The sequence below is a fragment of the Noviherbaspirillum album genome (genome assembly GCF_035916955.1).
Lineage (GTDB): Bacteria > Pseudomonadota > Gammaproteobacteria > Burkholderiales > Burkholderiaceae_D > Noviherbaspirillum > Noviherbaspirillum album.
Genome location: NZ_JAWIIV010000012.1, coordinates 1 through 57,671, shown reverse-complemented (window position 1 = coordinate 57,671; position 57,671 = coordinate 1). Strand labels below are relative to the sequence as shown.

48 protein-coding genes (1 of these 48 running past the window's edge) are annotated in these 57,671 nt (G+C 62.3%); 24 read left to right on the top strand and 24 right to left on the bottom strand.

The features are described from left to right. From gyrB to RY831_RS15585, 3 genes are all read left to right on the top strand, one after another. Positions 1–2,276: the 3' portion of a DNA topoisomerase (ATP-hydrolyzing) subunit B gene (gene gyrB / locus RY831_RS15595; protein ID WP_326507293.1), read on the top strand. 223 nt of this gene lie to the left of the window's left edge; 2,276 of the gene's 2,499 nt are visible here — the last part of the coding sequence; its start codon lies off the left edge, out of view; it ends in the stop codon at positions 2,274–2,276. Positions 2,277–2,522: 246 nt separating this feature from the next. After that, a complete protein-coding gene (locus tag RY831_RS15590; protein WP_326507292.1) occupies positions 2,523–2,891 on the top strand; it encodes a DUF6402 family protein in 369 nt (122 codons plus the stop codon). A gap of 6 nt (positions 2,892–2,897) precedes the next feature. Continuing rightward, positions 2,898–3,341: a hypothetical protein gene (locus tag RY831_RS15585; protein WP_326507291.1), complete on the top strand. Its 444-nt coding sequence runs from the start codon at positions 2,898–2,900 to the stop codon at positions 3,339–3,341. A gap of 243 nt (positions 3,342–3,584) precedes the next feature. Here RY831_RS15585 and RY831_RS15580 read toward each other — a convergent pair whose 3' ends face one another. From RY831_RS15580 to RY831_RS15570, 3 genes are all read right to left on the bottom strand, one after another. After that, a complete protein-coding gene (locus tag RY831_RS15580) occupies positions 3,585–4,751 on the bottom strand; it encodes an ABC transporter substrate-binding protein (RefSeq protein WP_326507290.1) in 1,167 nt (388 codons plus the stop codon). A gap of 185 nt (positions 4,752–4,936) precedes the next feature. Continuing rightward, positions 4,937–5,755 carry a hypothetical protein gene (locus tag RY831_RS15575; protein ID WP_326507289.1) on the bottom strand — a complete coding sequence of 273 codons (819 nt, stop codon included), beginning with the start codon at positions 5,753–5,755 and terminating at the stop codon, positions 4,937–4,939. 263 nt (positions 5,756–6,018) lie between these two features. Continuing rightward, positions 6,019–6,414, bottom strand: coding sequence for a nucleotide pyrophosphohydrolase (locus RY831_RS15570; protein ID WP_326507288.1), 396 nt, complete (start codon positions 6,412–6,414; stop codon positions 6,019–6,021). 285 nt (positions 6,415–6,699) lie between these two features. On the opposite strand from RY831_RS15570, the gene RY831_RS15565 reads away from it, so the two are divergent. Continuing rightward, positions 6,700–7,263: a fasciclin domain-containing protein gene (locus tag RY831_RS15565; RefSeq protein ID WP_326507287.1), complete on the top strand. Its 564-nt coding sequence runs from the start codon at positions 6,700–6,702 to the stop codon at positions 7,261–7,263. A gap of 98 nt (positions 7,264–7,361) precedes the next feature. On the opposite strand, the gene RY831_RS15560 is transcribed toward RY831_RS15565, so the two are convergent. The 3 genes from RY831_RS15560 to RY831_RS15550 all read right to left on the bottom strand — a co-directional run bounded on the left by RY831_RS15560 (position 7,362) and on the right by RY831_RS15550 (position 9,557). Beyond that, positions 7,362–7,763: a hypothetical protein gene (locus RY831_RS15560; RefSeq protein WP_326507286.1), complete on the bottom strand. Its 402-nt coding sequence runs from the start codon at positions 7,761–7,763 to the stop codon at positions 7,362–7,364. Positions 7,764–7,909: 146 nt separating this feature from the next. After that, a complete protein-coding gene (locus RY831_RS15555) occupies positions 7,910–8,860 on the bottom strand; it encodes an alpha/beta hydrolase (RefSeq protein ID WP_326507285.1) in 951 nt (316 codons plus the stop codon). Between the two features lie 181 nt (positions 8,861–9,041). Continuing rightward, positions 9,042–9,557 (bottom strand): cupin domain-containing protein, encoded by a 516-nt coding sequence (locus tag RY831_RS15550; protein WP_326507284.1) that lies wholly within the window; start codon positions 9,555–9,557, stop codon positions 9,042–9,044. A 197-nt stretch (positions 9,558–9,754) separates the two neighbouring features. Between RY831_RS15550 and RY831_RS15545 the strand changes: the two genes are divergently transcribed. Together RY831_RS15545 and RY831_RS15540 are read left to right on the top strand one after the other, a co-directional pair. After that, positions 9,755–10,483: a glutathione S-transferase gene (locus RY831_RS15545; RefSeq protein WP_326507283.1), complete on the top strand. Its 729-nt coding sequence runs from the start codon at positions 9,755–9,757 to the stop codon at positions 10,481–10,483. Between the two features lie 125 nt (positions 10,484–10,608). Next, on the top strand, positions 10,609–14,784 hold the full coding sequence (locus RY831_RS15540; RefSeq protein ID WP_326507282.1) for an SNF2-related protein: 4,176 nt from the start codon (positions 10,609–10,611) through the stop codon (positions 14,782–14,784). A 210-nt stretch (positions 14,785–14,994) separates the two neighbouring features. Here RY831_RS15540 and RY831_RS15535 read toward each other — a convergent pair whose 3' ends face one another. The 3 genes from RY831_RS15535 to RY831_RS15525 are packed head-to-tail and all read right to left on the bottom strand — an operon-like array spanning position 14,995 to position 17,011. Then, complete coding sequence (locus tag RY831_RS15535; protein WP_326507281.1) at positions 14,995–15,780, bottom strand: metallophosphoesterase; 786 nt, start codon at positions 15,778–15,780, stop codon at positions 14,995–14,997. Between the two features lie 32 nt (positions 15,781–15,812). Next, positions 15,813–16,352 carry a hydrolase gene (locus tag RY831_RS15530; RefSeq protein ID WP_326507280.1) on the bottom strand — a complete coding sequence of 180 codons (540 nt, stop codon included), beginning with the start codon at positions 16,350–16,352 and terminating at the stop codon, positions 15,813–15,815. Next, positions 16,349–17,011, bottom strand: a complete 663-nt coding sequence (locus RY831_RS15525; RefSeq protein ID WP_326507279.1) for a TetR/AcrR family transcriptional regulator — start codon at positions 17,009–17,011, stop codon at positions 16,349–16,351. Before RY831_RS15525 ends, RY831_RS15530 begins: the two co-directional genes overlap by 4 nt. A 149-nt stretch (positions 17,012–17,160) precedes the next feature. Between RY831_RS15525 and RY831_RS15520 the strand changes: the two genes are divergently transcribed. Further along, positions 17,161–18,729, top strand: a complete 1,569-nt coding sequence (locus RY831_RS15520; protein WP_326507278.1) for a 4-hydroxyphenylacetate 3-hydroxylase family protein — start codon at positions 17,161–17,163, stop codon at positions 18,727–18,729. 77 nt (positions 18,730–18,806) lie between these two features. On the opposite strand, the gene RY831_RS15515 is transcribed toward RY831_RS15520, so the two are convergent. The 7 genes from RY831_RS15515 to RY831_RS15485 all read right to left on the bottom strand — a co-directional run bounded on the left by RY831_RS15515 (position 18,807) and on the right by RY831_RS15485 (position 28,332). Continuing rightward, positions 18,807–18,962 carry a hypothetical protein gene (locus tag RY831_RS15515; RefSeq protein ID WP_326507277.1) on the bottom strand — a complete coding sequence of 52 codons (156 nt, stop codon included), beginning with the start codon at positions 18,960–18,962 and terminating at the stop codon, positions 18,807–18,809. A 3-nt stretch (positions 18,963–18,965) separates the two neighbouring features. Continuing rightward, positions 18,966–20,174, bottom strand: a complete 1,209-nt coding sequence (locus RY831_RS15510) for an RtcB family protein (protein ID WP_326507276.1) — start codon at positions 20,172–20,174, stop codon at positions 18,966–18,968. A 533-nt stretch (positions 20,175–20,707) separates the two neighbouring features. After that, entirely contained in the window at positions 20,708–21,094 is a 387-nt protein-coding gene (locus RY831_RS15505) for a DUF4148 domain-containing protein (protein WP_326507275.1), read from the bottom strand. Positions 21,095–21,304: 210 nt separating this feature from the next. Then, positions 21,305–22,768, bottom strand: coding sequence for an efflux transporter outer membrane subunit (locus RY831_RS15500; protein ID WP_326507404.1), 1,464 nt, complete (start codon positions 22,766–22,768; stop codon positions 21,305–21,307). A gap of 6 nt (positions 22,769–22,774) precedes the next feature. Next, entirely contained in the window at positions 22,775–25,951 is a 3,177-nt protein-coding gene (locus RY831_RS15495; protein ID WP_326507274.1) for an efflux RND transporter permease subunit, read from the bottom strand. A gap of 179 nt (positions 25,952–26,130) precedes the next feature. Next, positions 26,131–27,363 carry an efflux RND transporter periplasmic adaptor subunit gene (locus RY831_RS15490; RefSeq protein ID WP_326507273.1) on the bottom strand — a complete coding sequence of 411 codons (1,233 nt, stop codon included), beginning with the start codon at positions 27,361–27,363 and terminating at the stop codon, positions 26,131–26,133. 117 nt (positions 27,364–27,480) lie between these two features. Continuing rightward, positions 27,481–28,332 (bottom strand): alpha/beta hydrolase, encoded by an 852-nt coding sequence (locus RY831_RS15485; RefSeq protein ID WP_326507272.1) that lies wholly within the window; start codon positions 28,330–28,332, stop codon positions 27,481–27,483. A 214-nt stretch (positions 28,333–28,546) separates the two neighbouring features. Here RY831_RS15485 and RY831_RS15480 point away from each other — a divergent pair, with 214 nt between their 5' ends. Further along, positions 28,547–29,584 (top strand): LysR family transcriptional regulator, encoded by a 1,038-nt coding sequence (locus tag RY831_RS15480; RefSeq protein WP_326507271.1) that lies wholly within the window; start codon positions 28,547–28,549, stop codon positions 29,582–29,584. Positions 29,585–29,589: 5 nt separating this feature from the next. Here the strand turns inward: RY831_RS15480 and RY831_RS15475 are convergent, their stop codons facing one another. After that, the gene (locus tag RY831_RS15475) at positions 29,590–30,417 is read right to left on the bottom strand and encodes a Crp/Fnr family transcriptional regulator (RefSeq protein WP_437126279.1); all 828 of its coding nucleotides are present in this window, start codon (positions 30,415–30,417) and stop codon (positions 29,590–29,592) included. A 365-nt stretch (positions 30,418–30,782) separates the two neighbouring features. Further along, entirely contained in the window at positions 30,783–31,193 is a 411-nt protein-coding gene (locus RY831_RS15470) for an ANTAR domain-containing response regulator (protein WP_326507269.1), read from the bottom strand. A gap of 168 nt (positions 31,194–31,361) precedes the next feature. Here RY831_RS15470 and RY831_RS15465 point away from each other — a divergent pair, with 168 nt between their 5' ends. Continuing rightward, positions 31,362–31,922 carry a glutathione peroxidase gene (locus RY831_RS15465; RefSeq protein ID WP_326507268.1) on the top strand — a complete coding sequence of 187 codons (561 nt, stop codon included), beginning with the start codon at positions 31,362–31,364 and terminating at the stop codon, positions 31,920–31,922. Positions 31,923–32,118: 196 nt separating this feature from the next. Then, positions 32,119–32,571 (top strand): universal stress protein, encoded by a 453-nt coding sequence (locus RY831_RS15460; protein WP_326507267.1) that lies wholly within the window; start codon positions 32,119–32,121, stop codon positions 32,569–32,571. Positions 32,572–32,616: 45 nt separating this feature from the next. Here RY831_RS15460 and RY831_RS15455 read toward each other — a convergent pair whose 3' ends face one another. Then, complete coding sequence (locus RY831_RS15455) at positions 32,617–33,078, bottom strand: cyanophycin metabolism-associated DUF1854 family protein (protein WP_326507266.1); 462 nt, start codon at positions 33,076–33,078, stop codon at positions 32,617–32,619. Continuing rightward, positions 33,075–35,354 (bottom strand): cyanophycin metabolism-associated ABC transporter, encoded by a 2,280-nt coding sequence (locus tag RY831_RS15450; RefSeq protein ID WP_326507265.1) that lies wholly within the window; start codon positions 35,352–35,354, stop codon positions 33,075–33,077. Before RY831_RS15450 ends, RY831_RS15455 begins: the two co-directional genes overlap by 4 nt. Before the next feature lie 268 nt (positions 35,355–35,622). On the opposite strand from RY831_RS15450, the gene RY831_RS15445 reads away from it, so the two are divergent. Beyond that, the gene (locus tag RY831_RS15445; protein ID WP_326507264.1) at positions 35,623–37,788 is read left to right on the top strand and encodes a cyanophycin synthetase; all 2,166 of its coding nucleotides are present in this window, start codon (positions 35,623–35,625) and stop codon (positions 37,786–37,788) included. 107 nt (positions 37,789–37,895) lie between these two features. Further along, the gene (gene cphA / locus RY831_RS15440) at positions 37,896–40,463 is read left to right on the top strand and encodes a cyanophycin synthetase (protein WP_326507263.1); all 2,568 of its coding nucleotides are present in this window, start codon (positions 37,896–37,898) and stop codon (positions 40,461–40,463) included. 53 nt (positions 40,464–40,516) lie between these two features. Here cphA and RY831_RS15435 read toward each other — a convergent pair whose 3' ends face one another. The 3 genes from RY831_RS15435 to RY831_RS15425 all read right to left on the bottom strand — a co-directional run bounded on the left by RY831_RS15435 (position 40,517) and on the right by RY831_RS15425 (position 42,614). Further along, positions 40,517–41,602 (bottom strand): PQQ-dependent sugar dehydrogenase, encoded by a 1,086-nt coding sequence (locus tag RY831_RS15435; protein ID WP_326507403.1) that lies wholly within the window; start codon positions 41,600–41,602, stop codon positions 40,517–40,519. 114 nt (positions 41,603–41,716) lie between these two features. Beyond that, positions 41,717–42,031: a hypothetical protein gene (locus RY831_RS15430; protein WP_326507262.1), complete on the bottom strand. Its 315-nt coding sequence runs from the start codon at positions 42,029–42,031 to the stop codon at positions 41,717–41,719. An 82-nt stretch (positions 42,032–42,113) separates the two neighbouring features. Beyond that, positions 42,114–42,614: a hemerythrin domain-containing protein gene (locus tag RY831_RS15425; RefSeq protein WP_326507261.1), complete on the bottom strand. Its 501-nt coding sequence runs from the start codon at positions 42,612–42,614 to the stop codon at positions 42,114–42,116. Positions 42,615–42,772: 158 nt separating this feature from the next. Here RY831_RS15425 and RY831_RS15420 point away from each other — a divergent pair, with 158 nt between their 5' ends. Further along, positions 42,773–43,684, top strand: a complete 912-nt coding sequence (locus RY831_RS15420) for a DMT family transporter (protein ID WP_326507260.1) — start codon at positions 42,773–42,775, stop codon at positions 43,682–43,684. A gap of 111 nt (positions 43,685–43,795) precedes the next feature. After that, a complete protein-coding gene (locus RY831_RS15415) occupies positions 43,796–44,104 on the top strand; it encodes a YkvA family protein (RefSeq protein WP_326507259.1) in 309 nt (102 codons plus the stop codon). 89 nt (positions 44,105–44,193) lie between these two features. Here RY831_RS15415 and RY831_RS15410 read toward each other — a convergent pair whose 3' ends face one another. Then, positions 44,194–45,012, bottom strand: coding sequence for a metal-dependent hydrolase (locus RY831_RS15410; protein ID WP_326507402.1), 819 nt, complete (start codon positions 45,010–45,012; stop codon positions 44,194–44,196). A 131-nt stretch (positions 45,013–45,143) separates the two neighbouring features. On the opposite strand from RY831_RS15410, the gene RY831_RS15405 reads away from it, so the two are divergent. The 10 genes from RY831_RS15405 to RY831_RS15360 all read left to right on the top strand — a co-directional run bounded on the left by RY831_RS15405 (position 45,144) and on the right by RY831_RS15360 (position 57,630). After that, the gene (locus RY831_RS15405; protein ID WP_326507258.1) at positions 45,144–45,770 is read left to right on the top strand and encodes a TetR/AcrR family transcriptional regulator; all 627 of its coding nucleotides are present in this window, start codon (positions 45,144–45,146) and stop codon (positions 45,768–45,770) included. Between the two features lie 36 nt (positions 45,771–45,806). Beyond that, the gene (locus tag RY831_RS15400; protein ID WP_326507257.1) at positions 45,807–46,223 is read left to right on the top strand and encodes a DUF1294 domain-containing protein; all 417 of its coding nucleotides are present in this window, start codon (positions 45,807–45,809) and stop codon (positions 46,221–46,223) included. 364 nt (positions 46,224–46,587) lie between these two features. Then, complete coding sequence (locus tag RY831_RS15395) at positions 46,588–47,553, top strand: Tim44 domain-containing protein (RefSeq protein WP_326507256.1); 966 nt, start codon at positions 46,588–46,590, stop codon at positions 47,551–47,553. A gap of 383 nt (positions 47,554–47,936) precedes the next feature. Beyond that, positions 47,937–49,016, top strand: coding sequence for a porin (locus tag RY831_RS15390; protein WP_326507255.1), 1,080 nt, complete (start codon positions 47,937–47,939; stop codon positions 49,014–49,016). 96 nt (positions 49,017–49,112) lie between these two features. Then, positions 49,113–50,153: an ABC transporter substrate-binding protein gene (locus tag RY831_RS15385; protein ID WP_326507254.1), complete on the top strand. Its 1,041-nt coding sequence runs from the start codon at positions 49,113–49,115 to the stop codon at positions 50,151–50,153. A gap of 74 nt (positions 50,154–50,227) precedes the next feature. Next, positions 50,228–51,013, top strand: coding sequence for an ABC transporter ATP-binding protein (locus tag RY831_RS15380; protein WP_326507253.1), 786 nt, complete (start codon positions 50,228–50,230; stop codon positions 51,011–51,013). A 54-nt stretch (positions 51,014–51,067) separates the two neighbouring features. Continuing rightward, on the top strand, positions 51,068–51,823 hold the full coding sequence (locus RY831_RS15375; protein WP_326507252.1) for an ABC transporter permease: 756 nt from the start codon (positions 51,068–51,070) through the stop codon (positions 51,821–51,823). Positions 51,824–52,221: 398 nt separating this feature from the next. Beyond that, the gene (locus RY831_RS15370) at positions 52,222–53,928 is read left to right on the top strand and encodes a TolC family protein (RefSeq protein ID WP_326507251.1); all 1,707 of its coding nucleotides are present in this window, start codon (positions 52,222–52,224) and stop codon (positions 53,926–53,928) included. After that, positions 53,928–54,692, top strand: a complete 765-nt coding sequence (locus tag RY831_RS15365) for an efflux RND transporter periplasmic adaptor subunit (protein WP_326507250.1) — start codon at positions 53,928–53,930, stop codon at positions 54,690–54,692. The genes RY831_RS15370 and RY831_RS15365 overlap by 1 nt, the downstream gene beginning before the upstream one ends. Before the next feature lie 55 nt (positions 54,693–54,747). Then, positions 54,748–57,630: a cadherin-like domain-containing protein gene (locus RY831_RS15360; protein WP_326507249.1), complete on the top strand. Its 2,883-nt coding sequence runs from the start codon at positions 54,748–54,750 to the stop codon at positions 57,628–57,630. Positions 57,631–57,671 lie beyond the last annotated feature (41 nt).

Genomic DNA, 57,671 nt, shown 5'->3' with positions numbered 1-57,671 from the left:
TCCATTCCGACAACTCGATCTCCATCACCGACAACGGCCGCGGCATCCCTACCGGCATCAAGTGGGACGACAAGCACGATCCCAAGCGCAGCGCCGCCGAAATCGTGATGACCGAGCTGCATGCCGGCGGCAAGTTCGACCAGAATTCGTACAAGGTCTCCGGCGGCCTGCACGGCGTGGGCGTGTCCTGCGTGAATGCGCTGTCCAAGCTGCTCAAGCTGACCATCCGCCGCGACGGCAAGGTGCATGCGATGGAATTCGCCCGCGGCATCGTGCAGAACCGCGAGATGGAAACCGTGGACGGCGTGATCACCTCGCCGATCAAGGTCGTCGGCGAAACCGACAAGCGCGGCACCGAGGTGCACTTCTGGGCCGATGAGGAAATCTTCACCCATGTCGAGTTCCACTACGACATCCTGGCCAAGCGCATCCGCGAACTGTCCTTCCTCAACAACGGCGTGCACATCAAGCTGACCGACCAGCGCAACGGCAAGGAAGAGGATTTCGCATTTGAAGGCGGCACCCGCGGCTTCGTCGAATACATCAACAAGGCCAAGACCGTGCTGCACCCGACGGTCTTCCAGGCCACCGGCGAAAAGATGTCCGAGCAGAACACGCTGATCAGCGTCGACGTCTCCATGCAGTGGAACGATGCCTTCAACGAGCAGGTGCTCTGCTTCACCAACAACATTCCGCAGCGCGACGGCGGTACCCACCTGACCGGCCTGCGCGCGGCGATGACGCGCGTCATCAACAAGTACATCGAGGAAAACGACTTCGCCAAGAAGGCCAAGGTCGAAATCGCCGGCGACGACATGCGCGAAGGCCTGACCTGCGTGCTGTCGGTCAAGGTGCCCGAGCCGAAGTTCAGCTCGCAGACCAAGGACAAGCTGGTGTCGTCCGAGGTGCGCGGCCCGGTCGAGGAAATCGTCGCCAAGACGCTCACCGACTACCTGATGGAAAAGCCGAACGATGCCAAGATCATCTGCGGCAAGATCGTCGAAGCCGCGCGGGCGCGCGAAGCTGCCCGCAAGGCGCGCGAACTGACGCGCCGCAAGGGCATCATGGACGGCCTCGGCCTGTCGGCCAAGCTGGCCGACTGCCAGGAAAAGGACCCGGCGCTGTGCGAGCTCTACATCGTCGAGGGCGACTCCGCGGGCGGCTCCGCCAAGCAGGGCCGCGACCGCAAGTTCCAGGCCATCCTGCCGCTGCGCGGCAAGGTGCTCAACGTCGAGAAGGCCCGCTTCGAAAAGATGCTGTCCTCCGAGCAGATCACCACACTGATCGCCACCCTCGGCACCAGCATCGGCCCGGATGAATTCAACGTGGAAAAGCTGCGCTACCACCGCATCATCATCATGACCGACGCGGACGTCGACGGCGCCCACATCCGTACCCTGCTGCTGACGCTGCTGTATCGCCAGATGCCGCAGCTGGTCGAGCGCGGCCACGTCTACATCGCCCAGCCGCCGCTGTACAAGGTCAAGCACGGCCGCGACGAGCGCTACCTGAAGGACGATATCGAGGAAGCGCAGTACATGATGCAGATCGCGCTCAACGATGCCGCGCTGATCCCGACCGAGAACGGCCAGGCCATCGTCGGCGATGCGCTGGCGGAACTGGTGCGCCAGTACAACACGGCAAATGCCATCATCATGCGCCTGTCGCGCGCGGTCGACGATGCGGCACTGTCGGCAATCATGACCGGCGTGACGCTCAACCTCGACAATGTGGCCAATGCCGAAGCCTCGGCGGCATCGCTCACCAAAGCCATTAACGACCCCGACGTCGAAGTGCTGGTGAAGTCCGACGAATTGTCCGACAAGCACATGCTGCGCATCCAGCGCCGCCACTTCGGCAACCTGAAGATCAGCACCATCGATGCCGATTTCGTCCATGGTCCCGACTACCAGGTTTTGTCCAGCGCCGCCGCCACCTTCAAGGGACTGATCGGCCCGGGCGCGATCGTGCGCCGCGGCCAGGGCGACAAGGCCAAGGAATTCGCCATCCGCGATTTCCATGAAGCGATGGCATGGCTGCGAGACGAAGCCGAGCGCGGCGTTTCCAAGCAGCGCTACAAGGGTCTGGGCGAAATGAATCCCGAGCAGCTGTGGGAAACCACGATGGACCCGGCCGTGCGCCGCCTGCTGAGGGTGCAGATCGAGGATGCGATCGCCGCCGACCAGATCTTCACCACGCTGATGGGCGACGACGTCGAGCCGCGAAGGGCGTTCATTGAGTTGAATGCGCTGCAGGCGGGGAATATTGACGTTTGACGTTATGTTGCAAGGTGCCGTGCAGGCGCCGGCTTAGGCCAATGCGTGCCTGAGCCGGAGATGCAGTGGGACATGGAGAGCCAATCGTCTGTCGATTGGCTCTTTTTCATTGCAAAGCCGGTGAAATGAATCGAGTTGATCGCACCTTGGCAATTTCAGTAGATGTGCAACGTGACGAAGGAAGTATGTTGAATTAATGTCAATCATTTTGCTATGCTTAAACTTCCATCTGTTAAAGGAATGGCAATGGCAATTAGCGAGGCAGTGCGAGATACCTATGCGAGCGTCATGCGCGTCGTCTCTACCGAGGCCGCCACAACGGCACAGTCCAGCGAAGCATGCCTCAGGAATTTTCAGTTGATCGAAATGCCGGGCGTCATGGTCGGCATGAACGCCGGCGTTGGTGCCAGGTTGATGACACGATGGTTCAACAGCCCTTCCTTCGTTCTGCCGTCCTCATGGAGATCAGGCAGGACCGACTTTCGGGCGGTTTCGCGCAAGCGTTTCGATACCGGCATTCTGAAAATGTCATGGCTGACCGGCTTTGCCAGGGCAAGGCAGGCCCTCTCCCATCTGAAGCTTCAGCACGCAAACACCTGCAGCATCAGGATTTAAACAGCCATGGCATTTCGCATCTTGAGCATATGCTGCTTGCTGCTCGTCTCGCTGCTGACTCTGTTTGTCTTCGGCGGTTATGTCGAAGTCGAGGACACAATCAGCCTGCATTGGTCGGCCGGCACATTTGATCGGCTCTTGTTCTGGATCTCATGCGGCGGGATGGCAGTGCTGTTTCTCGGCTTGGCATTCCGGGCGTTCGCGGCGCGACCCATACTCGGTATCACGCTGGCAGCATGTATCGGACTGACGCTCCATTCCTTGGCAACTTATCCGCCGAACCACGGTGATGCCCATGCCGCGCCCGTACTGTCGCGCACACAGATCGAACTCTATTGGCTACTGCTGGCGAATGGCATGCTTTTGCTTGCGGTTTGCTGTGAACCCCGGATCAGGAATGGAGTGCGAAGAAGGCGAATGCCGACGGAAGCTCATCCTCCATCGGGCTAAAGCGTTTTCGCCCTGACCGGCCTAGTCGAGGCCGAGGCAGAATGCCGCTGGAACAAGGCATGAGGACGCGACATGGCCAAGCCATGGCAAGGAGTCACAACGCAGTGCCGGCGGCAATCTGTCCGGGATCGGCAGGCAGGTCAGGGTGAAAACGCTCTAGTGCTCATAGAGTTTCAACATGATTCGGGATGCGGTCGAACCAAGGCAAGCGCATCGTTACATGTCCGCCGCATCCCGCCTAACTCATTCCCCGCCGTAGGCGTAGGTGAATTTATTATTGACGATCCGACCCATCACCCGCGAACGCTGATCCAGACCGACGTGGTCTTTCGGGCTCATGTTGATCACGCCCTGCGGCACCATCAGGTTCTTGGTGTTCTCGATCGACGTACGTAGCGCGGCACGGAATTCCTTGGTGCCGGGCTTGCCAGCCTTGAGCGCCTGCGGCATCACATTCTCGAGCAGCAGGAAAGCACCCCAGGCGTCGGCCGAGAATTGCGTCATGGTGTCGGGGCCATAGGCCGCCTCATAACGACGCAGGAAATCCATGCCGGTCTTCTTGATGGAGTTGGAATTGGGCAAAGTCTTTGCCACGACGCCCGGACCGGAAGGGAAGAAGGTGCCTTCCACATCCTTGCCGCCGACCCTCAGGAAATCCAGCGTGCCGATGCCGTGGGTCTGGTAGATGCGGCCCTTGTAGCCGCGTTCGACCAGCGTCTTCTGCGGCAGCACCGCCGGCGTCGCCGAACCCGCCACCAGGATGGCATCCGGCTGCGCCGACATCAGCTTGAGGATCTGCCCGGTGACGCTGGTGTCGGTGCGCGCATAGCGCTCGCTGCCGACGATCTTGAGCTTGCGGATTTCGGCCACCTTGGAAAACTCGCGCCACCAGCCTTCGCCGTAAGCATCGGCGAAGCCAATGAAGCCGACCGTCTTCACGCCGTTGTCGGACATGTGCTGGGTGATGATGGTCGCCATATGGGAGTCGTTCTGCGGCATCTTGAATGCCCAGGCGCGCTTGGCATCCATCGGCTCGACGATGGCGGCCGATGCGGCCAGAGCGATCATCGGCGTTTCCGTTTCGGCCGCGATGTCCAGCATCGCCAGCGCATTCGGCGTGGTGACCGGGCCGACGACCGCATCCACTTTTTCCTCGGCCGTCAGGCGCCGCATGTTGCGCGTGGCGTTGGTGACGTCGGAAGCATCGTCGAGGATGATGTACTCGGCCTTCTGGCCGGCGATTTCCTTGGGCCAGAGCAGCATCGCATTCTTGGTCGGAATGCCGATGGCGGCGGCGGGGCCGGTGGAAGAGATGGTGACACCGATCTTGATCTGTGCGAAGGAGGGCGCTGCCGCCATCGCAAGGCTTAAGGAAATGAGGGCGGACAGGCGGCGCAGAGGGGAGGGCATGGAATTTCCTTCGCTGAGAAAGTGGAAATTATAAAGCCCATGCCGCGGTTCGTACGACTGTGTTGCCAAACACGGGCCGTGCTGCGCGCATGGCCCGGTTTTTCATGCTGGAGCGGCCTCCGATGCCGTTTCCATGGATGGAGCGATGAACAGGATTAACGTAGTTCAATGCTATTCAACGCTGCTCAATGCGGCTTGTTGTTCATGACCGAAATCATCGAGCTCATGGCGATGCGGCAAGCCGATGCGCCGAGCGACTGCAGGCATGAATCCCACGGACCGGAGAAGCCTCTCGGTGCCGGCATCAGGACGACATGCGCTGGCAGGTAGCTACGCAGCGTCTGGCGGACGCGTTCGCCGTCGCTGGTCAGCATCTGCTGGTAGGCAGCGTCGCCGAGGGCCATCATGTCGCTCAAGGGCTGCGGATTGACATACGGCAGGTCGGCCATCGTCAGGAAGACTTGCGGCATGTAGAAAGCAGCAGGGATCGCGCCCTGCAAGGCAGGCTGGGGATCATTGAACAGTTCCCAGCGGCGGGTCGGCATGACTTCGACCGCCATGCCGCCCTGGCCGGCCGGTGCGCTGAAGGCCACGATGCGGGCGAGAAGCACGCCGTTCGGCAGCGAGGTCGTATCGAAATCCAGCCATGCGGAAGTCTTGTCCGCTGAAACGGTGAATATGCCCAGCTTGGGCGTGTAGCTGCCGGTCGGCAGAAGCTCGACGTTCTCCAGGCCGCTGCCGCGGACCTGCAGGCGAACCGTACCTTTGGGGGCGCCGCCGTCGGCCGGCGCATCGACCAGCATGGCGGAGAAGGATTCCGACGCGGTACGGCTTTGCGCGGAAGATGGCGAAGTTGCCGAAGTTGCCGTTTCGTTGCCGCTCACGGCGACGGTGGAGGGCAGGCTTGCGGAAGAACCTGAAGAAGCGGTGGGCTCGCTGCCACCGCAGCCAGCCAGCAGAACACAGATGCATGCACCGATAAAGCCTTGAATCCCTGATTTCATGTGACACCTCGAAGCGAATAATGATGAATCCCCGTTTGGGGTTCAGTGAGATTAATCGCACTCTTCGCGGCGCCGATGTCGAACTGAGCCGGCTTTGATTTCCATTAAAAGAGCTGTTCCTCCAATGCCACATTGACACTTATGCTGCATTCGAGGCTTGCGCGCCGGCCCGGAATCGATGAAGATAAATGCGTTTGATCGGCCGGCGAGTCGATGCATTCGCATGGGTCATTTCACATGCATCATGTTACATGCCGGATCAATCAGCTCTTGTCCGCACGGCTTCGCTGCTTGAGCTCAGTGTATTTCGCCGCCGAGCCATACGATTGATCGACAGGATATTTCTCCGCATTCTTTCGTATCTTGTCTTCCGCGGCCTTCAGCAGATCGATGCCGCCTTCCCCCGCCACCAGCAGCAGATAAAGCAGCACATCCGCGCATTCGTCGGCGAGCTGTTCACGAAAACCCGCATCCGTTGAAGACAGGCGCAGCAGTTCCTCGTCGGATTTCCACTGCGTCAGTTCCAGCAGCTCGGCCGCTTCGAGATTGAGCGAAATGATCAGGTTCTTCAGGTTGTGAAACTGCTTCCAGTTGCGTTCATCGCGGAAGCGGATGAGCATCGTTCTGATTGCTTCGAGATCGGCCTTGTCGTGTTCCATTCATCGTGTTCCATTGATTGACGTCACGCCAGTGTGCACCGCTTTCGACGGGCTTGCCAGTATCGTCCGCCGCGACGTGTTTGAATTTGCGGCTGGCGAAGCCCCCGGAGCGCGCAAGCCACGCGCGAACAATTCGGCATCGCGTGTTTTCGCCTTTCAGCATTGCGCGATTCTAAAAACCGCACCGGCAACACTTCCTGAAAAATTCTTGAATCCGCTTGCGAGGCGGGCGCGTATATCCCTTCGCAGTCTCAAAAAACACTTAATCACGAAGGAGTACACATCATGCGCAAACTCGCCCAGTCACTCGTCATCGCCGCCGGTCTCGCCACTCTCGCCGCCGCGCCGTTCGCCATTGCGGAAAACACCGTGATGGTCGGCGGACAAAGCATGCTGCCGTCGAAGGACATCATCGACAACGCCGTCAATTCCGCCGACCACACCACGCTCGTCACTGCGGTCAAGGCTGCCGGCCTGGTCGACACGCTCAAGGGCAAAGGTCCGTTCACGGTGTTCGCGCCGACCAATGCGGCTTTCGGCAAGCTGCCCGCCGGTACGGTGGAAACGCTGGTCAAGCCGGAGAGCAAGGAAACCTTGACCAAGGTGCTGACCTACCACGTCGTGCCGGGCAAATACGATTTCAAGGCGCTGCAGGCCGAGATCAAGAAGCAGAACGGCAAGGCTTCGCTGGCGACCGCCAGCGGCGGCAAGCTGATGTTCGTGATGAACGGCATGCACAACATCCAGGTCATGGATGAGAAGGGCGGCGCCGCCAACATCAGCACCTATGACGTGGTCCAGTCGAACGGCGTGATCAACGTGGTCGATACGGTGCTGATGCCGAAGTAAGCGGGGCATTCATCAGTTGCTGTACCTGTCCCCGTGAGGGACAGGTGTTGTAGCGATACTCTTGACTGAGACATGTACCAGCAAGGCTGGCACATGTCTCAGCGATTCCACTCCTCGCATTTCACGCAGAGGAGAAATATCGTCTTGTCCTTGAATCGGCCGCTGGACAGCGTCAACGCACCGACGCCATAACGCGTGATCATCCAGGCCCCGCTCTGTCCATCGACGAACGTCACTCGCCCTTCCGCATGGCATGCCGACCAGTCGAGTTCATGCATTCGGCGATGTTCGGACACTGCCTTCGCATGTTGAAAAAATTGCCGCACCAGCATCGGCGTCATCACGAAACTCGAGCAGTTTTCATCACCGCCCACATCACTTTTCTGCGAGGACTTGTCGACTTCGATCTTGGCAACAGCCGGCGGCTTGAAAGCGGGGGCCTGATAGTAGGTGGCATCTTGCGCTTGCGCGAGACCGTGAAGAATCAGGCCTGCCAGCAATTGCCAGCGCATAGTCATGTATGGACCCTTTAAAAGATTTCTTGCATCGGATTCGACGCATCTTGGAGCTTATCAGGGCGATTGCAGCAACAACAACATTCCAATGTCAAAATACCAAGTTTGTTGTGTGCCCAAAACAATAGCGTTCAAGCCGGATCCGGCGCCAACCCGAACAATTCCTCGAACGCCTGCCGATACTCGGTCGCGCCCAGCCGCATGCTGTTGTTGTGCGTGCCCCCCTCCACCAGGATCAGCTTCTTTTTGCCGCCAGCCGCTTCATATAACTTTTCGCTGAAGCGCGACGGCACGTAGCGGTCGCTGGAACCGTGCACGATCAGCACCGGCATGCCGACACGCGAGATCTTGCCGACCGAATCGAATTTCTGCGACAGCAGCAGCTGCAGCGGCAGCCAGGGATAAGTGAGCGAACGTGCGATGTCGGCCAGCGAGGTGAACGAAGATTCCACGATCAGGCCTTTTGCGGCAGGGGGCATGGATTGCTCAGTCCGTGCCGCCTTGCCGGTGCTTCCGTCGGCACTTCCCGCCAGATGCGCCGCCAGGTCGATGGCGACCGCGCCGCCCAGCGAATGACCGTAGATGAAGCGCTTGCCCGCATCGGGCTGCAGGGTCGCCAGGTGCTGCCAGGCGATCTGCGCGTCTTCGTACACGGTGCGTTCCGAGGGCAGGTCGCCGTCGCTCTTGCCAAAGCCCCGGTAGTCCACCGCGAGCACCGAAAATCCGAAATCATGCAGTTGCTGGATGCGGAACAGCTGGCCGGTCAGGTTCCAGCGAGCGCCGTGCAGGTAAAGCACCGCCGGCGCATCCTTCTTTTCGGCCGGCCACCACCAGGTATGCAGGTTCTGGCTCTTGCCGTCGGACTGCACGACGAGGTTGGATTCGACCACGCCGTCCGGCAGGCCGCTGTACCAGCTCGCGGTGCCGGGTTCGACGCGGAAGGTCAGCTCGCGCTCCTTGTGCGCAAGCTGGCCGCAGCCTGCGGCGGCCAGCACCGATAGCAGGCTGGACGCGGCGGCAATCGATACGGCGCGGCGGCGGATAAATTGGACGAAGCGTGAAGAAGCGAATTTGAAAGCCATTTGGGCAAGCAGTCAGCAGGATCGGTCAAGGAAGGCGGGGTGAACGGAGCGGCACGGGTCTGGTCATGCGCTCCGGAAACACCCGACTGGATCAGACTTATCTGCGGGCAAAACGTTCTGGCAAAAGGGAAGAATGGCAACATGGGGCCGCACATCCCGCGAAATTGTCGGCCGCTCCGATTCAAGGATGCGGATGCTTGTGGATCGGATCGACCCAATGCACCTCCTGCGGCTTTTCCACTGCGGCAATATCGAGGTTGATGACCACTGCATCGTTGTCGCTGCGCACCAGCACGCATTCCAGCGCTTCATTCTCGCTCGCATTGATTTCCTGGTGCGGCACATACGGCGGCACGTAGATGAAATCGCCGGGACCGGCCTCGGCGGTGTATTCGAGTTCATTGCCCCAGCGCATGCGGGCGCGGCCACGCACTACGTAGATCACGCTTTCCAGCGCGCCATGATGATGGGCACCGGTTTTCGCATTCGGATGAATGGTGACCGTGCCGGCCCACAGCTTCTGCGCGCCGACCCGCGCGTAATTGATCGCGGCGGCGCGGTTCATGCCGGGCGTCTGCGGCGTGTTGGTGTCGAGGTTGTTGCCGGGCACCACGCGTACGCCGTTGTCGCGCCAGTCCGGCGGGCTTGCGTCTTGGCCCATGTTTTCGCCTGCGTTTTCGTCTGCGTTTTCGCTCATGTCATCCTCCATGGCTTGTTGTTCAGCCATGATACGACGCACCGGGCAAGCTTGCTGCCGGCAGCGTGTTTTCCCCGAGCCTTTGCTTTACCCCAGCATCGCGGCGGGACGATTGCCTACAATGGACCGCGCATTTTCAAGGTATCCGCATTGCTGCAGCGGCAACACTGGAAAAACCGAAAACAGGAGAACGACGCATGCAATACGAACTGTATTACTGGCCCGGCATCCAGGGCCGCGGCGAATTCATCCGCCTGGCGCTGGAAGAGGCGGGCGCCGATTATGTCGATGCCTGCCGCCGGGCCGAAAGCAGCGGCATGGGCATGTCGGCGATGATGCGGCTGATGGAAAGCCCGGAACTCGCGCAGCTGCCGTTCGCGCCGCCGTTCCTGAAGGCGGGCGAACAGATCATCGCGCAGACGGCCAATATCCTGTTCTTCCTCGGACCCCGGCTCGGGCTGGCGCCCGATGACGAAGCGGGCCGCCTGTGGGTACATCAGTTGCAGCTCACCATTGCCGACCTGGTCACCGAAGCGCACGACACCCATCACCCGATCGGCAGCGGCCTGTACTATGAAGACCAGAAGCCGGAAGCACTGCGGCGCGCCCAGGATTTCACGCAGATGCGCCTGCCGAAATTTCTCGGCTATTTCGAATCGGTCATCGAACGCAATCCCGCCGGCGCCGACTGGCTGGCCGGCGCGGACATCACCTATGCCGACCTGTCGATGTTCCAGGTGATCGAAGGCCTGCGCTATGCGTTCCCGCGCAACATGAAGCGGCTGGAGCCGGAATATCCTCTGCTGGTGGCGTTGCATGAACGCGTCGCCGCGCGCAAGCGCATCAAGGCCTACCTGACCTCCAAGCGCCGGCAAGCCTTCAACAACGACGGCATCTTCCGCGCCTACAAGGAACTGGACCGCTAGCACCCGCGGATGCGTCGCGCGATCGCCACGGACGACAGGCGACAGGCGGTAAAATGCAGTCATGCCTTTTCCAGTGCTCACCGCTTCCGCCATGCCGTTTTGCTCACTTCCACTCATTGCCCATCGTGCCTGACCTGTTGATCGACGACGCTGCGGCCGACCACCTGCGTGCCTGCACGCCGGCCGAGCGCACGCTGGTGACGCTGCTGGCGCTGCATGGCGAACCGCTCGGCAAGGTGCGGCTGCTGGAATGCCTGCGCACGTTGGGTGCCGCCGACGAAGACGGCCAGCCTTTTACCGCCGACACGCTGGCGGCGACGGTCGATGCGCTCAAGCGTGATGGGCTGCTGCAGGATGCGCCCGGCAACGGCTATGTCTGCCGCGATGCGCTGCTGCCCGCGGCGCTGCATGCGGCGCTCGACAGTGCTTCCTTCGGCGCGCTGTGCCGCGCGGTGGAAGGCGCAACGCCGGTCGGGCGCACCTACGACGGCTATGTCTTCCTGCGCAGCTACCGGCAGGCGCTGGCGCGCCTGCGCATGGCGATGCTGCAGGGCCTGCCGCCGGAGAAGGTGGCGCCCTGGCTGGAAACCTGCACCCGCTTCCCGGAATACCGGCAGCTGCATCCGCATGTCGTGCTGTTCGGACAACCCTTTGACGCGGTCCTGTTCGCGCACCTGCATCCGGCCGTGCAGGACGAGGCGATGGCTTGCCTGCTGGCGCATGCGCAGGACGAGCCCGAGACCTTCGCACCGCTGCGCGACTGGACGCGGCAACGACTGAGCGAAGGCTTCGCGGGTACCGGCGAACTCGAGCTCTCCTTCGCGGAGCAGTTGCTGCTCTGCGGCCAGCTCGACGAAGCCGCCGCGCTGCTCGACGGCTGCGCCTCGGTCAGGGCCGACTTTCCGCGCGCCGCGATCCTGTCGCTGCGCGGCGACCAGCCGCAGGCGCTGACGGCGTTCGAGGCGGCGCTCAAGTCGCTGCGCAAGGAAACCGGCAAGCGCAACATCATGCTCGACGGCCCCTCGGCCTACCTGTTTGTGCTGGCGATGCTGCGTTCCGGCGATGCACGCCACCGCAAGCTGGTCGATGCCTTCCTGCCGCTGGCGCGGCGCAATGCGCAGTACGGCAGCCTGCACATGTTCAACGTGCTGCAGGCATTGCACGATGTGCAGGCCGGCGCGCAGAAGACGCCGTCGCTGCCGCCGCTCGATGCGGCGCACGCCCGGCGCATGCTGCCGCGGCTGTTCCACGCGCTGGTGGCCGACTGGCTGGGCCAGGCGCTCACCGGCGAAGACAAGGCGGCACTGATCGCCCTGCAGCAACGGGCCCAGGACAACGGCTACTTCTGGGTGGCGGCCCAGGCGGCCGGCCTGCTCGCGCGCCTCGGCGAAGAGGCCTACAGCGACGCGGCGGTGGCCTTGCGCCGCCAGCATAGTCTCGACGACGTGTGCGACTGGTTCGAACAGAAGGAACCCTGGGAACGCCAGCTGGAAGCGCTGATGGAATTGCGCAGGGCCGCGGCCGCGCCGAAAACCGAAGCGCCGGGCCGGCTGGTGTGGCTGATTGCCTACGATGCGCAGCGCCATGCCGTCGAGATCGAGCCGCGCGAGCAGCATTGCGATGCGGCCGGCCAATGGGGACGCGGCAGGCCGGTTGCACTCAAGCGCCTGCGCGATGAGCATGACGCGCCCGATTTCCTGACGCCGCAGGACCGCGAAGTGATTGCCGCCATCGGCGTCAGCACGTCGTTCTACCGCGGCGCGAGCTACGACATCGACAACGACCGCGCAGTGCAGGCCCTGGTCGGCCATCCGCTGGTGTTCTGGCAGGACCAGCCGGACACCCGCGTCGAACTTGTGCAGGGCGAAATCGAGCTGCTGGTAACCGAAAGCGGCGGCAAGCTGCGCCTGTGCCTGCAGCCGCCGGTCGACAGCGCGTCGCGGCGCCAGGTGATGATCGTGAAGGAAACGCCGGCGCGGCTGCGCATCTATTCCATCAGGGACGAGCACCGGCAGATCGCCGCCATCATCGACAACGACCTGATGGTGCCGGCGCACGCGCGCGAACAACTGCTGCGCGCGGTCGGCGCGGTATCCACGCTGGTCACAGTGCATTCCGATCTCGATGCAAGCGTGGCCGAAGCGGCGCAGGTCGATGCCGAGGAGCGCCTGCATGTGCACCTGATTCCCTACGGCGACGGCCTGAAGATGCAGATCCTGGTCAAGCCCTTCGGCGAGCAGGGCCCGGCCTATCAGCCGGGCAGGGGCGGCGAGCAGGTGATCGCGGAAGTGGAGGGCAGGCGATTGCAGGCGCGGCGTGCTCTCGATGCCGAACGGGCCGCGGCCGCCGCGCTGGCGGAGCGCTGCCCGGCATTGAACGAAGCCGTCGACGCGCATGGCGACTGGTATCTCGCCTCGCCCGACACCTGCCTGGAATTGCTGATGCAATTGCAGGCCTGCGACGGCATCGCACTGTCGTGGCCGCACGGCGAGCGCTTCCGCGTGGTGGCGGAGGCCGGACCCTCGCAGATGCACCTGACCGTGAAAAGCGAGCGCGACTGGTTCGCGGCCCAAGGCAAGCTGCGCATCGACGACAAAACGGTGCTCGACCTGCGCAGCCTGCTGTTCAATGCGCAGCAGAGACCGGGCCGCTTCGTTCCGCTCGACGGCAATCGCTTCATCGCTCTCACCGAAGAACTTCACCGGCGCATCGCCGAGCTGGCGGGCATGGCCGAGATGGATGACGCCGAGGAGGGCGAGGTGCGCATCCATCCGCTGGCTGCGGGTGGGCTCGAGGAATTCGCGGCGGAATGCGGCGCTGTCGATGCCGATGCGCAATGGAAGCATCACCTGGAACGCATGCGCGAGCTGGAAATGCATGCGCCGCAATTGCCCGGCACCCTGCGCGCCGATCTGCGCGACTACCAGCTGGAAGGCTTCCAGTGGCTGTCGCGCCTGGCTTCCTGGGGCGTGGGTGCCTGCCTGGCCGACGACATGGGCCTGGGCAAGACCATACAGACCCTGGCGCTGCTGCTGCAGCGCGCGCCGCAGGGGCCGGCGCTGGTAGTGGCGCCGACCTCGGTCTGCCTGAACTGGCTGGATGAGGCGGCGCGCTTCGCGCCCACGCTCAAGATCCGGCTGTTCGGCGGCGCCGAGCGGGCGCAGCTGCTGGAAGACCCGCAGGCCTTCGATGTCATCGTGGCCAGCTACGGCCTGCTGCAGCAGGAAGCGGAACGCTTTGCCGGCGTGCGCTGGCACACGGTCGTGCTCGACGAGGCGCAGGCGATCAAGAATGCGCAGGCCAAGCGCAGCCAGGCGGCCTTCCGGCTGCAGGCCGATTTTCGTCTCGCCCTGAGCGGCACGCCGGTGGAAAACCATCTCGGCGAGCTATGGAGCCTGTTCCGTTTCATCAACCCCGGCCTGCTCGGCTCGGCCGAGCAGTTCAACGACCGCTTCGCCCTGCCGATCGAACGCCACAAGAGCGTGCAGTCGCGGCTACGGCTGCGCCGCCTGATCCAGCCCTTCATCCTGCGCCGGACCAAGGTGCAGGTGCTGACCGAACTGCCGGCGCGGACCGAGATGGTGCGGCATGTCGATCTCAGCCCGGAGGAAACGGCGCTGTACGAAGCGCTGCGCCGCAGCGCGCTGGAGCGCATCGAAAAAGACGACATGCCCGGCACGCAGAAGGCGATCCAGATCGTCACCGAGCTGATGAAGCTGCGCCGCGCCTGCTGCCATCCGGACCTGGTGGCGCCGGAATTGCATCTGGCGGGCAGCAAGCTGGCGGTGTTCGGGGAGCTGCTCGACGAGCTGCTGGAGAACCGCCACAAGGCGCTGGTGTTCAGCCAGTTCGTCGATCACCTCGGCCTGGTGCGCGCCTGGCTGGACGAGCGCGGCATCCGCTACCAGTACCTCGACGGCGGCACGCCGATGGCCGAACGCAAGCGCCGGGTGGATGCCTTCCAGCGCGGCGAGGGCGATGTCTTCCTGATCAGCCTGAAGGCCGGCGGTACCGGCCTCAATCTCACCGCCGCCGATTACGTAATCCATCTCGATCCCTGGTGGAACCCGGCGGTGGAGGACCAGGCCTCGGACCGAGCGCACCGCATCGGCCAGCAGCGGCCGGTGACGATCTACCGCCTGATCGCGCGGCACACGGTGGAGGAGGGAATTGTCGAACTGCACCAGCGCAAGCGGGAGTTGGCGGACAGCCTGCTGGAAGGCAGCGAGGCGGCGGTGAAATTGTCGGCGGATGAAATGCTCGAGCTGCTAAGGTTGGAGCGGGGCAGGTTGGAAGCTTGAGTCCTTTTTCACTGTGCAAGGACTGGGACGAGGGTGCCTATCAAGGCATTCGCCCTTGCAACCGCCCTCATCCCCGGCCCTTCTCCCGCCCGCGGGAGAGGGGCTGGGGTGAGGGGGCCTGCCAAGCCAGGTGCGCTTGCAACCACCCTCATCCCCGACCGTTCGCCCCGTTCTGGCTTGCAAGGCAGAACGGGGCGAAGGGAGCAAACCTCAAACCTCCATCACCAGCCGCGCATCAAACATCGGATTCTCCCACTCGATCATCCCAACCTCCGTCGCCGCCCGCCGGTTCAGCGCATAGCCGCGCGGATTGGCGACCACCCGCGTGCCCGCCAAGTCATAATCGAAGCTGTCATGCACATGTCCATGAATCCACAGTTTCGCCTTGCCCATCAGCGGCGAGAGATCGCTGACGAAAGCCGCGTTGAGCGGCGAGCCGGCGAAGCGCGGATGGACCGAGTTCGGATGCGGGCTGTGGTGCGTGACCACCACGGTGGGACCATCGAATGCTTCATCAAGCCTCGCTTCCAGCCAGGCGCGGGAAGCCTCATGCATGCGTAATGCGTCCGCCGTGCTGAACAAGCCTTCGTCGGTGCGGATCAGACGGTGGTCGTACAGGATCTTTTCCGCCTCGGCCATCGCCGCTTCCTGCCCCAGTTCGCTGAACCGGTAGTCGGTCCACAGGCAGCAGCCGAGAAACCGCACGCCGCCGATCACGCAGGCATCGCCTTCCAGGTAATGCACTCCTGTTCTTGCCGCGGCAGTGCGCAGGCGCGCGATCAGGTCGGGGTAGTGCTCGTGGTAAGCCTCATGATTGCCGTTCACGTAGATCACCGGCACCGGCCAGTCGGCGAAGGCGTCGATCGCGGCCTCGCCGTGATGGATGTCGCCGGCGATCACCAGCACGTCGGCGTCGGCATGCTCCACCGCGCGGTAACCGGGAAACTGTTCCTGCAGCAGATCGAGGTGCAGGTCGGAGGCAATCTGTATTTTCATGGGCGTGAATTGGTCCGAAGAAGGAAGATCAATTATTTCACCAGCCGAAGCATGTCCTTGAACTTCGGATGCGCGGCGCTGCGCATCCATTCGAACAAGACCATCTCCGTCGTCAGCAGTTCGGCTCCGGCAGCCCTGGCGCGTTCCATCGCGATCTGCTTGTTGAACGGCACGCGCGAGCCAATGGCATCGGCCACCAGGCGCACGCGATGGCCGCGCCCGAGCAGTCCGAGCACCGATTGCAATACGCAAACATGGGCTTCGCAGCCGGCGACGATAAGCTCACGCTGTTCCCCGGCAAGCGCATCCAGGAATGCCGGTTCCGCGCAGGCATCGAAATCCATTTTTGCGAAGACCCGGTCGCACTGCGCATGCACCTCGGCCACGTTCGGACCGAGCCCCTGCGGATTCTGCGCGGTCCCGAGCACCGGGATGCCGAGCAGCTTCGCCGTCTGCGCCAGGCGCAGCGCATTCTTCACCACCGCATCGCCCTCGTGGATCGCTGGCATCAACCGCTCCTGCAGGTCGATGATGATCAGCACCGAGCGGGAAGCATCGCAGAGTCCGTTCATTTTTTCACCTGCTGGATGAGTTTCTTCACATAGACGGCAAACAGCGCGCGCCCGTCCTGCCCGAACATGCGGATGCGCCCGGTATGGGTCAGCAGCAGCAGCCCGACGCAATGCCCGAACAGCGAGGTGGTTTCCTGCACGGCGGCCTTTTTCGTGCAGCCGAGCGCGATCAGGCTGGCCTCGATGCCGTCCAGCGATTCGCGCAGGCGCCGGTTCAGCCGGTCGTTGAGTTCCGGCGTCAGCCCCAGCGGCTTCATGCCCTGGAACAGGTAGAAACCGAGGTCGAGTTCGCGCGGATTGTCGAGATAGAAATCATGGAAAGCCATTGCCTGCTGCTCGATGCGCTGCGCCGGGCCGATCTTCTCCGATTGGCCGGCATGTACCGCATCGTATAGCCGGTCGAGCGACTGCGACAGCAGGTCGCCGTAGATCTCTTCCTTGCTGGCGTAATGGTTGTACAGCGCGCTGGCGGTATAGCCGGCTTCGGATGCAATGGCGCGCATGTTGGCGCCGAGCAGGCCGTCGCGCTCAAACACCCGCCGCGCCGCATCCAGGATCATCTGCCGTTTCATGTCCTTGACGGCGCGCAGGCGCAGCAGGCGCGGTTCTTCGATGCCGGGAAGCACGTCCTGAGGGTTCTCCGATGACGATTTTTTCATCAGGCAAATGTAGCACATCGGCCCGACGGATTTAACAGCTTGACTGAAAAATGAACATTGTTCATATTGATGACGGAGATTTGAAGATCCAGCCGATGCCGCCTTGCAGTCGGACAGGGTGCCGCGGCCAAAACGACAAGGAGACGAACATGCTGATGTCATCCGCGCAGTACCGCGAATCACTGCGGCAATACAAGCCCACGATCTACCTCGACGGCCGGCGCGTCGAATCGGTCGCCGACGAGCCGGCCTTCGCGCCCGGCATCAATGCGCTCGGCGTGACCTACGACACCGCGCTCAAGGAGGAATACGCGCCCCTGATGCTGGCGACCCAGCACACCAGCGGAAGGCAGGTCAACCGCATGCTGCACATCGATACCGGCAGCGCCGACCTGCTCAACAAGCTGGAAGCGGTGCGCCTGCTGTGCCAGGAAACCGGCTGCGCGCAGCGCTATCTCGCCCATGATGCCTTCAATGCCATCTATCAGGTCACGCACCGCATCGATGCCGACAAGGGCACGCAGTACGGCCAGCATTTCCTGAACTACCTGCATGACGCGCAGGAACGCGACCTCTCCATCGGCATCGCCATGACCGATGCCAAGGGCGACCGCAGCAAGCGGCCGCACCAGCAGGCCAATCCGGATTCCTATGTGCATGTGGTCGAGCGCAATGCCGGCGGCATCGTCATCTCCGGCACCAAGGCGATCGTCACCGGCGCGCCCTACATGCATGAATTCCTGGTCATGCCCTGCCGCAACATGACGCAGGAAGATGCCGACTTCGCCGTCTGCTGCGCGGTGCCCTGCGATGCGCCCGGCCTCACCATGGTGGCTCGCCCTGCGGGCAGGCCCGGGGAAAAGTCGGCGCTGTTTTCGAACAAGTTCGGCCAGTCGACCGCGGTGCTGATCTTCGACCGGGTATTCGTGCCCTGGGAACGGGTGTTCTATGCCGGCGAATGGGAGCACTCCGGATATATGACCTACAACTATGCGACCCATCACCGCCACAGCTGCATCGGCGCGCGCGCCGGCTTCGGCGACCTGCTGATCGGCGCCGGCGCGCTGATGTGCGAGGCCAACGGCTTCGATCCCGGCAAGGAAAGCCATCTGCGGGAACAGATGGTGGAGCTGATCAAGATCACCGAAGGCTTCTATGCCTGCGGCGTCGCCGCCTCGGTATATGCGGCGCAGGATGCACAGACCAAGACCTTCGTGCCGGATGCGGTATTTTCCAATATCGGCAAGCTGCTGCTGGCCACCCAGATCTACGACATGCACCGCATCGCGCATTATGTTTCGGGCGGGCTGATCGTCACGCTGCCGGGACCGGACGAAGACCACAATCCGGAAACCGCCGCCAGCCTGGCCGACGTGCTGCGCGCCAATCCCGACGTGCCCTACGACAAGCGCATCCAGGCGGCGCGTTTCATCGAAGACCTGACCGCGTCCTACCAGGGCGGCTGGTATTCGGTCATCAGCCTGCACGGCGGCGGTTCGCCGGCGGCGATGAAGCAGGAGATTTACCGCAATTACCCGATCGGCAACAAGGTGGAACTGGTGGAGCGGCTGATGGAGCGCGGCATCGTCGACGATCCGCGCCGGCCGATCACCGCGAACCGTCAGCCGGGCAAGTGCTGCGCCACCGGCTGCACGGTGCCGGGCGCGCCGGTGATGGTCGATTTGCCGCAATCGACGAAATCAACGCGAAAGGAGTAAGCCTCAAATCGCCTTGCCGCGCGAGACATGCCAGACGGAAGTCGAGGCCGGCGCCGAAGTTGCTGACTTGTAGGAGATTAACCGCGTTCCGTAAGCAGGCGGCGCAATTCCTGCTTGCCTTCGCGCCGCGCCCGGCGCGAGGCCTGGTGCGCCCCATGCGCGCCGGCCTGGCGCAGCTTGGCGGCAGGTACCAGCGGATTGCGCGGCTTCAGAGTCTTGATCGTCAGTTTCATGGCTTATCCTTTCACGCAAATCACTTGGCGCAGCGTATGCACCACTTCGACCAGGTCGGTCTGGTGGGCCATCACTTCGTCAATGTTCTTGTAGGCGGCCGGGATCTCGTCGATCACGCCGCCGTCCTTGCGGCATTCGATGCCGCTGGTCTGCCGCTCCAGGTCCATGCGGCTGAAGCGCCGCTTGGCTTCGGTGCGGCTCATCCTGCGGCCGGCGCCGTGCGAGCAGGAGCAGAACGAATCCGGATTGCCCTTGCCGCGCACGATATAGCTGCGCGCGCCCATGCTGCCGGGAATGATGCCGAGCTCCCCTTCCTGCGCCGAGATCGCGCCCTTGCGCGTGATGAACAGGCGCTCGTTGCCATGGGTTTCTCGCGACACGTAGTTGTGATGGCAATTGATGGCTTCGCCGTCGAGCCTGAACGGCGGCAGGTGCTTTTCCAGCGCGTCCAGCACCAGCCGCATCATTTCGCGGCGGTTGATCATTGCGTAGTCCTGCGCCCAGTCCACCGCTTCCACATAGTCGTCGAACAGCGTCGAGCCCTCGCTGAAATAGGCCAGGTCCTTGTCCGGCAGGTGCATCTTGTGGCGCTCCATGTCCTTGCGCGCGGCCGCGATGAAATAGCGGCCGATCACGTTGCCGATGCCGCGCGAGCCCGAATGCAGCATCACCCAGACGCGATCCTCTTCATCAATGCACAGTTCGATGAAATGATTGCCACCGCCCAGCGTGCCGATCTGGCAGATCCAGGTCTGCGCGAATTTCTGCTGCATCTTCATGATGCCGGCGTGCTTGCCGACGATGCGGTCGAGGCGGTCATTGAGCGGCCGGCCGACGCGCGCATGCTGGGAGCCGCGCACCTTGTTCCATTCATGCTGCTCGAAACCCACCGGCACCGTGGCTTCGATGGCGCTGCGCACGCGGGCGAGATTGTCCGGCAGCTGGCTGGCGCTCAGCGTGGTGCGCACCGCATTCATGCCGCAGCCGATGTCGACGCCCACCGCCGCCGGAATGATCGCCGAACGGGTAGGAATGACGCTGCCGACGGTGGCGCCGATGCCGGCATGCACGTCGGGCATCGCGGCAACGTGCGGGTGAACGATGGGCAGCTGCGCGATATTGAGCAGCTGCTGCAAGGCTTCGTGCTCGATATCGTCGGTATAGATATGCACCGGCACCTGGCCTTTGTGCAAGGTTTGCTTGATGGGCATGATGGTCCTTTTGGTCTCTTGTGTGCTCTTGTACGTTTGTACTGTGTCCTGCTTGATGAAAGCCGCAGGCATTCGCAGCGGACCTTTCATGTCCGCAAGAAAGCAAAAACCCCGGCGGGTTTCCTGGCCGGGGTTGGATGAAACGACCGGCTCGGGTCGGCGCTGTCGCCGTAGCCCCGAGCGATGCGCGGGGCTAAGTCTGCAGATACTGGTTAGCCTGTCCGGGCATGGTCGGTCCTTTCTGAAAAGAGGGTTGATAAAAAATCGTGGAAACTTCGAGGCGCGATTTTGAGGCAATCGTCGCGGCCATGTCAAAAGATTCCTCGCAAGCGCGATGGTTCCGTTGCACCGAGGATGCGCTCTAATAAATTGAACGCATCCTCGGGAAAATAAAAAAGCCCGCGGGCACGAGGCCTGCGGGCGACAATCCAACTCTTGGAGAGAGTGGAGGAGACACTTTACATCAAACAATTCCGGGGACGCGGTTGCCTGTCAATGCTAGGACCGCGTCCGCTTGCAGCACGGCCGGGAGATTACTCGCCTGCAGCGGCAGTAGTGCCCTTGGTGGCGGCGAGGGCTTCCTGGCGCACCTGGTCGCGAGTCTTGCTCGAAGCGACGTTGGCGAATTCCACGAATTCGGACGAGCCGTTGGTGGCGAGCTGGCCGTCGGCATAGGCCCTTTCGAGTTCGGCACGGACTTCGGCGCGGGTCTTGCCCGAGGCGACCGGCGTGCTCTTGAATTCGACGAATTCGCTGTTACGTGCGAGTTGGCCATTGGCATTGGCCTGCTCGATCTCAGCGACGACTTCGGCACGGGTCTTGGTCGATTTGAAGTTGCTGAAGTCCACCCATTCACTTGCAAACGCCGAGCTTGTGGCGGTAAAGACAGCAACAGCAGCAATCAGTTTTTTCGCGTTCATTTTTGTTTCTCCACTAAATAAGGTTGATGACTCCGGGCTCAGTGTTATTCGAGTCCTTCGAGAGTCGCACTGCGTTGTGTGCTCATCGATGAAGCACAGTCTATCCGTCGCGCGGGAGAAGAAAAACCGCAAATGACGCAATGCATCATTTCGAAAAACGAAACAATGGCGGCATCCAGCGTCTTCCATCCCGCGCCTCTCCTTGAAAACTTACCAGCCGCCGCCCAGCGAGCGGATCAACGCCACCGTGGTGGCCGCCCGCGCGCCGCGCAGCTGGACCGCGCTGCGTTCGACGGCAGCGAGATTGCGCTGGGCGTCGAGCACTTCCAGGTAACTGGAGCGGCCTGCGGAATAAAGCTTGCCCGCCAGCTCCGCCGAGCGCCGCGCGGAGGCTACCGCGTCGTCGAGTGACTGAGCCTGGCCGGACAGCGTGCGCAATCCCACCAGGTTGTCCTCGACTTCCGCGAAGGCCGCCAGCACGCTTTGCCGGTAGCTCGCCACCGATTCCTCGAGGGCGGCCTCGCTGCGGGCGATGTTGGCCCGGTTGCGGCCGCCGTCAATGATCGGCAGGTTCAGCAGGGCGCCGATCACCCAGGTGCGGCTGGACCACTGGAACAGGTCGGACAGGTCTGCCGACTCGCCGCCGCCGGCGCCGGTAATGAATAGGGAAGGGAACATCGCCGAGCGGGCCACGCCGATGCGGGCGTTCGCCGCCATCATGGCCCGCTGCGCGGCCGCGATGTCGGGACGGCGTTCGAGCAGGGCCGACGGCAGGCCGGCCGGAATGCCGGGCGGTGCGAACGAAGCGAGCAGGGGATTGTTGCCCGCGGCAAAGCGGGCCGCCGGCTTGCCCAGCAGGACGGCGAGCGCATGTTCGAGCTGCGCGCGCTGGCGCTCAACCGCGATCGCTTCCGAGCGCGTCGTCGACAGCTCGGTCTTGGCCAGCGAAAGATCGAGCTCGCCGACATCGCCCAGATCGTAGCGGCGCTGGACGATGCGCTGGTTCTCCTCGCGCAGCCGCACGGTTTCATTCAGGAAGGCCAGTTCCGCATCCGCCGAGCGCATCAGGAAATAGGTTTGCGCAACGTCGGCCTGCAGCGCCAGCAGCACCGAGCGGTAGCTGGCTTCGCTGGCGGCGGCATCGGCCTGCGCGGCCGTGATGTTGTTGCCGACCCGGCCGAACAGGTCGACCTCGTAGCTTGCCGTCAGCCGTCCCTGCCATAGGTTGCCGGGAGAGACGGCGGTGCCTGCCGGCAGGCCGCGCGAGACTGCCGAAGTGCGGCCGCGCTGGCCGCCGAATCCGGCGCCGACCGACGGGATGCGGTCGGCCTCGGCGATGCCGGCGATCGCGCGGGCCTGCCTGACCCGCGCCGCCGCGACGGCCAGGTTGGCGTTGGCCGTGGTGGCTTCCTCGATCAGCTGGTTGAGCGTGGTGTCGTTGAAGGCTTTCCACCATTCGCCGCGCGGCTGCGCCTCGGCCGGCTGGGCCGGCTTCCAGCGTGCCAGTTCAGCCTCGTTGCTCGCCCTGGCCGCATCCGCTTGCTTGAAGTTTTGCGGAATGTCGATCTCGGGAGCGCGCAGCTCGGGCGCCGCGCAACCGGCGAGAATGAGTGCCGCCAGCAGCGGCGTCATCAGTTTCGGCAAGAATGGTTTCATCGTCATGATCTTGTTCATCGTCATTTAAACGGCTCCCTCGGGTTGGGACGGCAGTACAGCCGCCGGCTTCTTTTCATAGCGCTTGGCGAAAGTGCGCAGCAGCACGTAGAACACCGGCGTCAGGAACAGGCCGAACAGCGTCACGCCCAGCATGCCGGCGAACACCGCCACGCCCATCGCATGCCGCATTTCCGAACCTGCGCCGGAAGAGAACACCAGCGGCACCACGCCCATGATGAAGGCGATCGATGTCATCAGGATCGGGCGAAGGCGCAGGCGGCAGGCTTCCAGAGCCGCATCGACCACGCTGCGGCCGTGCTCTTCCAGTTCGCGGGCGAACTCGACGATCAGGATCGCGTTCTTCGACGCCAGCCCCACCAGAACGAACAGTGCGATCTGGGTGAAGATATTGTTGTCGCCGCCGGTCAGCTTCACGCCGAGCAGCGCGCACAGGATGGACATCGGCACGATCAGGATCACCGCCAGCGGCAATGTCCAGCTTTCGTACTGCGCGGCCAGCACCAGGAACACCAGCAGCACGCACAGCGGGAACACCACCACCATGGTGTTGCCTGCCAGGATTTCCTGGTAGGTCAACTCGGTCCATTCATAGGTGATGCCCTTGGGCAGGACTTCCTTGGCGATCCTTTCCATGGCCGCCTGGGCCTGGCCGCTGGAGACGCCCGGCGCCGGCCCGCCATTGATATCGGCCGAGACGTAGGCGTTGTAGCGCTGCACGCGGTCGGGGCCGTAGCTGTCCTTGACCCGCATCAGCGACGATAGCGGAATCATTTCGCCCTTGTTGTTGCGCACCTTCAGCTGCGCGATGTCTTCCGCATGCGAGCGGTAGGGCGCATCCGCCTGCACCTTGACCTGGTAGGTGCGGCCGAACTGGTTGAAATCGTTCACGTACAGCGAGCCGAGATTGATCTGCAGCGTCTGGTAGATGGTCGCCAGCGGCACGCCGAGCTGCTTGGCCTTGGTGCGATCAATGTCGGCGAACAGCTGCGGCACGTTGATTTGGTAGCTCGAGAACACGCCCGCCAGTTCCGGCGTCTGCCATGCCTTCATCTGCAATGCCTGCACCGCCTTGTACAGCTCGTCGTAGCCGAGGTTGGCGCGGTCTTCGACCATCAGCTTGAAGCCGCCGATGGTGCCCAGGCCGTTGACCGGGGGAGGCGGGAACACCATGATGAACGCGTCCTCGATGCTGCCGAGCTTGGCGTTGATCTGCTGCGCGATCGCCGGCCCCGACAGCTCCGCCGACTTGCGCTGATCGAAAGCATCCAGCCCGAAGAACACGATGCCGGCGTTCGGCGCATTGGTGAAGCCGTTGATCGACAGGCCGGGGAAGGCGATCGAATCCTTCACGCCAGGCACCGTCTGCGCAATATCGGACATGCGGCGGATCACTTCCTCGGTGCGGTCGAGCGAGGCTGCATCCGGCAGCTGCGCGAAGCCCACCAGGTACTGCTTGTCCTGCCCCGGCACGAAGCCGCTCGGCACCGCCTTGAACACCACCACTGCCGCGACCGACAGCAGCGCATAGACCACCAGCGCAAGCGCCTTGCGGTTGAGCACGCCTTTGACGCCGTTTTCATAGCGCACCGAAGCGCGGCCGAACACGCGGTTGAACCAGTTGAAGAAGCGGCCGAACACCTTGTCCATGCCGCGCGTCAGCGCGTCCTTGGGCGCATCGGACGGCTTGAGCAGCGTAGCGGCCAGCGCCGGCGACAGGGTTAGGGAGTTGAAGGCCGAGATCACGGTCGAAATCGCGATCGTCAGCGCGAACTGCTGGTAGAACTGGCCCGACAGGCCAGCCACGAAGGCGATCGGCACGAACACCGCGCAGAGCACCAGGGCAATCGCAATGATAGGCCCGCTGACTTCCTTCATCGCCTGCACGGTGGCGTCGCGCGGCGACAATCCGTTGTGGATGTTGCGTTCGACGTTCTCCACCACCACGATCGCATCGTCGACCACGATGCCGATGGCCAGCACCAGGCCGAACAGCGACAGGGTATTGATCGAGAAGCCGAACATCAGCAGCACCGCGAAGGTGCCGACGATGGACACCGGCACCGCCACCAGCGGAATGATGGATGCGCGCCAGGTCTGCAGGAACACGATCACCACCAGCACCACCAGCGCAATCGCTTCCAGCAGGGTGTGGATCACCGCGTTGATCGACTCGCGCACGAACTGCGTCGGGTCGTACACCACGTTGTATTCCACGCCTTCGGGGAAATCCTGCTTCAGCTCTTCCATCTTGGCGCGCACGTCGGCCGACAGCTGCAGTGCATTCGATTGCGGCGCCTCGAACACCGCGATGGCGGCTGCGGACTTGTTATTGAGCAGCGAGCGCAGCGCATAGTCGGTGGAGCCGAGTTCGACGCGCGCCACGTCCTTGAGGTGCGTGACCGAACCGTCGGCGCCGGTGCGCACGATGATGTCACCGAATTCTTCCTCGGTCTTCAAGCGCCCCTGGGTATTGACGGTGAGCTGGAATTCCGCATTCTTCGACGGTGAAGCCCCGATGACGCCGGCGGCTACCTGCACGTTCTGCTCGCGGATCGCGGCCACCACGTCGGACGCGGTCATGTTGCGTGCCGCCACTTTTTGCGGATCGAGCCAGATCCGCATCGCATAGTCGCCGGCGCCGAAAAGCAGGACTTCACCCATGCCAGGGATGCGCGACAGCTGGTCCTTGATGTTGAGCACAGCGTAGTTGCGCAGGTAGACATCGTCATAGCGGCCATTGGGCGACGACAGGTGGACTACCATGGTCAGGTTGGGCGAGCTCTTGACGGTGGTGACGCCGATCTGGCGCACCTCTTCCGGCAGTCGCGGCAACGCGCGCTGCACCCGGTTCTGCACCTGGGTCTCGGCCTGCTCGACGTTGGTGCCGATCTTGAAGGTGACGGTCAGTGCCAGCGCGCCGTCGGAGGTGGCCTGTGACGACATGTAGAGCATGTTTTCGACGCCGTTGATCTGCTCCTCGAGCGGCGCGGCGACGGTTTCGGAAATCACTTTCGGGTTTGCGCCCGGATACACCGCGCGCACCACCACCGATGGCGGCACCACGTCCGGGTATTCGGATATCGGCAGCTTGCACAGGGCCAGCACGCCGCCGACGAAAATGATGATGGACAGGACGGCCGCAAAGATGGGGCGGTCGATGAAAAACCTGGAGAAGTTCATGAAAGCTCTCGCGTTCAATTAAATAAGGTTTGCCTGGCCGCGGCGCGGACAAGCGCCGCTTCCCAGCGTCGTTCACCGGTGTTGGGGGTGAATCGTCGACGCTGGTCTCCGGCTTGCGCCGGGGGACGGCAATGTATTTGGTGTTCCGGCTGGCGGCTTACTGGCCGCCGGGCGGTTACTCAGGACTTCGCTGCAGCGGAGTCGGCCTTGGCTTCCGCCTTCTGCTCGCCCTTCGATTCGCTCTTGCCGGGAGCGCTGCCGCTGGCCTGCGGTGCATCCATCGGCACCATCTGGGCGGTGACCGGCGCGCCGGGACGCACGCGCTGCAAGCCGTTGACCACGATCTTCTCGCCTGGCTTCAGGCCTTCGCGCACCACGCGCAGGCCGTCGATGACCGGACCGAGCTTGACGGCGCGGTATTCGGCCTTGCCGTCGGCGGTGATCACGTACACGAACTTGCGGTTCTGGTCGGTGCCTACCGCACGGTCATTGATCAGCGCCGCCTTCTTCAGGCCGCCGCCGTCCGCCAGCTGCACGCGGGTGAACAGGCCGGGCGCAAGTGCGTTGTCGGCATTGCTAAAGGTGGCGCGCATGCGCACGCTGCCGGTGGCCGGATCGACGCGGTTATCGACGAATTCCAGCTTGCCTTCGTGCGGATAGCCCTCTTCGTTGGCCAGTCCGATGCGGACCGGCACGGTTTTGCCGTTGCGCGACTGGGCGCCGACGCGAAGGAAAGTGTCTTCATCGCCGTCGAAGCTGGCGTAGATCGGATTGCTCGATACCACCGATGTCAGGATCACGCTGCCGTCCACCAGGTTGCCGGTGGTGACTTCGGCCTTGCTGACGCGGCCGCTGATCGGCGAATGCACCTGGGTGAAACCGAGGTTGAGCTTGGCCGACTCGTAGGCGGCCTGCGCGGCGCGCGCCGTGGCTTCCAGTTCCTTCACGCTCGACGCCTTCTCGTCAGCTTCGCGCTGGGCAATCGCTTTTTCTGCCACCAGCTTTTCAGCGCGCGCCAGTTCCAGCTTGGCCAGGTCCGCCCGGGCGCGGGCGGCGAGCGCCGCGGCTTCGGTGCGGCTGGCTTCCGCCTGGTAAGGACGCGGATCGATGACGAACAGGACGTCGCCTTTCTTCACTTCCGCGCCGGGCTTGAAGTTGACCGACGAGATGAAGCCGGAGACGCGCGGGCGGATCTCGACGCGGTCGACCGCTTCCAGCCGTCCGGAGAATTCCTGGGTTTCGACGACCTGCTTTTCAATGACTTCGGCGGCCGAGATCGGCGGGCCGCCAGCGGCCTTGGGTGCTTCCTGGGCGGAAGGCTGGCCGCAGCCGGACAGGATGAAGGCGGCGGCACTCAGGGCCAGCGCGGCAGGCAGGTGGCGTAGTGTGGTCAAGTTGGCAATGTTGTTCATGTTCTTGTTCCTTGGACTGACAATGCGGTGAGCCGCGGTGCTACGCGGCGATTCGGTAATGAGTATCCAGCCTTCCCTTATGGGAGGGTCAAGAGGCTGCGGCGCTAGACTTCGCCCTTAGACGTCGGCCCTGAGCCCGGCAATGAAGCTTTCCACTTCATGCAGCGCGCTTTCCTTGCGCGCGCAGCTACATCGCGCGTCCGGATCGTCGAGCGCGATCGGCGCCAGGCGGCGCACGGTGGTTGGTACGCCGGCGGCGATCAGCTTGGCGCCGTAATGCTCGGCCTCGTCGCGCAGCGGATCGTCGTCGGCCGACAAAATCAGCGCCGGCGGCAGGTGCTTCATGCGGCTCGACTGCAGCGGCGATGCATACGGATGCGCGCGGTCGATCGCATGCGGCAGGTATCCACGATACGCCTTGGCGCAGGCATTGGCGGCTTCCACGCCGCCGTTCCGTGCCGCCACGGTACGCATCGAACAAGTGGTCAGGCCGGGGTCGAGCATGGGCATCATCAGGATCTGCGCCGCCAGCGCCGGCCCTCCACGGTCGCGTGCCATCAGCGCCGACACGGCGGCCAGGTTACCGCCGGCTTCCAGCCCGGCCACGATCAGACGGGGCGACTTCCAGCCCTTGCGCTTGCAATAGCGGCCGGCCCAGGACAGCACCGCATGCGCATCTTCCACGGCGGCCGGAAAGGGCAGCTCGGTCGCCAGCGTGTAGCTCGACGCCAGTACGGTCAAGCCGACACGCGCCGCCAGCACGCGGCAGAACAATTCGCACGCTTCCAGTTCATCGGCGATGAAACCGCCGCCCGGGAAGTAGACGATGAGCCCCTCGGCGGCGGCCGGCGGCTGAAAGAGCATGGTGGCGAGTTCGCGCTGGGCGCCCTTGACCGCCTGCCGGCGCATTTTCACCTGCGCGGCAAGTGCCTCTAAGTCCGGCGGAAGATCGGCTTGTTCCAAACCCATGGTGTTGACTCATGCTACTCAATTGTTCATCATGGGCCGGACTATAGCGTTGTTCTGCAATCTGGATAAATAGCAATGGAGTGAATTGACTGTTCGGCTTCCTGAACAATGAATGCTGTTACAAAGACTCGCCTAAGATGAGTTACATTGCTGTTTTGGCGGGAGCTCCCCACAAGGCGGTTTCCTGTGTTCATTGGCTTTGAGGGAGATCCCCATGGACAAATTGCAGGCAATGGAAGTCTTTGTGCAAGTCGTTGATGCCGGCGGGTTTACGCGCGCGGCCGAGAACATGCAGCTTCCGAAAGCCACGGTATCGACGCTCATCCGCAACCTGGAAACCGAGCTCGCGGTCAAGCTGCTCAACCGCACCACGCGGCATGTGAGCGTGACCGCCGACGGCGCCGCCTACTATGAGCGCTGCCTCGGCATCCTGGCGGATGTGCGCGACGCGGAAGAGTCCCTGTCGCGCAACCGGGCCAGTCCCAGCGGCCGCCTGCGCGTCGACGTGCCAACCGGCATCGGCCGCCACGTGATCATTCCTGCCTTGCCGCAATTCTTTGAACGCTATCCGGAAATCGAGCTGGAAATCGGCTGCGGCGACCGCCTGGTTGATCTGATCGAGGAAGGCATAGACTGCGCGCTGCGCGGCGGCGTGCTGGCCGACTCCAGCTTGATCGCGCGCCGGGTCGGCATGCTGCATTTCGTCACCTGCGCGGCGCCTTCCTATCTGGCCAGGCATGGCAGGCCGCAGCATCCCAACGAGCTCATGCAGCATCGCTGCATCAATTATTTTTCCGCGAAAACCGGCAAGATCTATGAATGGGATTTCGCCCGCGAAGGCGAACGGATACAGATCCGCGTGCCGGGGCGCGTCGCCGTCAACGACGCCGATGCGTATATGGAAGCCAGCCTGTCGGGGCTGGGTATCGCACAGGCATCACTGTTTGCGATCCAGCCGAAGCTTGCCTCGGGCGAACTGGAACTCGTGCTGGATGAATGGTGCGTCGACCCCGCGCCGCTGCATGTGGTGTATCCGCAGAACCGGCATCTGTCGGCCAAGGTGAGGGTATTCGTGGAGTGGGTGGCGGAGCTGTTCGCGACCTGCGACGGTTTGCAGGACGGCACGATGCGCTGCTCGAAGATGCTTGGGAAAATACAGCCGAAGGCTTCGGAGCCTATCGCGGTGCCCTTGCCCATGTTCGGGGAAGGGCACCCGCTGGCACATGGATTGCCTAGCGACCAGGTGACTTAAGCTGCTTAGGCAGCGGCCATCGGCTGGGCCGCGGCGGCGGCGCGCTTCTTCGCGCTGTCGGCCTTGGCGCGGACGCGAGACGGAGGCAGGCGGCGCAGGGTGCGCAGCGATTGCAGGTCATGGATCACGATGGCGCGCTGGTCGACCGAGATCATGCCGATTGCATTGAAAGCCGAGAAGGTGCGGCTCACGGTCTCGAGTGTCAGGCCGAGGTAGTTGCCGATCTCCTGGCGTGTCATGCGCAGGTTGAACTGCGAGCCGGAGTAACCCATTTCAGCGAAGCGCTCAGACAGGAAAACCAGGAAGCGTGCCACGCGTGCTTCGGCGCTGAGCGAGCCCAGCGTGCCGATCATGCCCTGCTCGCGCACCAGTTCGCGGCTCATCACGCCGTAGATGGCGGCTTCGAGTTCGGTGTGGGTGCGGCCCAGGGTCGAGAAGATCTTGAACGGAACCAGGATCACGTCGCAGTTGGTCAGCGCCACGGTTTCGGTCGAATACTGCTTGCGGTGAATGCCGTCGATGCCGAACATGTCACCTTTCATCGGGAAGCCCAGCACCTGCTCGTTGCCGAGTTCGTCGATCATCACGGTCTTCAGGAAGCCGGAGTTGACGATGTAGAGCATGTCGAACGGCTGGCCGATGGTGTGGATGCGCTGGCCGGCCTTGAACTGCATGTGCTGGAACTGGAAATCGTCGTTGGTAATGCGCGCGGAGATGCGCAGCAGATCGCACACTTCCTTCAGGCTGGACCACAGTTTGGCCTGGCGCTGCCATGCTGCGCCGGACGGGGAAGGTGTTGCCAGGGAAATGCCGTTGGAACGTACGTCGGTCATGTGCGAAGTCAACATTGCTGTACCTTTTTCAAATAATTGGTGGTTATTCTTCGCCGCAATTTGTTTGCGACGTCGCAATCAGTGATTGAGATTATGTCCATTCAACTGACTGCCGGAAATCAGCGAGAGGATGATTAGCAATGTCGGTACAGTAGTCGTGTGTATCGGATTATTCCTACACCGCGCCTAACACTTTGTTACCAGCTGGAATAAAAATTGCTGAGAGGCATTGGAATTGGATGCGGAAAATCGCATCAAATTCAGGCAGCATGCGGGTTTGCGAGGAGTTGCCACACGGGGAAGTTGCCGTAACGTCTTGTTACGGCCTTGCTGCGGCCAGCAAAGGCTTGAATATGGACTTGCGATCAGTCAGCCGGTTTATTTGACGTGGCGGCTTGACGGTGTTGTTTTGCGATCTTGATGATCGCGTTTCGAATGCTGGTCAGAACGGTCGCGCCGTTGAAGGGCTTGACGATGAATCCATGGACTCCGCTCTCCATCGCCCGCTGCACGGTGGCGGCTTCCATTTTCCCCGATACCAGGAATACCAGCGCCTTGGGCAGGCTGGTCCGGATGTTGTCGAGCCTGGCGAAGCCCTCGTCATCCGGCGTGCCGATGTCGATGCAGACCAGCTGCGGCTGCAGCTTGATCATGGCTGCCATCCCGGCCGCACTGATGTTGGCGTCTCCGACCACATCATGGCCGCCGCCGATCAGCACGCTGGTGAGCAGGTTGCGCGAGATCGCGTTGGCATCGAGGACAGCGACTTTCAGCATCGGGCAAGATCCTTATTGTGGCCGGGACGGCTTTACCTATCATGGAAGATGGCGATTAAGCTCCAGTGTATGCGAGAAATTTCCATAAGGCATCTTAATGTGGCTTTTTCAGGACTGCTTTTCGCTTAGAATGCCGCGAGTTGCCGAATATTCAATGAGGAGACGACCATGCTCAAAACCCTGATTCTCGGCGGCCTGCTGATCGGCGCGGCCGCGCCGGCCCTGGCCCAATCGGCCGATGCCTGCCCGGCGCTGCTGGACCAGCGCTTCAACCGGCTGCAGGACGAGGCGCCGCAGCATCTCTGCAAATATGCGGGGCAGGTGGTGCTGGTCGTGAACACCGCCAGCTACTGCGGCTTCACCAGCCAGTACGAAGGGCTGGAGAAGCTCTTTGCCAAGTATCAGCCGCGCGGCCTTGTCGTGCTCGGCTTTCCCTCCAATGACTTCGGCGGCCAGGAGCCGGGCGACAGCAAGCAGATCGCCGATTTCTGCTTCAACACCTATGGAGTGAAGTTTCCGATGTTTTCCAAGAGCTCCGTCACCGGCAAGGATGCCAATCCGCTGCATGCGGAACTGGCAAAGCTTACGGGGGCTTCGCCCAAATGGAATTTTCACAAGTACTTGATCGACCGCAGCGGCAAGGTGGTAGCCAACTACGGCAGTCGAGTGACGCCGAATGACAAGCGGCTGGTGTCCGACATTGAAAAGGCGTTGGCGCAGAAGATGTAATACCAATCCCAAGTCCTGTCATGAAATGGCTCGGGATTGATTAAGGCCAGGAGCCGCAGTCCGACCATATCGCGGGCAGCGTGATATTGCGCAAAACCGATTGCCGAATATCGCTTGCGCTGTATGATGAACTCAGGGAGCAGAATTTGACTTCGTGGCGCATTGCGCACATCCACGCATAATTAAGGGGGCAAGCATGTATCAGAAAATACTGGTCGCCTATAACGGCACGCCGGAAAGCCGGCTCGCGCTGCAGGAATGCATACGGCTTGCGCCGGGGCCCGCCGCCCAGGTGCATCTGCTTGCGGTGGTGTCGCCGACACCGATCGTCCTGGCCGGTGAATTCGTCGCCGCCGTGCCGACCATGGATGAGGAGCTCGCCGAACGCGACGCCATGGCGCAGGTGCTGGAGTCGGGCCGCAGGATGCTGACCGAAGGCGGCCTGAGCGTGACGCCGCATCTCGAAGTCGGCGAGCCTGTGACCGTCATCGGCGACCTCGTCAACCGCCTCTGCATCGAGCTCGTGATCGTCGGCCATTCGCGCCACAAGCCGTTCGCAATGCGCTGGTGGCGCGGCGCTATGGATGCGGTGCTGGTGGAGAAGATCCGCTGCAGCGTACTGGTGGCCGCGGAAGCGAAGCACATCTAGCCTGCGGCTTCGCATTCCGGGAGGTCGCTGCGGCGGCCTGAACGCTCACAGGAAGCGGTCGAGGATCTTTTTGCTGGCCTTGTCCAGCGCCTGCGTATCGCGGATCAGGAACTGCACGCCGTGGCTGTCGGCGATCAGCAGCGTCGATTCGGCGACGCGGCGGATGTCTTCCTCGCCCTTGAGCACGAAGCTGGCGCTGCCGCGGTCGGTCTCCACCTGCCAGGTGCTTGGCACGGCAAAGGTCGAGACACCGACGATGCGCCTGATCTCCGGCAGGAATTCACGGCTTTTCAATTCTTCTTCCAGCAGCGTCCGGGTCGCCGGCGGCAGATCCGCCAGCTTTTCGATCCAGGCCAGTTCATGGCCGTCCGCGTCCACCAGCGCGATGCCGGTGTCCGGCGCCGCGATCGGGAAGGCGCGCACCGGCACCACGCCTTCATGCGTGCCTTCGGCCGAGGCGAACACCAGCTTGCCGAAAGGGTTGCGGGTCAGTGTGAAGCCGTTCATGCAATGCCCTCGCTCAACTCAACCAAGCCTTCGTTTTCCGCCTGGCGCTGCTGCGCCTGGTACAGCTTGAAATAGGCGCCGCCGCGCGCCAGCAATTCCTCGTGCTTGCCGACTTCCACGATCTGGCCCTTGTCCAGCACCACCAGGCGGTCGGCCTGGCGCAGCGTCGACAGCCGGTGCGCGATTGCAATCGTGGTGCGGCCGCGCACCAGGTTGTCGAGCGCCTTCTGGATTTCCTTCTCGGTGCTGGTATCCACCGATGAAGTGGCTTCGTCGAGGATCAGCAGCTGCGGATCGATCAGCAGCGCGCGGGCGATCGAAATGCGCTGGCGCTCGCCGCCCGACAGCGTCTGGCCGCGCTCGCCGACCATCGAGTCGTAGCCGTGCGGCAGGCGCAGGATGAATTCATGCGCATTGGCCGCACGCGCTGCGGCGATGATGTCCTCGCGCGTCGCGTTCGGCTTGCCGTAGGCGATGTTGTCGGCGATGGTGCCGAAGAACAGGAAGGGTTCCTGCAGCACCAGTCCGATGTGGCGCCGGTATTCGGCGACCGGCAGCGAGCGGATGTCGACGCCGTCGACCAGGATCGCGCCGTCCGACACGTCGTAGAAGCGGCAGATCAGGTTGACCAGCGTACTCTTGCCCGAACCGCTGTGGCCCACCAGTCCGATCATCTCGCCCGGCCTGATCTGCAGGTCGACGCCGCGCAGCACCGCCCGGTTACCGTAGCGGAAGCCGACATCCTTGATGTGGATGCTGCCCTCGATGCGCTGCAGGTGCACCGGATTCTGCGACTCCGGCACGCTCGACACATGGTCGAGGATGTCGAAGATGCGCTTGGCGCCGGCCGCCGCCTTCTGCGTGACCGACACGATGCGGCTCATCGAATCGAGGCGGGTGTAGAAGCGGCCGATGTAGGCGAGGAAAGCGGTCAGCACGCCCACGGTGATCAGGCCCTTCGATACTTGCCAGATGCCGACGCCCCAGACGATCAGCAGACCAATTTCGGTCAGGAAGGTGACAGTCGGCGAAAACAGCGACCACACCTTGTTGACGCGGTCGTTGATCTGCAGGTTGTGCTTGTTGGCTTCGCGGAAACGCGCCGCTTCGCGCTTTTCCTGGGCAAAGGCCTTGACCACGCGGATGCCGGGAATGGTGTCGGCCAGCACGTTGGTGACTTCGCCCCAGACCCGGTCGATCTTTTCGAAGCCGTGGCGCAGCTTGTCGCGCACCACGTGGATCATCCAGGCGATGAAGGGCAGCGGCAGCAGCGTCACCAGCGCCAGCCAGGGATTGATGGATACCAGGATCACCGCCGTCATGCCGATCATCAGCACGTCGGTGGCGAAGTCGAGCAGGTGCAGCGACAGGAACACGCAGATGCGGTCGGTCTCGGAGCCGATGCGCGCCATCAGGTCGCCGGTGCGCCGGCCTCCGAAGTATTCAAGCGACAACCGCAGCAGATGCTCGTAGGTCGAAGTGCGCAGGTCGGCGCCGATGCGCTCGCTCACCAGCGCCAGGATGTAAGTGCGCGCCCAGCCGAGCACCCAGGCCACCAGCGCCGCACCGAACAGGCCGGACAGGTACAGCGCGACAAGATTGACATCGATGGACTGGCCGTTCTGGTAGGGAATCAGCACATTGTCCATCAGCGGCATCGCCAAGTAGGGCGGCACCAGGGTCGCTGCGGTCGATGCCAGCGTCAGCAGGAAACCGAGCAGCAGCTGGCCCTTGTAGGGCTTGGCGAAACGCCACAGCCGAAACAGAGTCCAAGTCGAAGGCGGGGTATGAATTTCCCGCGTGCAGATCGGGCAATCGTCCTGGTCCTCCGGCAACGGCGCCTTGCAGCTGGGACAGGTCGCATGTTCAGGTTCTTTGAAGGCATGTCCGTTCAGCACGGCATCGCACTGCTGCCCGAAATGCTTGATCAGCCGCAGCGCCTCGGGGTTATGACCCAACGTATAACGCCAGGCGGCGAGCCGGCGTTGGCTGTCATGCAATTCCAAGGTGCCCACGCCGGCATGGTCGTGATGCGCCAACGCCAGGTCGGGTCGATATGACCATTCCTGCCAGTCCGCATCCAGGTCGGAAGCCGCCAGCAGGCGCTGGCTGGTCACGATGACAATGCCCGCGGCGAAGCGCAGGTTCAGGTCAAGATCGAGTTCAAGGCCGGCAATGACGGCTTCGCCATCGCGTAGATGGGGGTGCAGCTTCTGTTGCCATGCGGTCGGAAGCGCACTCTTGGCAGGCAATGCCGTGGGGGATGCTGTGTTCATTAAGGCTCAGAAAGGGCAAACAGGCGATAAATTGTTTGCAGAATGTAAATTTGGCGGTGCGGCTGTGGCGCTAATGTGGCGCCAAGTATACCGAGAGGCGATAATGTTGTTCTGAACAAGCGGATTCTGTCCGATAATTTTTTAGCGCTTTCAGTAAACTATCGTCCTTTTGATGCGTTATCCATACACCGGCCGGAGAGAGACAGTTTAAAAATCCCCGGAAACCAACGGCCTTAATCTGGTATTTACCCTTAGCCTCTCGTATTAAATGAACAACAAAACCATTGAGATCATCAATGTGATGTCTCTGCGCGGCCCGAATATATGGACTTATCGTCCGGTGATCGAGGCATGGGTCGACATCGGTGACCTGGAAGATTCGCCTTCCAATACCCTTCCCGGATTCTACGAGCGCCTGACCGCGTGGCTGCCCGGCCTGATCGAGCATCACTGCGGCGTCGGCGAGCGCGGCGGCTTCCTGCAGCGCCTGCGCGAAGGCACCTGGCCGGCGCACATCATGGAACACGTGATGATCGAGCTGCAGAATCTTGCCGGCGTGCAGACCGGCTTCGGCAAGGCGCGGGAAACCTCGAAGCGAGGAGTCTACAAGCTCACCGTGCGCGCCCGCTACGAGGAAGTCAGCCGCGCCGCGCTGCTCGCCTCGCGCGACATGGTGATGGCCGCCATCGAGGACAAGCCCTATGACGTCGAAGCCACGGTCAAGAGCCTGAGCGAGTTGGCCGAATCGGTCGCGCTCGGCCCCAGTACCGCCAACATCGTCGATGCCGCCGTCGACCGCGGGATTCCGTCGCTGCGCCTGAACGAAGGCAACCTGGTGCAGCTCGGCTACGGCAGCCGTTCGCGCCGCATCTGGACCGCGGAAACCGACCAGACCAGCGCGATCGCGGAAAGCATTTCGAGCGACAAGGACCTGACCAAGAGCCTGCTGTCTTCCTGCGGCGTCCCGATTCCGGAAGGCCGCCTGGTGGATCGCATCGAGGAAGCCTGGGATGCGGCCGAGGATATCGGCGTTCCCGTGGTGGTCAAGCCGTCCGACGGCAACCATGGCCGCGGCGTTTCCACCGATCTCAATACCCGCGAAGAAGTCGAGGCCGCCTACAGGCTGGCCGAGCAGGAAGGCAGCGGCGTGATCGTGGAACGTTTCATCCGCGGCAACGAGCACCGGCTGCTGGTGGTCGGCGGCAAATTGGTGGCCGCCGCCAAGGGCGAGCTGGCGACGGTGGTCGGCGATGGCGTCTCGAACGTGACGGAGCTGATCAATTCCCAGCTCAATACCGATCCGCGCCGCGGCGAGAACGAAGAATTTCCCCTCAACCTGATTACCTACGAGGAAGATCCGACCGTGCTGCTGGTGCTCGAGCGCCAGGGCCTCGGCCCCGACTCGGTGCCGCCGGCCGGCAAGACGGTGCTGATCCAGCGCCACGGCAATGTTGCCTTCGACATCACCGATGAAGTCCATCCGCGCGTCGCCGCGGCGGCTTCCCTGGCTGCGCGCATCGTCGGCCTCGATATCGCCGGCGTCGACCTGGTGGCCGAGGATATTTCCCGTCCGCTGGAAGAGCAGGGCGGAGCGATCGTCGAAGTCAATGCCGGCCCCGGCCTGCTGATGCACCTGAAGCCCGCCAGCGGCAAGCCGCGCCCCGTCGGCCGCGCCATCGTCGATCACCTGTTCCCGGAACAGGAAAACGGACGCATTCCCATCATCGGCGTTACCGGCAGTCGCGGCAAGACCATGGTGTCGCGCCTGATCGGCAGCCTGGTGCGGCTGCATGGACTCAATGTCGCCGTCGCCGGCAGCGACGGCCTGGTCCTCGGCCAGCGCCGCATGGACAAGGGCGACTGCGCCAACTGGAAATCCGCGCAGCGCGTGCTGATGAACCGCGCGGTCGAAGCCGCCGTGCTCGAAGCCGGCTACCGCTCCATCCTCACCGAGGGCATCGCCTACGACCGCTGCCAAGTCGGCGTGGTCACCAATATCGATCCCGAGGCCGGCCTGCCGGAGCTGTACATCGATGACGCCGACCAGATGTTCAAGGTCGCGCGCACCCAGGTCGACATCGTGCTGCCCGAGGGCGTCGCGGTCCTCAACGGCGCCGACTCCCGCGTCGCCGAGATGGCGGAGCTGTGCGACGGCAGCGTGATCTTCTTCAGCGTTTCGCCCGATGTCGATGCCGTCGCCCGCCACCGCGAGCAGGGCGGGCGGGCGGTATTCGTGCGCGACGACCAGATCGTTCTCGCCAACGGCGCGCATGAAACGCCGCTGATGAAGATTTCCTCGCTTGGCATCAAGGGGCTGGCCCAGCGCGGCTACGTGGTGGAAAACATCCTCGCCGCGGTCGGCGCCGGGTGGGCGCTGGGCATCGCGTCCGACGTGATCCTTGCCGGCGTGGAAACCTTCGACTACAGCGCCTGAACCCGGCATCCGGGCCGCAGCGGCGCGGCCGGGAGCCCAATGAGAAAAAAGCAGCAACACGCCCGGCCGCACTGCTGCGCCAGCCGGGCAACCAAGGAAACATACTGATGGAAATTTCGCGACTCCGCGCCCTGCGCGGGCCCAACCTGTGGAGCCGGCATACGTCGATCGAAGCGGTCGTATCGTGCAATGAAGCCGAACGCAATATCGACGGACTGACGAATTTCGAACCGCGGCTGCGCGCGCGCTTCCCCGAACTCAAGTTCCAGGAGCCCGCCGATCCCAGCCATCCGATGTCGATGGCGCATGCGCTCGAAGCGGCCGCCCTCTGCCTGCAGGCGCAGGCCGGCTGCCCGGTGACCTTCAGCCGGGCGGTGCAGACGGTAGAGACCGGCACCTATCAGGTCATCGTCGAATACACCGAGGAAGATGTCGGCCGCCTCGCATTCGAACTGGCCGAAGAGCTTTGCCGCTGCGCGGTTGAAGATCGCCCCTTCGACCTGGACGCCGCGCTGGCCCGCCTGCGCGAGCTCGATGAAGACATCCGCCTCGGCCCCAGCACCGGTTCCATCGTACAGGCTGCGGTTGCGCGCGGCATACCGTATCGCCGCCTGACCGAGGGCAGCATGGTGCAGTTCGGCTGGGGCAGCCGCCAGCGCCGCATCCAGGCCGCGGAAACCAGCCGCACCAGCGCAATTGCCGAATCCATCGCCCAGGACAAGGAACTGACCAAGATGCTGCTGCATGCGGCCGGCGTTCCGGTGCCCAACGGCCGCTCGGTCACCGATGCGGAAGATGCGTGGAAGGCCGCCTGCGAGATCGACGGGCCGGTCGTGGTCAAGCCGCGCGACGGCAATCAGGGCAAGGGCGTGGCGGTCAACATCCGTTCCCGCGAGGAAGTGCTCGCCGCCTTCGACGTCGCGTTTGCGATCAGCACCGATGTCATCGTCGAGCGCTACATCACCGGCCACGACTTCCGCCTGCTGGTGGTGGGAGACCAGCTGGTCGCCGCCGCGCGCCGCGCGCCGCCGCAGGTCACCGGCGACGGCAAGCACACCATCGGCCAGCTGATCGAGCAGGTCAACAAGGACCCGCGCCGCGGCGACGGCCATGCCACTTCGCTGACCAAGATCCGCGTCGACGACATCGCCCGCGCCACGCTCGCCAAGCAGGGCTACACCACCGACAGCGTGCCGCCGAACGGCCAGCTGATCGTGCTGCGCAACAACGCCAACCTCTCGACCGGCGGCACCGCCACCGACGTCACCGAGGACGTGCATCCCGACATGGCGGCGCGCGCGGTGGAAGCGGCGCAGATGGTCGGCCTCGACATCTGCGGCGTCGACGTGGTGTGCGAAACGGTGATCAAGCCACTGGAGGAGCAGGGCGGCGGCATCGTCGAAGTCAATGCGGCGCCCGGCCTGCGCATGCACCTGCAGCCGTCCTTCGGCAAGGGCCGTCCGGTTGGCGAAGCAATCATCTCCGCGATGTTCAAGGAAGGTGACGACGGCCGCATCCCGGTGGTAGCGGTCGCCGGCACCAACGGCAAGACCACTACCGTCAAGCTGACCGCGCACATCCTCGCCGAAAACAAGTACCGGGTCGGCATGACCGGCACCGACGGCGTCTACATCGGCGATCAGCGCATCGACACCGGCGACTGCAGCGGCCCGCGCAGCGCGCGCAACGTGCTGATGCATCCGGATGTCGACGCGGCCGTGTTCGAAACCGCCCGCGGCGGCGTGCTGCGCGAAGGCCTCGGCTTCGACCGCTGCAACGTCGCGGTCGTCACCAACATCGGCGGCGGCGACCACCTCGGCCTGAACTTCATCACCACGGTCGAAGACCTGGCGGTGGTCAAGCGGGTGATCGTGCAGAACGTCGCGCCCAACGGCATGGCGGTGCTGAACGCGGCCGATCCGATGGTGGCCGGCATGGCCGCCGTCTGCCCGGGCGCGGTGACCTACTTCGCCAAGGACGTGCATCACCCGGTGATGACGACGCACCGCGCGCAGGGCCGACGCGTGGTCTATGTCGACGGCGATGCCATCGTCGCCGCCGAAGGCAAGCGCATCCACCGCATTCCGCTGGCCAATATTCCGCTCACCCGCAACGGCACCATCGGCTTCCAGGTCGACAACGCAATGGCAGCCATCGGCGCGGCATGGGGCCTGGGACTCGACTGGAAAGTAGTGGAAGCCGGCCTGAAGTCTTTCGTCAGCGATGCGCAGAGCGCGCCGGGACGCTTCAACCTGTTTTCCTACAACGGCGCCACCCTGATCGCAGACTACGGCCACAATCCGGATGCGATCGAGGCGCTGGTCAGCGCAATCGACAGCATGCCTGCCAAGCGCCGCTCGGTGGTCATCAGCGGCGCCGGCGACCGGCGCGATATCGACATCCGCCGCCAGACCGAAATCCTCGGCGATGCCTTCGACAGCGTGATTCTTTACGAAGACCAGTGCCAGCGCGGCCGCGCCGACGGCGAGGTGATTGCGCTGCTGCGCGAGGGCTTGGCGAATGCGAAGCGCGCCAAGCAGGTCCAGGAACTGCGCGGAGAGTTCGTGGCCATCGATGCGGCGCTGAAGGACTTGTCGGAAGGCGACCTGTGTCTCATCCTGATCGACCAGGTCGATGAGGCGCTGGCCTACATCGGCGAGCGCGCCACGAAGTAAGTAAGGTAGGACGCCGAACCACGGCCTGCGCAGGCCGTGGTTCGTTCAGCAGTTCATGCGCCCGGACGCAGCCTGATCAGTTGGCCGTCGTCATGATCGGTCAGCAGGTAGAGCAGGCCGTCCGGCCCTTCCCGCACATCGCGGATCCGCTGCTTCAGATCCTGCAGCAGTTTCTCTTCCTTCACCACCTTGCCGCCCTGCACCTCCAGCCGAGCCAGGTACTGGAATTTCAGCGCGCCGACGAACAGGCTGCCCTGCCAGTCCTTGCCGTAGCGGTCGCTGCGCAGGAAAGTCATTCCGGACGGCGCTATCGACGGCGTCCAGTAATAGGCCGGCTGCTCCATGCCTGCCTTTTCGGTTTCGCCGTCGCCGATCTTTCCGCCGCCGTAATCCTGGCCCCAGCTGATGACCGGCCAGCCATAGTTCTTGCCGGCCTGCGGAATATTGACTTCATCGCCGCCCTGGGCGCCATGCTCATGCGTCCACAGCCTGCCGTCGGGACCGAGGGTGGCACCTTGCGAATTGCGATGACCGTAGCTCCAGATCTCGGGCAGGGCATCGGACTTGCCGACATAGGGATTGTCCTTCGGCACCGAGCCATCCTTGTTGATGCGGACGACCTTGCCGTGATGGTTGTTCAATGTCTGCGCATCGGCCTTGCGGTGGTAGCGGTCGCCCAGCGTCAGGAATAGCTTGCCATCCTTCGTTTCGACGATGCGGCAGCCGAAATGCGCATCGCTGCTGTATTTCGGCTTCTGGCTGAACAGCACCTTGACCTGTTCCAGCCGTGTCGCATCGGCCGACAGCTTTGCCGAAGCCAGCGCGGTGGAATTGCCGGAGCCGCGCTGCGCCGGTTCTGAATAGCAGAAGTACACCGTGCGGTTGCGCGCGAATTCGCTGTCGGCCTGCACATCGAGCAGGCCGCCCTGGCCGCCGGCATCGATTTTCGGCAGGCCGGCAATAGGAGCGCCGAGCTTGCCGTCGGCCTGCACCACGCGCATGCGTCCGGGGCGTTCGGTGACCAGCATGCGGCCATTGTCGATGAAGGCCAGTCCCCACGGATTCTCGAGTCCGCGGGCGACGACTTCGGTCTGCAGCTTCGAGGCTTGCGCAAAGCTGCTGGTGCTGAAGGTGCTCATGGCGCTGCCGATCAGCAGCAGCGGGATGCCGAGCGCTGCCGGCATGGCTGGGGCGAAAATTTTCATGGATTTCCTTGTGAAAACATTGGCCAAGACAGCCTGCGGACACTGCTCTTACTTCGCATCCTTCTCCTGCGACTTTTCGGCATTCTTCTTGTCGATGTCGGGAGTCGCATCGTCGATTTTCGGGTCGACCCGCCGTGGCGGCGTGGTCACCATGGCGTCGGAAGCCGTCTTGGGCGGCACGACGACAATACCGGAATTCGACGGCGCCTTCATTGATTTGTCCGGCATGCTTTGCATGCCCGGGTCGGCCGGCGTGCGGATCGAAGGATCGGATTTGCCGCCTCCCATCTGTGCGTGAGAAACGCCGAGGCAGCCGAGCGCGGCAAGCATGGCGGCCAGCGTTGCAAGCGGATGTCGAATCATGTCGTCTCCTTGACTGCTGCGTGCGGCGTGGTCGATGGCCGGCTTGAAGGCAGCCCCGCCAAGCCGGCTGGAACCGGGAAGATTAGTGCAGCGGCGCGGCCGAAGCGGTTTCGCCCTTGACCTCGACGCGCGGCTTGTCCTGCAATGCCAGCTCGTCCTGCAGCGCCAGCATCTGGCCGCCGAGTGCCTTGCGCTGCTCCTCGTCGATCATCTTCAATACGGCCGGAAACAGTTTTTCCTCTTCTTCCTCGTGATGATGCTCGGTCTGCTCCTTGAGCACCTTGAATTTCGCCTCGAAGGCCTTGTCGGTGGGATCCATGTCGAGCAGGTCGGCCAGCAGGCGCTTCAGCGACAGGTGTTCTTCCAGCGATTCCAGCAGGTCGTCCTCGGTGCGGGCACGATGGACGGCGGGATAGAAGATTTCTTCCTCCGACTTGATATGCATGGTGAGCTTGTCGGCAGCCGTCGCGAACAGGGTTTTCCTCTGGGCCTCATCGGCCTCTTTCACCTGCTTCAGCATGGCTTCCATTTCCCTGTGCTGGGCGGTCAGCATTTGTACTGCATCGATTGGTTGATCGCTCATGGCCTTGTGCTCCGGAATGTTTATCTGACAAGCTTAGAGAAATCGCTATGCCACAGGTTCAGGCTCATCTGCAAAAACGTGACGTCACGCAAATAGCCGGTGGCCGACGCAAATAAGTTGCCGAGCTTAAAATAGCTGTTCACTTTGCCTTGAGGATCATGATGGCCGCCCGCAAACCGCTCGATGCCTTCGCCGTCTCCGTGATGCTGACGCTATGCGTGCTGTGGGGCTTGCAGCAGGTGGCCGTCAAGCTCGCCGCGCCCTACATGGGACCGGTCATGCAGATCGGCTTGCGCTCGGTCGTGGCTGCGGCACTGGTGTATCTGCTGATCGTGGTGCGCGGCGGCAAGCTGTCGTTTCGCGACGGGACACTGGGTCCCGGCCTCGGCGCGGGCGTATTGTTCGCGCTTGAATTCCTTTGCATCGCTCTGGGCCTGCAGTACACGACCGCCTCGCATATCTCGGTATTCCTCTACACTGCGCCGATCTTCACCGTGCTCGGGCTGCACTGGCTGATCGCCGGGGAGCGGCTCGGCCGATTGCAATGGGCCGGCATTTTCGCCGCCTTCGCCGGCATCGCGGTGGCATTTTCAAACGGTTTCACGGTGCAGGGGCAGGACTGGACCAATATGCTGATCGGCGATGCCCTCGGCGTGCTGGGCGGTATCTTCTGGGCGGCGACCACCGTGCTGATCCGGCGTTCAAGCTTGTCGGAAGCGCCGCCCGCGACCACCTTGTTCTATCAGCTCGGCGCCTGCGGCGTCATCCTCGTCGCGATCGGTCTCGCCGCCGGACAGGGGCATGGTATCGAAATGACGAGCATCGCATGGGGCAGCCTGGCGTTCCAGGCGGTGATCGTGGCCTTCCTCAGTTACCTGGTGTGGTTCTGGATGCTGCGCAATTATTTGGCATCGCGGCTGTCGGTGTTTTCCTTCCTGACACCATTGTTCGGCGTGGCGTTCGGCGTGCTGCTGCTGCGCGATCCGCTCGATCCCCGATTTGTCGCGGGGGCGGCACTGGTGATGCTGGGCGTGGTCATGGTCAATCTCGCGCCGCGCCGTCAGACTTAGTCATATACGCAGTGCATCGGCCGGCATGCGAGTTTCTATGGCACTTTCCTCCCGGACCGCGGCCTAAGCTTGCTGGCACGATGTGCGTGCTTATCCTGATGGAGTGTTGCCATGTTCTTGCGTTTGGGTCGCCTGTTCCGGACTGTCGGTCGTGAAATCGTTGTGCTGTGGTATGCCTGCCGTAATCCGGCGACACCCGTGGTGTTCAAATTTGCGGCATTGCTGCTGGGTTTGTATGTACTGAGCCCGATCGATGTGCTGCCCGACTGGTTGGCGCTGCTGGGCCTGACCGATGATGTGGCGCTGCTGGCGCTCGGCATTCCCGCATTGCTGCGTTTGATGCCCGAGCACGTGCTGCAGCAGGCGCGTTCGGCGGCGGATGGCGTGATATCGCGCTCGCGCGCGGGTTCGCGCGGCTGACTAGACTGAGCAGCGATTCGCCAATGCAACAGGTCCTGAGCGGCGTCATACCGCACAGGACCTGTTTTCATTCAGGCGCCTGTTTTGTTTTATGCGCCGACCGGCGTGTATTCGCGCGCATTGTCCTGCAGCCACTGCCGCGACAGGTCGCTCTCCTGCTGGCTGGGATGAAAATCGCGGCGCAGATAGTCTTTCCACGGCCCATAGCTCTGCCGGATCAAGCCGCGCTTGCCGAACAAGTATTCGCCGGCGCTCTTCCAGGTACTCCACTTCCACAAGGTGCCGTCGCGCCGCAGGTTTTCCACCGTCTGGCGTAGCGTATCGCCGAGAAAGATCAAGGTGATCCGGCGGAACCAGGTGATTCTCCACGCATGCGAGCCGCCGAGCGCCTGGTACAGGTCGAATGCGGTGCTCTTGTGTTCCGATTCTTCCGCGCTGTGCCACAGCCACATGGTCTTGAGACGGGCTTCGCTGCCATCGAGACGGTCGTGATTGCGCAGCATCCATTCGGCGAAGATCGCCGTGAAATGTTCGTTGGCTGCGGTAATCGCCAGCCAGTGGCGCGGATCCTTGCCTTCCATTAATTTCAGCCGCTTCAATGCGCGCGGTGCCCAGGCATTGACCAGCCCCTGCTGTTCCAGATGACCATTGAACAGCGCATGGATGCGGCGATGTGTGGCTTCCTGCCCGACGAAGCCTTGCACCTCGCGCTTGAAGCGCTCTTGCTGCTCCGGGGGCAGCGCCTTGAAACCGTTGCGCACCGAGTCGATAAAAAATTGTTCACCCACCGGAAAGCTCATCGACAAGGCATTGAACAAGGCAGTACGGAAAGCATCGCCACCGCACCAGTGGCGGGCGAAGGGCGTTTCCAGATCGATCAGCAGGCGGCGCACGACAAGCTCGGTCATCATCAGGCTCCAGCAAAATAATTGACTCGGTACCAAAAAGTACCGTTACCATCATGGTGGAGTAGCGCGCCGGTACTGTCAAGTACCGATCTTGCTGCTATGCAATTTTCAGCGTAACAAGAACAATCAAGATGACAGTCGCATCGAGAGAACAGCAGAAAGAGCAGCCGAGAGAACCCCAAGCGGTTCCGCATACCCATCGTCACCGCTTGCTGGAAGGCATGGCCCATGCCGTGGCAATCAAGGGATATGCGGCGACCACGATTGCCGACATCGTGCGTGAAGCCGCGGTGTCGCGGCGCACCTTCTACGAATATTTCAGCACCAAGGGCGATTGCCTTATCGCTTTGTACACTGCGGCCAGCCACAATGCGCTCGACGTGCTGCGCAATGCGATCGATCCGTCTCACGACTGGCATGAGCAGGTGGAAATCGCGATGAAGGCCTATTTCGATTGCCTCGCGCAAAACCCGGTCCTGATGCGCACGCTGTTCATCGAGATTCTTGGCCTCGGTCCGGATGGACTGGCGGCGCGCAGGCGCGTCAATGAAGAAATCGCCGATTTCATGCTCAAGGTCATCAATGCTCATGCATCCGCGCCGCAGCGCCGCGAGCCGCTTTCCGCGGAAATGGCGATGGCCGTGGTCGGCGGCATCAATGAATTGATTTTGCAGGCGATCGAACAAGACCGGGTCGCCGACCTGCGCAAGCTGACCGCATCGGCCATCCAGCTGATTAACGCCGTAACCCGGGAATGATTTGCCCGCATTCCTTTACCGACTCCGCAAACCATTGTGAAAAAAGCTGCTACCCGGAGCCGGCGCACGCCGGTGGTCGCGCCGCGCCGCGAAAGCAGGGCGCCACTGCTGCTCGCCGCACTGTTCATCGCCTTCCTTGCCGGTGCCGCATGGTTTGCTTATCTGCCACCGGTGGTGCCCGCCGCATACGGCATCTTCAGCATCAGCGCCTTTGCGGTGTATGCGATCGACAAGTCGGCGGCCCGCCACGGCAGATGGCGCACCCCCGAGAAGACGCTGCACCTGCTGGCGCTGATCGGCGGCTGGCCCGGCGCGTTGCTGGCGCAAAGGATCTTGCGCCACAAGTCGCAGAAGCCTTCGTTTCAGTCGGCTTTTCTGCTGACCGTGCTGGCGAACTGCGCGATGTTGGGCTGGTATCTCTACCCGAGGTTCATGCCGATCGCTGCTTCCTGAGATCCGGCTTGTCCTTCATCGCGCCCGCCAGGTTCTGGCGAATGCTGAAATAATCCGGCCAGGGAGCGCGCTTCAGTGCCTCCAGCCCGCCGGCCAATGTATACGCATCACCGATTGCCTTTCTACATGACGCGTGTCATGAAGTTATTCCTTCTAAACTAAAACCGATTAAAACGTCGATGGTTTGACATCAGCCGCAAAGCCGAGTACCACCATGAATAAATTGTAATATTCAGTATAAGACGAAGAAGGCGTCAATATTAATTCGCTTTTTATATTGATCAGACTCGCGTACTATGGTTGCGCTGCGAAGAGTTCGGAAATGCTTCCGCCTCGCGCACGATGACTAACTTCTGGAGGAAACATGAAAAAATTCTTGGCTACCGTGATGGTTGCCGTCAGTGCGCTGTCGATAGGAGTGATGTCCGAAGCCGAAGCCAAGCGTCTCGGCAGCGGCGGTTCCGTCGGCAAGCAGTCGTCGCAACCGTACAGCCGGCAATCCACAACGCCCGCGCAGAACCAGGCCGCGCCTGCAGCCTCACAGGCTGCCCCGGCGGCCGGTGCTGCGGGTGCGACCGGAGCAGCCGCGGCGGCAAAGGCGTCCAGCCCGTGGAAAGGCATCCTCGGCGGAGCCCTGCTCGGCCTTGGTCTCGGCGCATTGCTGTCGCACTTCGGTCTCGGCGGTGCACTCGCAAGCGCAATCAGCACCATGCTGATGATCGCCCTGCTGGCAGGCGCGGCGTTCTTCATCTATCGCATGCTGACCCGCAACAAGCGCAACGGCACAGCCCAGGCAAGCGGCATGCAGCCTGCCTATGCGGCATCGGGCACCACCTCGGCACGTGTTGGCACTCCCGAGATCGGGTCGCGCATTGAACCGGTGCAGCCCGCCGCACTGCAATCACCGATGAGCTCGGCATCAGCCGCGGCGGTGAACGATGCACCGCAGGGAAGCATTCCTGCCGATTTCGACACGGCCGGTTTCCTGCGTCATGCGAAGACCTATTTCATCCGCCTGCAGGCGGCATGGGACAAGGGCGACGCCAATGACCTGCGTGAATTCACTTCGCCCGAGATGTACGCGGAACTGAAGATGCAGCTGCAGGAGCGCGGCGCTTCGGCCAACCATACCGATGTGGTTTCGCTCAACGGCGAACTGCTGGGCATCGAAACCGTGGGTAGCGATTACCTGGCCAGCGTGAAGTTCAGCGGCATGATCCGCGAAGCGGACAATGCGCCCGCCGAGCCGTTCACAGAAATCTGGAACCTGTCCAAGCCGGCTGCTGGCGAGGGCGGCTGGGTGCTTGCGGGTATCCAGCAGGTGGCGTAAGCATGCCGGGTCCCTTCGGCCGGAACATCGGCTGAATGGGCAACCCAAACCGAAGCGCTTGTTGATAGTGCTTCGGCTCCATCCGAAAGGGCCGGGAAACCGGCCCTTTTTTTATATGTAAATTTCCTTTCTCCTGGCATGCTCTGGATGCTCATGCAGGCGCCGTATTGGTGCGCACATGCATTCTTCCGCAACACGTCGCACCATGATGGGGCGGCATGTTTTCTCCTCCTTCATTTTGTGTACAAAAAAAGCGTACTAAATACGTGCCCAATGCGCCCCGGCGCGGGCACGGGATTTGCTGACTGGAAAGGATGTCGTCGCTGGCATCTGTGCGAACGCGAGCGGCGCACCAGACAATCATCCATCATCGAAGGACAGAAATGAAGAAAGCGCAAGCAGCATTGGGACTGATCGCATGCATGACAGCCGGTAGCACCCTTGCCCAGAGCAATGTCACGGTCGGCGGACTGGTCGACAGCTTTGCCGGATCGCTGAAGTACAGCGGAGATGCCGGCCGCCGCGCGGTCGTCGGCAGCGGCGGCATGACGACTTCCTGGTTCGGTTTCAAGGGCGTGGAAGACCTCGGCGGCGGACTGCGCGTCGAATTCGCGCTGACCGGTTTCTACCGCGTCGACACTGGCGAGAGCGGACGCTTCGGCGGAGACAACATGTTCTCGCGCGACGCCAACGTCGGTATCGCCGGCGGCTTCGGCAAAATCCAGCTTGGACGCGGCCTCGCACCCAACTTCCTGCCCACCGTGCTGTTCAACCCCTACGGCGACTCCTTCAACTTCTCGCCGCTGGTGGTGCATATGAACGTGCCTGCCGGCGCCTTCGGCGCGCGCACCTGGACCGCTGCCAATGCCGGCGATACCGGCTGGAGCAACCAGATCATCTATACCACGCCGAAGCTGGGCGGCCTGACCGCCAACCTGCATTACCAGTTCGGCGAGGTCGCGGGTTCCACCGGCCGCAACAACATCGGCGTCAACGCGCTGTACTTCAGCGGACCATTTGCCGCCTCGGCTTTCTACCATGATGTGCAGATCGCCAATCCCAACCCGGGTGCGGTCATCGACGCCACTGCGCCGTTCGCAGCGATCAATCGCCAGAAGGCTTACTTCGTCGGCGCCAGCTACAACTTCGAAGTGGTCAAGCTGTTCGCCACCTACCAGCGCAACGAGGACGATACCGCCACTGTCGCGGAACTGACCGACAAGATCTACAGCATAGGCGCCAGCGCGCCAGTCGGGCCGGGTTCCGTGCTGCTCGCCTACGCGCAAACCAAGCGCGCCGGCTCGCTGATCGGCGGCGCGGAGCGCGAGCGCGACACCTTCTCGATCGGCTACGACTATCCGTTCTCGAAGCGTACCGACCTCTACACCGTGGCGATGAGCGACAAGATCACCGGCGCATCGCGCGCGACGAGCTACGGCATCGGCCTGCGTCACAAGTTCTGAATCCGTCCAAACCGATGCGGCGCGCATGCCTCTTGCATGCGCGTCCGTCACGATGCCGCCATGAGGCGGCATCGCGCACCTGAAAGGAATCATCATATGCGTTCATCACGCCCATCCATCTTCTCGCGCTGGGCAGCCGGCCTGTTGCTCGGCGCGTTGGCATTGCCCGCGCTGGCCCAGGAAACCAAGGTCAAATTCCAGCTCGACTGGCGCTTCGAAGGCCCGTCCGCGCTGTTCCTGGTCGCCAAGTCCAAGGGTTACTTCGCGCAGGAAAAGCTGGACGTGACCATCGACGCCGGCAATGGCTCCGGCAATGCGGTCAACCGGGTGGCCTCGGGCTCCTATGACATGGGCTTCGCCGATCTGGCGGCGCTCATGGAATTCACCGCCAACAACCCGACCGCGCCGACCAAGCCGGTGGGCGTGATGATGGTCTATAACGACACGCCGGCCGCCGTGCTCGCGCTGAAGAAATCCGGCATCAGGGCGCCAGCCGACCTGACCGGCAAGAAGCTGGGCGCACCGGTATTCGATGCCGGCCGCCGCGCCTTCCCGATCTTCGCCAAGGCCAACCAGCTCGACGCCGCCAAGGCCAACTGGATCAGCATGGATCCGCCGCTGCGCGAAACCATGCTGGTGCGCGGCGATGTCGATGCGATCACCGGCTTCACCTTCACTTCGCTGCTCAATCTGAACGCGCGCGGCATCAAGGACGAGGATGTGGTGGTCATGCCCCTGCCGCAATACGGCGTCAAGCTGTACGGCAATGCCATCATTGCGTCGGATGCCTTCGTCAAGCAGAAGCCGGAAGCGATCAAGGGCTTCCTGCGTGCTTTCGCCAAGGCGGCCAGGGATGTAATGGCCAATCCGGAGGAGGCGATCAAGAGCGTCAAGGAGCGCGACGGCCTGATCGACGAGAAGCTGGAACTGCGCCGCCTCAAGCTGGCCATCGCCAGCTCCATTGCCACCGCCAACGCGAAGGCAGAGGGTTTCGGCCAGGTATCCGCACCGCGCATGTCGCTGATGGCATCGCAGGTTTCTGATGCCTACAACACCAAGACGCGCGTCGATCCTAACGCGATCTGGAACGCCTCGTTCCTGCCGTCCAAGGCGGAACTGAACGTTTTCCCCAAATAAGCGCTCCGGTCATCGAGCCTGACTAGCTCTCGCCACGACGGCGAGGGCGTTTTTACGAGTATGCGAGCAATACCATGTCCGCCACCTTTGTCGATTTCAATCATGTCTTCCTGGCCTACGACGGCTCTTCCGAATTCGCGGTGGAAGACATCAACCTGCAGACGCGGCAGGGCGAATTCATTGCCATCGTCGGCCCCTCAGGCTGCGGCAAGTCCACCTTCATGAAGCTGGCCACCGGCCTCAAGCCGCCGACTCGCGGAAAGGTGGCCATCGACGGCGCGCCGGTGACCGGTCCGCTCAAGATCGTCGGCATGGCTTTCCAGGCGCCCACGCTGCTGCCCTGGCGCACCACGCTGGACAATGTGCTGCTGCCGCTCGAAATCGTCGAGCCCTACCGCAGCAACTTCAAGCGCGAGAAGGCGAAGTATGTCGAGCGCGCGCTGGCGCTGCTCAAGACCGTCGGCCTCGACGGCTATGCGGACAAGTTTCCGTGGCAGCTGTCCGGCGGCATGCAGCAACGGGCATCGATCTGCCGCGCGCTGATCCATGAGCCGAAGATGCTGCTGCTGGACGAGCCGTTCGGCGCGCTCGATGCCTTCACGCGGGAAGAGCTGTGGTGCGTGCTGCGGGACTTGTGGAACGAGCGCAAGTTCAATGTCATTCTGGTCACCCACGACCTGCGCGAAGCCGCCTTCCTCGCCGACACCATTTATGTGATGAGCAAGCGCCCCGGGCGCATCGTGGCGCGCAAGGAAAATCCGCTGGCGCAGCCGCGCGATCTCGAGGTTACGTACACCGAACCGTTTTCCGAGCTGGTGCATGAACTGCGCAGCCATATCGGCCGCGTGCGCAGTGCATGACCCACACGATGTACATGACGCGCACGCTCCGTAAATCCGCATGACAGGCCAACCATGACTTCCAAATCCATCAAGACCTTCGCCCCCTGGGCGCTCCTGATCGCCATCCTGATCCTCTGGCAGATCATTTGCAGCGCCTTTTCGGTTTCCGAATTCATATTCCCCAGCCCGTATGCGATCGGCCAATCGATGGTCGAGTTCGCCGGTCCGATCGCCAGCCATGCCCTGAGCACCTTCTGGGTCACCATGACCGGCTTTGCCATCGCGGTGGTGGTCGGCGTCGTGCTCGGCTTCATCATCGGCTCCTCGCCGGTGATGTATTCGGCGGTCTATCCGCTGATGACCGCCTTCAATGCCCTGCCCAAGGCGGCCTTCGTGCCCATCCTCGTGGTCTGGTTCGGCATCGGCGCCGGGCCCGCAATCCTCACAGCGTTCCTGATCTCTTTCTTTCCCATCATGGTCAATATCGCCACCGGACTGGCGACGCTGGAGCCGGAACTGGAAGATGTGCTGCGCGTCCTCGGCGCCAAGCGCATGGATGTGCTGCTGAAGGTCGGCCTGCCGCGCTCGATGCCGTATTTTTTCGCTTCCCTCAAGGTGGCGATCACGCTTGCCTTCGTCGGCTCCACCGTGTCCGAAATGAATGCCGCCAATGAAGGGATCGGTTACCTGCTGGTATCGGCAGGTTCTTCGATGAAAATGCCGCTGGCCTTCGCCGGGCTGGTGGTAATCGGCGCAATGGCAATGGCGATGTATGAATTGTTTGCCATCATCGAGAAGCGCACGACTGGCTGGGCGCATCGAGGATAAAAAACTGCGGGATCGCGCGCCCCTTTCCCTTCGATGAGGTTTCCTTGTTGAAATTAGCGTAAGTTAAACGACGTTTTCCAATAGTTGCCCTCAAATAGTTGCCGATTCTCCATAGCAACTTTCCTTTCGGTAAGCTAACATACCGGGAACGACTTTTGGTTTGTTCCCGGCCCAGCCCCGCCACAGTGACAGACCTCGTGAATTTCCGCTTCGAAGCTGCGTGTTGCTTTTAAAGCAAACAATAAACGACGACTATCGCTTCAGATTTCCGCCTGTGGTGCACCGGCTTTTGAGCGCTTGATATGGCATTGTTGGACAGGTATGTCAGCGCGACCATGTCGTGCTGACGGGGGAGTTCTGAGTGTGGTCATTTTTTCGACCGACGAGCACTTCTCTCCATGACTGCCTTTCTCCCGCGTTTGCATAGCACCCGCCCAGTTTTCCCGGTTCGCATCGCCATAGCTGCTGCTGCCTTGCTACTTACCGCCTGCGGTTCGGTACCCGTGCGGCCGCTGACCCAGGACGATCTGGCACGCCAGACCGCAGCCGACCGCATGGCAGCCCAGGAAGGAGTCGAACCGCTGTCAGGTGAATTGTCGATGGACGAGGCAGTGGCCCGTGCATTGAAGTACAACCTGGACCGACGCACCAGGATGATGGAAGAGGCCCTTGCCTTGAACCAGCTGGATGCATCGAGCTGGGACATGCTGCCGCGCCTGACCGCAAGCGCCGGCTACTCGTCCCGCAATAAAAACCTGATCACCCGCAGCGAGGATTCGGTCACCGGCCTGCCTTCGCTGGCCAATCCCTACATTTCCTCCGAACGCAGCCACGCGGTATATGACCTCGGACTGACATGGAACCTGCTCGACTTCGGCATGAGTTATGTCTTTGCCAAGCAGCAGGGCGACCGCGTCATGATCGCGACCGAACGTCGCCGCAAGGCGATGCACACCCTCATTCAGGATGTGCGTACCGCGTTCTGGCGCACGGCAAGCGCGCAGAAACTGCGCGACGATGTCAAGCAGGCCATCGCTTTGGCAGAGGGCGCATTGCAGGACGCGCGCAAGGCGGAAACGGAACGCGTGCGTTCCCCGATCGATGCGCTGCGCTACCAGCGCCAGTTGCTGGAAAACCTGCGCCTGCTGGAAAGCATCGAGCAGGAGCTGTCCTCGGGACGCATTGAACTCGCCAGCCTGATGAACATCCCGCTGCATCAGGAATTCCGTGTTCAGGAACCGAACGACAACGTCGATGCCTCGCTGCTCGAAGTGCCGGTGCAGCGCATGGAAGAAGTTGCGGTGACGCAGAACGGCGACATCCGCGAACAGTTCTACACCAGCCGCATCGCCGTCGAGGAAACGAAGCGCACCATGCTGCGCATGTTCCCGAACCTGTCTTTCAACTACAACATCAAGTACGACACCGACCGCTTCCTGATCAACAACCAATGGAATGACACCGGCCTGCAGCTGTCGTACAACCTGCTCAACCTGCTCTCCGCGCCGACGCAGAAAAAACTGGCTGACGCCGGCGTCAAGCTGGCGGACCAGCGCCGAATCGCCGCCCAGATGACCGTGCTGACCCAATTGCACTTGTCGCGCCTGGCCTACCAGATTGCCTATCGACAGTATGTGCGGGCCGACCAGGTCTGGCAGGCCGATGCGAAGATTGCGGAACATATCAGGAACCGTGAAACCGCCGAAACCCAGAGCAAGCTGGAGCAGGTCGCCAACAGCACGACCGCGATTCTGAGCCTGTTGCGTCGATATCAGTCCCTGTCGCAGGTGCAAGCCGCAGGCAGCAAGCTGCAAGCCACGATGGGCCTGGAGCCGGTCATCGGCAGCGTCACCGACATGTCGCTGCAGGAGCTGACCAGGACCGTGGGGCAGTCCATGCGCGAATGGAGCAAGCAGCTGGATGCACCGCAGCCGGTGCAACCCCTTCCCGCCAAGCCGCTGAAAACCGGCGCGGCCCGGGAGCGGACGATGGAGCAAGACGTGGAAGGCCTTGCCTTGAACTTGAGCCATGAACTGGCGCCGGCAACCCTCGCCGGGATTGCGCCGTCGCCTCAAGTGCTTGCATTGCTGAGTGGAGAGCAATAATGCGCGGAAATGCAATTGTCGCAATGCTGCTTCTCGCCGTCACAAGCGTCCATGCACAGCAAATCCCGCCGGCCACTCCCAAGCCGGCACTGGAGAAACAGGAAATCCGCGCGCAGCTGACGCCGCGCCGCTTCACCACCATCGCTGCCGAGGTCGGCGCCAAGATCAGCCGCATTAGCGTCGTCGAAGGCGGCCGTTTCAAGGCCGGCCAGACGCTGGTGTCGTTGGACTGCTCTCTGCAAAACGCGCAGCTGCAGAAAGCCAAGGCTTCGCTGACCGCCGCCGAGCGCACCTATGCCGGCAACAAACGCCTGTCCGAGCTCAATTCCGTCGGCAAGGTCGAGCTGGAAGTCTCGGAAGCCGAAGCCGCCAAAGCCAAGGCCGAGGTGTCGCTGATGAATGTATCGCTCGACAAATGCCATATCGGCGCGCCCTTCGCCGGCCGGGTCGTCGAGCAGCGCGTGCGCGAGCAGCAATACGTGCAAGCCGGCCAGCCCATGCTCGACATTCTCGATGACAGCGTGCTGGAACTGGAATTCCTGGTGCCGTCGCGCTGGCTGGTGTGGATGAAGGCGGGACATGCGTTTCAGGTCCGCATCGATGAAACCGGAAAGACCTATCCGGCCAAGATTCAGCGCATCGGCGCGCGGGTTGATCCGGTCAGCCAGTCGGTCAAGGCGGTGGCTGCCGTCGACGGCAGCTTTCCCGAATTGATGGCGGGCATGAGCGGCAAGGTCGCCATCGTTCCGCCAGCGGGGCAGTAAGACAAGGCAAGACAAGACAAGCGGGAAGCGTATCTCCGTCCACTGGAGCATCAACATGACAATGAATAACAAAAATCGCCGGAAACTCGTTCGCAACAAGCCGGCACCTTTTGCGCTTGAAGCCAGGATCATGTTTGATGCGGCGGCGGTGGATACGGCCATGGCGGCGAAAAACACGGCGGATGTGCCTCCACCGGAAGCCGCCGCGACGGTAAGCGGCCCTAGCATTCCGCCTGTATGCGATGCAGCAGTGCACGCGCCTGCAATGGATATTGGTTGGCATGCCGCTGAAGGCGCGGCACAGATATTCACTGCGGATGCGGGTAATGCATCGTTGGCAGAAGCGAGCATGCGCGCCGAGCAAATCATTCGTGAATTCTTGGACTCGGACAAGGCGGAACAGTCATTGTTCAGCCTCTTCAACGCAGGCCAAAGCGAACCTTCGCAAGCATGGAAGGAGAGGGCGCAGGCACTTCGTGCCGAAGTTCTGGAAGGAAGCTTCTCAATCCAGGTAAAAACCATCAGCAATGATGAAATCGGCGGGGTTTTCGCCGCGTTCGCCGCACACGGACTGGGGGGGAAACCAACCATCTTCATCAACCAGGACTGGCTCGAACGGCAGCCGGGAACCGATGCGGTAAGCCGCGTACTGATTGAGGAATTCGGCCATGGCATCGATCAGGCGCTCAACGCTGAACGGGACACCGCCGGTGATGAAGGCGAGGCGTTCGCGGCACTGATACTCAATGCCAGCTTGAGCGATAGCGAACGTGCGCGCATTGCAACGGAAAACGATTATTCGACCATCCATGTCAATGGACAGGCCATCGAGATCGAGGAGGCGTCGATTACCTTTTCGGCCGTTTATCAGGGAACGCCGAGTGCCTTGAGTGAAGAGGCGAACGAAGTCAGCGGCACGGTTGCGGTCGCGGGGACCAATTTCAAGTTCACCTCGGGCAATCCCAGCGACCCGTATTTTTCGGGTAATAACGTTGCCGGCACCCTGAGCTACGTCGATACGGCAACCAAGACGGTGAAAACGATCAATGGCGTGGTCAGCCGTCTCGTCAAGACCGGCAGCACGGTCGAAGGTTTGTATTTCTATGCTTTCGGCAGCGATGGCAAGATCGGCACCGGCGATACCGGCGAAACCGCCTATCTGCTCTGCCTCGACCCCGGCAAGTTTGCGCCGAACGGTACCTACAAAACGAGCAGCGATCCGGTCGATACGGCGATGAACAAGCTGATCGTTCCGAACAGCGCACCCGTGGCCGCAAACGACAGTGCGGCCATGCTGGAAGATGCATTGTCTGCCGTCACCGGCAACCTGCTCGCCAACGACACCGACGCCAACGGCGATGCGCTGAGAATCACGCAATTCGTCGTTGGAGGGCAGGCATATGCCGTCGCAGCCGGTGCAACGCAGTCGGCCACCCTGGCAGGCATCGGTACTTTCACGATCGGCAGCGATGGCAGTTACAGTTTCTCCCCGGTTGCCAATTATGCCGGTGCCGTGCCGGCTGTCACTTATACCGTCAGCGACGGCGCTGCCAGCACGACCGGCAGTTTTTCGGTACGTATCACCCCGGTCAACGACGCGCCAGCAGGCACGGACAAGAGCTTGAGCATCAAGCTGGGAACGGCCTACACCTTTTCCGCTGCGGACTTCGGCTTCAGCGATGCGAACGACACGCCCGCCAACACATTCTCGGCAGTGCAGATCAAAACCTTGCCTGTCGCCGGTACATTGACATTGAACAGCATCGCGGTCACGGCCGGGCAGGAAATTGCCGTCGCCGATATTTCCAGACTGAAGTTCACCTCCAGCAGTGCCGGGAGTGCATCCTTTACCTTTCAGGTCAGGGACAACGGCGGCACCAGCAATGGCGGCATTGATCTCGACCAGTCACCGAATACCATCAGCTTTACGATCAACGCCGTCAACCAGAATCCGGTGGCGGGCGCGGGTACGGCAACCGCAGTCGAAGCGGGTGGCGTCGCCAATGCCACCGCCGGTAGCGATGCCGCAGGAAACCTGATCACGTCATTTGCAAGCGATCCGGATGCCGGCGATACGCTGACGCTGGCATCCGTGAGCAGCGCGGCCGAGTCCAAGGTGATCGCAGGCTCCGGGAGCACGTCGATACAGGGCATCTACGGAACGCTCACCATCGCGGCCAACGGCGGCTATACCTATCAGGTTTCGAACACCGCTGCGGTCGCACAGGCCTTGCTGAACAATAGCGGTACGGACGTCTTCCGCTACACCGTCAAGGATGCGGCGGGACTGACCTCCACCAATACGTTTACCGTCACGGTCAGCGGGCGGAACGATGCGCCGGTGGCGGTTGCGGATTTCAATACTGCGAAGGAGCCCGACGGAGGCACCAGCTATACAGGTGTTGCGAGCGGTAATGTGCTGGCCAACGATACGGATGTGGATGCGGGGGATACGAAGACGGTAGTTGGTCTTACTGCCACAGCGACAGCATCTGCGACATCGTCGGGAAATAGCAATCTAATCACGATTACGTCACTAGGCACTCTTTCATCAAATAAGAGCGCAGACTATGTAAATGTTGGAGATGTGTTGCAAGTCACAAGTGGTAGTTCCACGCTCTATGACAAAAATCCTTCGAATCTGTCGAACCGAGTGACTGTGACTTCTGTAAATGCTTCAACCAAAACCATAACGTTGAGTACGACTGTTAGTATTCCAGCAGGTGCAACAATCCAATTTTGGGAGCCCAATCCTGGCGGCCAAATTTCAGGAAGTAATTACTTCCAGACAGACGGAGGTTCGGTCGCCAGTTCAAATTCCTCTGCAACCGTATTTGTATCAAACATCACGGGCAGCATCCTAACGGGCATGACCGTTACAGGAACAGGCGTACCAGCAAGAGCTATAGTCGGATCTGGTGTACGGGCTGAGCTCTGAAGGTGGGGAGGAAGGCGGTGGAGATTTTGTTGGACAATTTG

Excerpts from the sequence above, each read along its gene's own strand:
- RY831_RS15590 (WP_326507292.1), top strand. The coding sequence starts at position 2,523 with ATGGCAATTAGCGAGGCAGTGCGAGATACCTATGCGAGCGTCATGCGC.
- RY831_RS15585 (WP_326507291.1), top strand. The coding sequence starts at position 2,898 with ATGGCATTTCGCATCTTGAGCATATGCTGCTTGCTGCTCGTCTCGCTG.
- RY831_RS15580 (WP_326507290.1), bottom strand. The coding sequence starts at position 4,751 with ATGCCCTCCCCTCTGCGCCGCCTGTCCGCCCTCATTTCCTTAAGCCTT.
- RY831_RS15575 (WP_326507289.1), bottom strand. The coding sequence starts at position 5,755 with ATGAAATCAGGGATTCAAGGCTTTATCGGTGCATGCATCTGTGTTCTG.
- RY831_RS15570 (WP_326507288.1), bottom strand. The coding sequence starts at position 6,414 with ATGGAACACGACAAGGCCGATCTCGAAGCAATCAGAACGATGCTCATC.
- RY831_RS15565 (WP_326507287.1), top strand. The coding sequence starts at position 6,700 with ATGCGCAAACTCGCCCAGTCACTCGTCATCGCCGCCGGTCTCGCCACT.
- RY831_RS15555 (WP_326507285.1), bottom strand. The coding sequence starts at position 8,860 with ATGGCTTTCAAATTCGCTTCTTCACGCTTCGTCCAATTTATCCGCCGC.
- RY831_RS15550 (WP_326507284.1), bottom strand. The coding sequence starts at position 9,557 with ATGAGCGAAAACGCAGACGAAAACGCAGGCGAAAACATGGGCCAAGAC.
- RY831_RS15545 (WP_326507283.1), top strand. The coding sequence starts at position 9,755 with ATGCAATACGAACTGTATTACTGGCCCGGCATCCAGGGCCGCGGCGAA.
- RY831_RS15535 (WP_326507281.1), bottom strand. The coding sequence starts at position 15,780 with ATGAAAATACAGATTGCCTCCGACCTGCACCTCGATCTGCTGCAGGAA.
- RY831_RS15530 (WP_326507280.1), bottom strand. The coding sequence starts at position 16,352 with ATGAACGGACTCTGCGATGCTTCCCGCTCGGTGCTGATCATCATCGAC.
- RY831_RS15525 (WP_326507279.1), bottom strand. The coding sequence starts at position 17,011 with ATGAAAAAATCGTCATCGGAGAACCCTCAGGACGTGCTTCCCGGCATC.
- RY831_RS15520 (WP_326507278.1), top strand. The coding sequence starts at position 17,161 with ATGCTGATGTCATCCGCGCAGTACCGCGAATCACTGCGGCAATACAAG.
- RY831_RS15515 (WP_326507277.1), bottom strand. The coding sequence starts at position 18,962 with ATGAAACTGACGATCAAGACTCTGAAGCCGCGCAATCCGCTGGTACCT.
- RY831_RS15510 (WP_326507276.1), bottom strand. The coding sequence starts at position 20,174 with ATGCCCATCAAGCAAACCTTGCACAAAGGCCAGGTGCCGGTGCATATC.
- RY831_RS15505 (WP_326507275.1), bottom strand. The coding sequence starts at position 21,094 with ATGAACGCGAAAAAACTGATTGCTGCTGTTGCTGTCTTTACCGCCACA.
- RY831_RS15500 (WP_326507404.1), bottom strand. The coding sequence starts at position 22,768 with ATGAACAAGATCATGACGATGAAACCATTCTTGCCGAAACTGATGACG.
- RY831_RS15495 (WP_326507274.1), bottom strand. The coding sequence starts at position 25,951 with ATGAACTTCTCCAGGTTTTTCATCGACCGCCCCATCTTTGCGGCCGTC.
- RY831_RS15490 (WP_326507273.1), bottom strand. The coding sequence starts at position 27,363 with ATGAACAACATTGCCAACTTGACCACACTACGCCACCTGCCTGCCGCG.
- RY831_RS15485 (WP_326507272.1), bottom strand. The coding sequence starts at position 28,332 with ATGGGTTTGGAACAAGCCGATCTTCCGCCGGACTTAGAGGCACTTGCC.
- RY831_RS15480 (WP_326507271.1), top strand. The coding sequence starts at position 28,547 with ATGGACAAATTGCAGGCAATGGAAGTCTTTGTGCAAGTCGTTGATGCC.
- RY831_RS15475 (WP_437126279.1), bottom strand. The coding sequence starts at position 30,417 with ATGACCGACGTACGTTCCAACGGCATTTCCCTGGCAACACCTTCCCCG.
- RY831_RS15470 (WP_326507269.1), bottom strand. The coding sequence starts at position 31,193 with ATGCTGAAAGTCGCTGTCCTCGATGCCAACGCGATCTCGCGCAACCTG.
- RY831_RS15465 (WP_326507268.1), top strand. The coding sequence starts at position 31,362 with ATGCTCAAAACCCTGATTCTCGGCGGCCTGCTGATCGGCGCGGCCGCG.
- RY831_RS15460 (WP_326507267.1), top strand. The coding sequence starts at position 32,119 with ATGTATCAGAAAATACTGGTCGCCTATAACGGCACGCCGGAAAGCCGG.
- RY831_RS15455 (WP_326507266.1), bottom strand. The coding sequence starts at position 33,078 with ATGAACGGCTTCACACTGACCCGCAACCCTTTCGGCAAGCTGGTGTTC.
- RY831_RS15450 (WP_326507265.1), bottom strand. The coding sequence starts at position 35,354 with ATGAACACAGCATCCCCCACGGCATTGCCTGCCAAGAGTGCGCTTCCG.
- RY831_RS15445 (WP_326507264.1), top strand. The coding sequence starts at position 35,623 with ATGAACAACAAAACCATTGAGATCATCAATGTGATGTCTCTGCGCGGC.
- cphA (WP_326507263.1), top strand. The coding sequence starts at position 37,896 with ATGGAAATTTCGCGACTCCGCGCCCTGCGCGGGCCCAACCTGTGGAGC.
- RY831_RS15435 (WP_326507403.1), bottom strand. The coding sequence starts at position 41,602 with ATGAGCACCTTCAGCACCAGCAGCTTTGCGCAAGCCTCGAAGCTGCAG.
- RY831_RS15430 (WP_326507262.1), bottom strand. The coding sequence starts at position 42,031 with ATGATTCGACATCCGCTTGCAACGCTGGCCGCCATGCTTGCCGCGCTC.
- RY831_RS15425 (WP_326507261.1), bottom strand. The coding sequence starts at position 42,614 with ATGAGCGATCAACCAATCGATGCAGTACAAATGCTGACCGCCCAGCAC.
- RY831_RS15420 (WP_326507260.1), top strand. The coding sequence starts at position 42,773 with ATGATGGCCGCCCGCAAACCGCTCGATGCCTTCGCCGTCTCCGTGATG.
- RY831_RS15415 (WP_326507259.1), top strand. The coding sequence starts at position 43,796 with ATGTTCTTGCGTTTGGGTCGCCTGTTCCGGACTGTCGGTCGTGAAATC.
- RY831_RS15410 (WP_326507402.1), bottom strand. The coding sequence starts at position 45,012 with ATGACCGAGCTTGTCGTGCGCCGCCTGCTGATCGATCTGGAAACGCCC.
- RY831_RS15405 (WP_326507258.1), top strand. The coding sequence starts at position 45,144 with ATGACAGTCGCATCGAGAGAACAGCAGAAAGAGCAGCCGAGAGAACCC.
- RY831_RS15395 (WP_326507256.1), top strand. The coding sequence starts at position 46,588 with ATGAAAAAATTCTTGGCTACCGTGATGGTTGCCGTCAGTGCGCTGTCG.
- RY831_RS15390 (WP_326507255.1), top strand. The coding sequence starts at position 47,937 with ATGAAGAAAGCGCAAGCAGCATTGGGACTGATCGCATGCATGACAGCC.
- RY831_RS15385 (WP_326507254.1), top strand. The coding sequence starts at position 49,113 with ATGCGTTCATCACGCCCATCCATCTTCTCGCGCTGGGCAGCCGGCCTG.
- RY831_RS15380 (WP_326507253.1), top strand. The coding sequence starts at position 50,228 with ATGTCCGCCACCTTTGTCGATTTCAATCATGTCTTCCTGGCCTACGAC.
- RY831_RS15375 (WP_326507252.1), top strand. The coding sequence starts at position 51,068 with ATGACTTCCAAATCCATCAAGACCTTCGCCCCCTGGGCGCTCCTGATC.
- RY831_RS15370 (WP_326507251.1), top strand. The coding sequence starts at position 52,222 with ATGACTGCCTTTCTCCCGCGTTTGCATAGCACCCGCCCAGTTTTCCCG.
- RY831_RS15365 (WP_326507250.1), top strand. The coding sequence starts at position 53,928 with ATGCGCGGAAATGCAATTGTCGCAATGCTGCTTCTCGCCGTCACAAGC.
- RY831_RS15360 (WP_326507249.1), top strand. The coding sequence starts at position 54,748 with ATGACAATGAATAACAAAAATCGCCGGAAACTCGTTCGCAACAAGCCG.